The sequence below is a fragment of the Paraburkholderia sp. MM5482-R2 genome, assembly GCF_050436125.1.
Classification (GTDB): domain Bacteria; phylum Pseudomonadota; class Gammaproteobacteria; order Burkholderiales; family Burkholderiaceae; genus Paraburkholderia; species Paraburkholderia tuberum.
This window is the reverse complement of sequence record NZ_JBNDLP010000002.1, coordinates 3,218,279-3,275,060: the sequence shown is the minus strand read 5'-3', so window position 1 is coordinate 3,275,060 and position 56,782 is coordinate 3,218,279. Positions and strand designations below refer to the sequence as shown.

The window sequence follows — 56,782 nt, the reverse complement described above, 5'->3', positions numbered from 1 at the left end:
CTGAGCTACGCGGTGATGGCGCGGCATTTCCCGCCGCAGATGATCGGCCGCGTCAACACGACGCTGACGCTAATTATTTTTCTGCTGATCTTCGGTTTCCAGATCGGCGTTGGCGCGGTGCTGTCGCACTGGCCGGCGAGCGGCGGGCATTACCCGGCGCTCGCGCATCTGAGCGCGTGGAAAATCCTCGTCGCGCTGCAAGTGCTGAGTGCGATCTGGTACGTGTTGCCGGGTCGGCAGCTTGCCCGTTCGGGCGAGATGTGCGCGGAACAGGAGGCCTGAACGGCCGCGCCAGGCCTTGCGTCGGACCCGGAGGAGCCGCCGCGGCGGTTCGGTCCCGTCAATATTGGTGTCTCGACAGAACCGCATGGACAGGCGTGGCAAGTACCTGGCGACGCGGCCCGGCAAGGCTTTGAAGATCCGCCCAGGCACGTCGCCTCAACGCCTCGTCCTATCTCCCATTTGGAGGGAACAGTGCATTCAGGCTATAATTTCAAGGTTTGAGCTTATCCACCCGCACCCTAGCGCCTACCTCCCCCATACCGTTCATCCGCCGCGCGCCATTGTCGTAGCAAGAAGGGCTCCACACCCAGCCGAGTCGTCCACACAATGGACCCATCGCGCCCCTTGCAGCGTCACCGGCAGCTCGCGAGCGAGTCTGCGCGCGCATCCACGATGTGTTTCGCTGCGGCTTGCAATTGGATAGACAGGTGGCAACAGGGTGTTCCCCCAAGGAGTCTCCCGTGTTGCCGTCATTTTCTCCCGCTCTACTCGCGCTCGCCGACGGCACGGTCTTTCGTGGTTATTCGATCGGCGCCCCCGGGCATACCATCGGTGAAGTCGTGTTCAACACTGCCATCACCGGCTATCAGGAAATCCTGACTGACCCGAGCTACGCGCGCCAGATCGTGACCCTCACGTACCCGCATATCGGCAACGTCGGCGTGAACGCCGAAGACGTCGAAGCGACGAAAGTCCATGCCGCCGGCCTGATCATCCGTGATCTGCCGGTTCTCGCTTCGAACTTCCGCATGGAGGGCACGCTCCCGCAATATCTGCAGGACGAAGGCGTGGTCGCCATCGCCGGCATCGACACTCGCAAGCTGACCCGCCTCCTGCGCGACAAGGGCGCGCAAAACGGCGCGATCCTCGCTGGTTCCGAGGACGAAGCGAAGGCCATCGAACTCGCGCGCTCGTTCCCGGGTCTCGCCGGCATGGACCTCGCGAAGGTCGTGTCGACCCAGGAAACCTACGAGTGGACCAAAACCGAATGGCGTCTGGGCACGGGCTACGGCGAGCAGAAAGCGCCGACGTACCGCGTGGTCGCATTCGACTACGGCGTCAAGCAGAACATCCTGCGCATGCTGGCCGAGCGCGGCTGCCATGTCACCGTGCTACCGGCGCAAGCGAGCGCCGCTGACGCGCTCGAGCTCAACCCCGACGGCGTGTTCCTGTCGAACGGCCCGGGCGACCCTGAGCCGTGCGACTACGCGATCGCGGCGACCAGGGAGTTCATCGAGCGCGGCATTCCGACCTTCGGCATCTGCCTGGGCCACCAGATCATGGGCCTCGCGGTCGGCGCGAAGACGATGAAGATGAAGACCGGCCATCACGGCGCGAACCATCCGGTCAAGGATCTCGAAGACGGCCGCGTGGTGATCACGTCGCAGAACCATGGTTTCGCGGTCGATGCCGACACGCTGCCCGCCAACGCGCGCGTGACCCACGTGTCGCTGTTCGACGGCACGCTGCAGGGCTTCGCGCTGACCGACAAGCCGGCGTTCTGCTTCCAGGGCCACCCGGAAGCATCGCCCGGTCCGAACGACATCGCGTACCTGTTCGACCGCTTCACCGCGTTGATGGACGCGCACAAGAACGGCAAGAGCGCAGCGGCTTGAAGTAGTACAGGCCGGCCGCAGGGGCCAGCCGGAAACGGCTCGCGGCGGCCGCCGCAGCCCGCGGCGCTACGCGGCGGGCATGCCGCGAAACAGCGCGCGCAACGTGAAAACGGCGCGCGCCGACGGAAAGAATTCAGGAATACATTAGCGAGAGCGTTATGCCCAAGCGGACAGACATCAAGAGCATCCTCATCATCGGCGCGGGTCCGATCATCATCGGTCAGGCGTGCGAGTTCGATTATTCGGGCGCGCAGGCATGCAAGGCGCTGCGTGAGGAAGGCTACAAGGTCATTCTCGTCAACAGCAATCCGGCGACGATCATGACCGACCCGAACACGGCCGACGTGACCTATATCGAGCCGATCACGTGGGAAGTGGTCGAGCGCATCATCGCGAAGGAGCGCCCGGACGCGATCCTGCCGACGATGGGCGGCCAGACCGCGCTGAACTGCGCGCTCGACCTGCACGCGCACGGCGTGCTGGCGAAGTACGAGGTCGAGCTGATCGGCGCATCGCCGGAAGCGATCGACAAAGCGGAAGACCGCCAGAAGTTCAAGGACGCGATGACCAAGATCGGCCTCGGTTCGGCCAAGTCGGGCACCGCGCATTCGATGGAAGAAGCGCTGCAGGTGCAGGCGAAGATCGCCGCGGAAACTGGCAGCGGCGGCTATCCGGTCGTGATCCGTCCGTCGTTCACGCTGGGCGGCTCGGGCGGCGGCATCGCGTACAACCGCGACGAGTTCGAAGAGATCTGCAAGCGTGGGCTCGACCTGTCGCCGACGCGCGAACTGCTGATCGAAGAGTCGCTGCTCGGCTGGAAAGAGTACGAGATGGAAGTGGTCCGCGACAAGGCGGATAACTGCATCATCGTCTGCTCGATCGAAAACCTCGACCCGATGGGCATCCACACCGGCGACTCGATCACGGTCGCACCGGCGCAGACGCTGACCGACAAGGAATACCAGATCCTCCGTAACGCGTCGCTCGCGGTGCTGCGCGAGATCGGCGTCGACACGGGCGGCTCGAACGTGCAGTTCTCGATCAATCCGGAAGACGGCCGGATGATCGTGATCGAAATGAACCCGCGCGTGTCGCGTTCGTCGGCGCTGGCGTCGAAGGCAACCGGCTTCCCGATCGCGAAGGTGGCGGCGAAGCTGGCGGTCGGCTACACGCTGGATGAACTCAGGAACGAAATCACCGGCGGCCAGACCCCGGCCTCGTTCGAACCGACGATCGACTACGTCGTCACGAAGATCCCGCGTTTCGCGTTCGAGAAATTCCGTGAAGCCGATTCGCGCCTGACCACGCAGATGAAGTCGGTCGGCGAAGTGATGGCGATTGGCCGCACGTTCCAGGAGTCGTTCCAGAAGGCGCTGCGCGGCCTCGAAGTCGGCGTCGACGGTCTCGATGAAAAGACCGCCAATCGCGATGAGATCATCCGCGAGATCGGCGAAGCTGGTCCGGATCGCATCTGGTATGTTGGCGACGCGTTCCGTGTGGGCATGAGCGCGCAAGAGATCTTCGAGGAAACCGCGATCGACCCGTGGTTCCTCGCGCAGATCGAACAGATCGTGCTGAAGGAAAAGGCGCTGGCAGGCCGCGCGCTGGCGAGCCTGACGAAGGAGGAGCTGAAGTATCTGAAACAGAGCGGCTTCTCGGATCGTCGTCTGGCCAAGCTGCTCGGCGCGAAGCCGGCGGACGTGCGCGCGCGTCGTATCGAGTTGAACGTGCGTCCGGTGTATAAGCGCGTCGACACCTGCGCGGCCGAGTTCGCAACCAGGACCGCGTACATGTACTCGACGTACGAGGAAGAGTGCGAAGCGAATCCGACCAGCAACAGGAAGATCATGGTGCTGGGCGGCGGCCCGAACCGGATCGGCCAGGGTATCGAGTTCGACTACTGCTGCGTGCATGCCGCGCTCGCGATGCGCGAGGACGGCTATGAAACGATCATGGTCAACTGCAACCCCGAAACCGTGTCGACCGACTACGACACCTCCGACCGTCTGTACTTCGAATCGCTGACGCTCGAAGACGTGCTCGAAATCGTCGACAAGGAAAAGCCCGTCGGCGTGATCGTGCAGTACGGCGGCCAGACGCCGCTGAAGCTCGCGCTCGACCTCGAGGCGAACGGTGTGCCGATCATCGGTACGTCGCCGGACATGATCGACGCGGCCGAAGACCGCGAGCGCTTCCAGAAGCTGCTGCAGGACCTCGGTCTGCGCCAGCCGCCGAACCGCACCGCGCGCGCCGAAGACGAAGCACTGAAGCTCGCCGACGAAATCGGCTATCCGCTCGTCGTGCGTCCGTCGTACGTGCTGGGCGGCCGCGCGATGGAAATCGTCCACGAGCCGCGAGATCTCGAGCGCTATATGCGTGAGGCGGTGAAGGTGTCGAACGACTCGCCGGTGCTGCTCGACCGCTTCCTGAACGACGCGATCGAATGCGACGTGGATTGCATTTCCGATGGCGATGCCGTGTTCATCGGCGGCGTGATGGAGCACATCGAACAGGCGGGCGTGCACTCGGGCGACTCGGCCTGCTCGCTGCCGCCGTATTCGCTATCGAGGGCGACCATCGCCGAACTGAAGCGCCAGACCGCTGCGATGGCGAAGGCGCTGAACGTGGTCGGCCTGATGAACGTGCAGTTCGCGATCCAGCAGGTACCGCAGGCTGACGGCTCGAAGGACGACATCATCTACGTGCTCGAAGTGAACCCGCGCGCGTCGCGCACGGTGCCGTACGTGTCGAAGGCGACCAGCCTGCCGCTCGCGAAGATCGCAGCGCGCGCGATGGTCGGCCAGAAGCTCGCCGCGCAAGGCGTGACGAAGGAAGTCGAGCCGCCGTACTTCAGCGTGAAGGAAGCGGTGTTCCCGTTCGTCAAGTTCCCGGCGGTCGACCCGGTGCTCGGACCTGAAATGCGTTCGACCGGCGAAGTGATGGGCGTCGGCCAGACGTTCGGCGAGGCTCTGTTCAAGTCACAGCTCGCGGCGGGTTCGCGTCTGCCCGAATCGGGCACGGTGCTGCTGACCGTGATGGACGCCGACAAACCGAAGGCAGTCGAAGTCGCGCGCATGCTGCACGAGCTCGGCTACCCGATCGTCGCGACCAAGGGCACGGCTGCCGCGATCGAAGCGGCCGGCGTGCCAGTCAAGGTCGTCAACAAGGTGAAGGACGGCCGTCCGCACATCGTCGACATGATCAAGAACGGCGAGATCGCGCTCGTTTTCACGACCGTCGACGAAACGCGCGCGGCGATCGCCGATTCGCGTTCGATCCGCATGAGCGCGCAGGCGAACAAGGTCACCTACTACACGACGATGTCGGGCGCACGCGCGGCGGTGGAGGGTCTTCGTTATCTGAAGAACCTGGAAGTCTATGATTTACAAGGACTCCATGCTCGCCTAAACTAAGGCTTCGACTAGCTGTCCAAGATGTAAGTGCCGCGGTTAAGCGGCGTTCCGCAGGTGCTGCGGCCCGGGTTTGTCCACGGGCGGCGGCTTTCGCGGAATGCACTTAACCGCGGTGATTTTTTTTATGGCCGTTTTTTGCCTCCAGAGTTGTTTATGAGCACTATTCCATTGACGAAGCGCGGCGCAGACATGCTGCGCGATGAATTGCAGCGCCTGAAATCGGTTGAACGTCCGGCCGTGATCAACTCGATCGCGGAAGCGCGCGCCCAGGGCGATCTGTCGGAAAACGCGGAATACGACGCTGCGAAGGAAAAGCAGGGCTTCATCGAAGGCCGTATCGCCGAAATCGAGTCAAAGCTCGCGGGCGCGCAGGTGATCGATCCGTCGCAAGTGGAAGCGGACGGCCGCGTGGTGTTCGGCGCGACGCTCGAGCTCGAAGACCTCGAGTCGGGCGCGTCGGTCAAATACCAGATCGTCGGCGACGACGAAGCGGACATCGACCACGGCCTGATCTCGATCAGCTCGCCGATCGCGCGTGCGCTGATCGGCAAGTCGGAAGGCGACGTCGCGTCGGTGCAAGCGCCGGGCGGCGTGCGCGAATACGAAATCATCGCGGTCAGCTACATCTGAGGGTGGCGCCGGTGTCTTTGATGCCGCATCGTTTTTTCCGCCTGTTGACGGTGGTGTGGGTCGGTAGTCTGTTGACTATCGGCTATGCGGTTGCGCCCGTGCTGTTCACGACGCTCGACCGGATGACGGCGGGCGCCGTCGCCGCGCAGCTGTTTCGTATTCAGGGTGTGATTGGCGTCGTGTGCGGCATTTTGCTGCTCGGTCTCGCCAATTTGCTCGTGCGGCGCGGGAGTGGCGCATATCGCCGCTTGCGCTGGCTGCTCGCCGGTATGCTCGTATGCGTGCTGGTTGGCTATTTCGCGTTGCAGCCGTTCATGAACGCGATGCGCGTGGCGGCGCTCGAGGCGGGCAGCGACATCGGGCATTCCGTTTATGCGACGCGCTTCGGCATCCTGCATGGCGTGTCCAGTCTGTTCTACCTGATCGAGAGCCTGCTAGGGGTTGCGCTCGTTTGGCTGCTGCCGGCGCCTGTTGGTGCCGCGGCCGAGGAAGAGGGCGCGCGCGGCGTCACGGGCAAGGTGGCGGGCTGAAGCTCGCGGGTGGCTGATGGTGTGACGGTGCGCGTGCCATGGCCGCCGGGTCGATGCCGATGCCCGCGATGAACCTCACGTTGCGACGAATCGTCGCGATTCCGGTGTCCAACTACGGTTCATTCGCGCTGCTTCGGGCCTCGCGCTCAAGGCCGCCAATGCGCAGTGCGGAGTCGGTCCGCACCTTGGGCGCGTGTTCTCTTACTTCGACTGATGCGAACGCTTTGCGCTGGTTTGACGCTTCTTCGCGCGCTTGATGTTGCCGCCCTGCGTCACGCGTTCATTGCCGCGCACCAGCACCGCTTTCGCTCGCGGCTTGCGCATCGGCACGTCGGTCGGCTTGGCGACCTTGACGATGCGGGGTGCGCGTCCCTTGGCCGGCCGGGTTTCTTCGGCTGCCGCTTCGCGGGCGCTCGGCAACGCGCCGCGCTTCGCTTTTGCCGCCGGCTGTGCCGATTCTGGCTTCCAGATCACGAGCAGCTTGCCGATATGCTGGATCGGTGCAGCGTTCAGCGCGTCGCAGATTTCTTCGTAGATAGCGATGCGCTCCTCGCGCTCCTCGCCGAACACGCGAATTTTGATCAGTTGATGCGCGGCGAGGTGCACCTTGATTTCGGCGAGCACAGCGTCGGTCAAGCCTTCGGCGCCGACGAGCACGACCGGTTTGAGCGCATGTGCCTGGGAGCGCAACTCGGCGCGTTGGTCGGAAGAGACTTTGAGGGCTGGCATGGAAAGTGGAAGACTCGACTAAAATGGCGGCTCCTGCGTTTTCGTCCGATCGCCGAGCGATTCGGGCGACTCGATTCAGCAGGGCGCGCGTCAGAACAACAGAATCGCGGATCGCCGCCAGTCTGGCGGGGGCCGCGCGAATTAACCGCGTATTATCCCCTAAAGCGCGACCCGACGCAGCAATAGTTAAATCTTTAATGGCAAAAAACAAGTTCAATACCGCGTGGCTGCACGACCACATCAACGATCCGTACGTCAAAATGGCGCAGCGGGAAGGTTATCGCGCCCGCGCGGCCTACAAACTCAAGGAAATCGACGAGCAGGACAAGCTGATCCGTCCCGGGCAGGTGATCGTCGATCTCGGTTCCTCGCCGGGCAGCTGGAGCCAGTACGTGCGCAACAAGCTCGCGGGCGGCTCGCAGCGCAACGCGGAGCGCGAAGGTGGCATCGACGGCACGATCATCGCTTTGGACATTCTGCCGATGGAGCCGGTGGCCGACGTGCACTTCATCCAGGGCGATTTCCGCGAAGACTCGGTGCTGGTCCAGCTCGAAGAATTGGTCGGTGCGCGCCAGGTAGACCTTGTAATTTCGGATATGGCGCCCAACCTGTCGGGCGTGGCGATCGCGGATGCGGCGCGGATCGAGCATTTATGCGATCTCGCGCTCGAATTCGCGCAAAATCACCTGAAGCCGGATGGTGCCCTTTTAGTCAAATGCTTTCATGGCAGCGGATATAGTCAGATTGTCGAAAAGTTCAAACGCCAATTCAAGGTGGTGGCGGCCCGCAAGCCGAAGGCGTCGCGGGATAAATCGTCAGAAACATTTATTTTGGGTAAGCATCTGAAGCGTCCCGCATAGGGATGCGGCGAGCCGGTTCCATCTCTGCCAATAATTAGCCCGATGCGTCCGGAGACGGGCGTCAAGCCGGCCCGCTACCCTATTTCCGTGGTGGTGAAACCTTATGGCAGGGGTCTGCGGACTGGATTAGAATGCTTTCGTGGTGCCGCAAGGCAAATGTAGGCGCCCGTCTAAGTGAAGGAGTGGTGCTTTGAACAACAATATGTTTTCGAAAGCAGCAGTGTGGCTGGTGATCGCACTGGTGCTGTTTACGGTGTTCAAGCAGTTCGACAAGCCCCGTGTCCAGGAAGGCGTTTCCTATTCGCAGTTCATGGACGACGCGAAGAACGGCAAAGTCAAGAACGTCATTGTCCAGGGGCGGAACCTCACGGTCACTCCAGCAGACGGCCAGAAGTACCAGATCGTGTCGCCCGGCGACATCTGGATGGTCGGCGATCTGATGAAGTATGGCGTACAGGTGAGCGGCAAGGCTGACGACGAACCCAATGCACTGATGTCCGTGCTGTATTACCTCGGACCGACGATCCTGATCATCGGTTTCTGGTTTTACATGATGCGACAGATGCAGGGAGGCGGCAAAGGCGGGGCCTTCTCGTTTGGCAAGTCGCGCGCGCGGCTGATCGACGAGAACAACAACGCAATCAATTTCACCGACGTCGCCGGTTGCGACGAAGCCAAGGAAGAAGTGTCGGAACTCGTCGACTTCCTGCGCGATCCGCAGAAATTCCAGAAGCTCGGTGGTCGTATTCCGCGCGGCGTGCTGCTCGTTGGCCCGCCGGGAACCGGTAAGACGCTGCTCGCGCGCGCCATCGCCGGCGAGGCGAAGGTGCCGTTCTTCAGCATTTCAGGTTCAGATTTCGTGGAAATGTTCGTCGGCGTCGGCGCGGCCCGCGTGCGCGACATGTTCGAGCAGGCCAAGAAGCACGCGCCGTGTATCGTGTTCATCGACGAAATCGACGCGGTCGGCCGTCATCGAGGCGCCGGCATGGGCGGCGGTAACGACGAGCGCGAACAGACGCTGAACCAGATGCTCGTCGAAATGGACGGCTTCGAGGCGAACTCGGGCGTCATCGTCATCGCCGCGACGAACCGTTCGGATGTGCTCGACAAGGCGCTGTTGCGTCCGGGCCGTTTCGACCGTCAGGTGTACGTGGGTCTGCCCGATATTCGCGGCCGCGAGCACATCATGAAGGTGCACCTGCGCAAGGTGCCGATCTCGAACGACGTCGATGCGGCAGTGATCGCGCGCGGCACGCCGGGTTTCTCGGGCGCAGATCTCGCAAACCTCGTCAACGAAGCGGCACTGTTCGCGGCGCGCCGCGGCAAGCGCATCGTCGAAATGACGGACTTCGAGGACGCGAAGGACAAGATCTTCATGGGTCCAGAGCGCAAGTCGGCTGTGATCCGCGAAGAATCGAAGCGTGCTACCGCGTATCACGAATCAGGTCATGCGGTGATCGCGAAGCTGTTGCCGAAGGCCGATCCGGTGCACAAGGTCACGATCATTCCGCGCGGCCGTGCGCTGGGCGTCACATGGCAGTTGCCGGAGCATGACAACGAAACGTACTCGAAGGAATATCTGCTCGACCGTCTTGCCATCCTGTTCGGTGGCCGCGTCGCGGAAGAGCTGTTCCTGAACCTGATCAGCACCGGTGCGTCGGACGACTTCAACAAGGCGACGCAGACGGCTCGCGCAATGGTTGCCCGCTTCGGCATGACGGATGCGCTCGGACCGATGGTCTATGTCGATGACGAGAACGACGCTTCGCCGTTCGGCCGAGGCTTCACGCGGACCATTTCGGAAGCGACGCAACAGAAGGTCGACGCGGAAATCCGTCATGTGCTGGACGAGCAGTACAATCTCGCACGGCGCCTGCTCGAAGAGAACCGCGACAAGGTCGAAGCGATGACCGCCGCACTGATGGAGTGGGAGACGATCGACGCCGATCAGATCAACGACATCATGGCAGGCCGTCCGCCGCGTTCGCCGAAGAGCTCGCCGCCGTCGGCAAGCGACGCCTCGTCGGGCGGCAGCCCGGGCACCGAAGTCAAGCCGGGCAGCGCAACCGCGCCGGCCTGATCGGCAGCCAGTAGAAAGTGCGGGCCGGTGTGCTACACACCGGCCCGTTTTGCATTTATCCGTTCCAAGTGAAGCATTGCTACGTGTCGAAAGTCGATTCTTCTTCCGTACCCCTTCCAGAGCCGCTGCAGTGTGGCCGCTTCAAGCTGACGTTCGAACGCCCGTTGGTCATGGGCATCCTGAACGTCACTCCCGATTCCTTTTCCGATGGCGGCAAGTTCGCGACGCGCGGCGATGCGCTGCGCCAGGCCGAGCGCATGATGCTCGAGGGCGCGGACATCATCGATATCGGCGGGGAATCGACGCGTCCTGGCGCGCCGCCGGTGCCGCTCGACGAAGAGCTGGAGCGCGTGTTGCCGCTCGTCGAGCAACTGCGTGGCGCGAACGTGCCATTGTCGGTTGATACGTACAAGCCGGAAGTGATGCGTCATGCGTTGAACGCGGGCGCCGACCTGATCAACGACATCTGGGGCTTCCGCATGCCCGGCGCGATCGACGCGGTGCGCGACAGCGACTGCGGCCTTTGTGTCATGCATATGCTAGGTGAGCCGCAGACCATGCAGCTGGGCGAGCCGCACTATGACGACGTCGTCGGCGAAGTGCGCCACTTCCTCGAGGAGCGTGTCGCGACGTTGCAGCAGGCGGGGATTGCGCGCGAGCGTATCAGCGTCGATCCGGGTTTCGGCTTCGGCAAGGTCGTCGTCGAGCATAACTACGCGCTGCTCGCGCATCTGCGCGACACGGCTCCGCGCGCCGCTTCGCCGTATCCGATTCTTGCGGGCATGTCGCGCAAGTCGATGGTTGGCGCGGTGACGGGGCGGCCGGCGCCGGAGCGCGTGGCCGGCAGCATCGCCGCGGCGGTGTGCGCGGCCGAACGGGGCGCCGCGATTCTGCGCGTACACGACGTCGCGCAAACAGTCGATGCATTGAAAGTATGGGCAACCCTGCGCGACGCGGACAAGCAGAGCCGCGCGCACGGTTGAACCCGCAGCCACGGACAGGGAGAACAAACATGGCACGTCGTTACTTCGGAACGGACGGCATTCGAGGCAAGGTCGGCGAAGGCCCGATTACGCCGGAATTCGTGTTGCGGCTCGGCTATGCGGCCGGCAAGGTGCTCGCGGGCGCCGATCAATGGGCGAAAACAGGCACCCGTCCGACCGTGCTGATCGGCAAGGACACGCGGGTGTCGGGCTACATGCTCGAAGCCGCGCTCGAATCGGGCTTTTCGGCCGCCGGCGTCGACGTGATGCTGGCCGGCCCGATGCCGACACCCGGCATCGCCTATCTGACGCGCGCACTGCGGCTTGCCGCGGGTGTCGTGATCAGCGCATCGCACAACCCGTACTACGACAACGGCATCAAGTTCTTCTCGGCCGACGGCAACAAGCTGCCGGACGACGTCGAGGCGCAGATCGAGGAGCAGCTCGAACTGCCGCTCGCGTGCGCGGCCTCCGAGCAACTGGGCAAAGCGCGCCGTCTCGATGACGCAGGTGGCCGCTACATCGAGTTCTGCAAGAGCACGTTCCCGGCCGCGTACGACCTGCGCGGCATGAAGCTCGTCGTCGATTGCGCGCATGGCGCCGCGTACGACGTCGCGCCGCACGTGTTCCATGAGCTCGGCGCGGAAGTGATCCCGATCGGCGTCTCGCCGAACGGCTTCAATATCAACGACGGCGTCGGCGCGACCGCGCCGGATGCGCTGGTTCGCGCGGTGCGCGCGAACCACGCGGACCTCGGTATCGCGCTCGATGGCGACGCCGACCGTCTGCAGGTCGTCGACGAGTCTGGCCGCCTTTTCAACGGCGACGAGCTGTTGTACGTGCTGGTCAAGGACCGTATCGCGACCGCCGGCCACGTGGAAGGAGCGGTCGGCACGCTGATGACCAACATGGCCGTGGAGGTCGCGCTGCAGAATGCCGGCGTCAAGTTCGTGCGCGCCGCGGTCGGCGACCGCTATGTGCTCGAACAGCTTCGTGAGCACGGCTGGCAGCTCGGCGCCGAAGGTTCGGGCCACATTCTGTCACTTGATCGCCATTCGACCGGCGACGGCATCGTGTCCGCTCTGCTCGTGCTGGCGGCGATGCAGCGCAGCGGCAAATCGCTCACGGATCTGCTCGACGGTGTCACCCTGTTTCCGCAGAAGCTGATCAACGTGCGCATGAAGCCCGGCTCGGACTGGAAGGGCAGCGAGACGATCCGCAGTGCGATCAAGGTGGCCGAAGGCGCGCTCGACGGCCGCGGCCGCGTGCTGATCCGCGCGTCGGGCACCGAGCCGGTACTGCGCGTGATGGTGGAGGCGCAGAACGTCGCGGACGCGCTCGAGCATTCTGAAGCGATTGCCGAAGCCGTGCGGGTAGCGACGGCCTGATCGATTCCCGAGTCGACGGCGGGCGGTGGCGACCGCTTGCCGCCTGGCTGAGCGTCGCAAGCAGAAGATTCAGCGGGCTCCATAAACTGGGCGGCCGGGCTTTCACACCCAACGAAGGCTCATTCCTTACCCCATCGAATCCACTCCGCAGCCGCAAAAAGGACGGCACATCCCGCACAAAAACGTCCTCCGCGCGCAGCGCAAACGTTCGCGCCCCATCTTTTTTGTCTACCTCGAAAAATGCGATGCAACGGGCATCGGCACAGCGGTAATTCGGCGGCTTCGGCACCTTTCACGGGGTAATATTACTGTCACATCTGATTCATTATCAGTCACGTTTTTGTCATAAAGAGACCCTAAGCTTCGCGGTGTTCGAGTTTCACGCTCACACCACACGCTCACACCCACTTGGAGGTCTCATGAAATTGATGCAAACCGTGTTCGCTGGCGTCGCTGGCGCGCTCTTCGCAATCGCAGCGCAAGCCGCAGACATCACCGGCGCGGGCAGCACGTTCGCGGCACCGATTTACACGAAGTGGGCCGACGCTTATCAGAAGACTGGCGGCGGCAAGGTTAACTACCAAGGCATCGGTTCGTCGGGCGGCATCAAGCAGATCGAGGCGAAGACCGTCGATTTCGCAGGGTCGGACGCTCCGCTGAAGGACGACGAACTCGCGAAGGCAGGCCTCTTCCAGTTCCCGACGGTGGTCGGCGGCGTGGTGCCGGCAGTCAACGTGCCGGGCGTCAAGCCGGGCGAACTGGTGCTGTCGGGTGAAGTGCTCGGTGACATCTACCTGGGCAAGATCAAGAAGTGGAACGACCCGGCAATCGTCGCGCTGAACCCGAAGGTCAAGCTGCCGGATCTGGACATCGCCGTGGTGCGCCGCGCCGACGGTTCGGGCACCAGCTTCATCTGGACGAACTACCTGTCGAAGGTCAACCCGGAATGGAAGACGAAGGTCGGTGAAGGTGCGACGGTCAACTGGCCGACCGGCACGGGCGGCAAGGGCAACGACGGCGTCGCGGCTTTCGTGCAGCGTCTGCCGGGCGCGATCGGTTACGTCGAATGGGCGTACGCCAAGCAGAACCACATGAACTACGTCGCGATGAAGAACGAATCCGGCGCGGTGGTTCAGCCGGAGACCGACACGTTCAAGGCAGCGGCGGCTGGCGCCGACTGGTCGAAGTCGTTCTATCAGATCCTGACGAACGAGCCGGGCAAGAACGCATGGCCGATCGTCGGCGCGACGTTCGTGCTGCTGCACACGACGCAGGACAAGGCACCGCAAGGCTCGGAAACGCTGAAGTTCTTCGACTGGGCGTTCAAGAACGGCGGCCAGGCTGCGAACGATCTGGACTACATCTCGCTGCCGCAGTCGGTCGTCTCGGAAATCCGCACGCAGTGGAAGCAGAAGGTCAAGGATTCGGCAGGCAAGACGCTCGCCGAGTAACAGGCGTAAGCTGGCGCGGTCGATCTGGGCCGCGCCCTGTAGCACCCCGGCCGTCCTCGTGCGAGGACGGCCTGTGACTTTCACGCGGCATGCGCCGCATGCATCACCGACCGCCCGACATGTGTCGTCCGGCAACTGGAAACAGGTCCCTCAGGCTCTCATGTCCGATATTCATTTAGCGTCCGGCACGAGCCGGGCCACTCCGCCTGGCCGCGCGTCGCAGCAAAAAGCGCCTGGCCGCTCGGGCGATGTGATCTTCGGCGGCCTCGCACGCCTTTCCGCCATCGTCACGCTGCTGCTGCTCGGCGGCATCATCGTGTCGCTGATCGTCGCCTCGATGCCGTCGATTCGCGAGTTCGGTCTCGCGTTCCTGTGGACAGCGGTGTGGGATCCACCCAGCAACCAATTCGGCGCGCTCGTGCCGATCTACGGCACTCTCGCGACGTCGATCATCGCTCTGCTCATCGCGGTGCCCGTCAGCTTCGGTATCGCGCTGTTTCTGACCGAACTGTCGCCCGCGTGGCTGCGCCGGCCGCTCGGCATCGCGATCGAGCTGCTCGCCGCGATTCCGTCGATCGTGTACGGCATGTGGGGTCTGCTCGTGTTCGCGCCGATCTTCGCGGTGTGGTTCCAGAAGCCGCTAGGCGCGGTGCTCGGCGGCATTCCGATCGTCGGCGCGCTGTTCGCCGGTCCGCCGATCGGCATCGGCATTCTGTGCGCGGGGGTGATCCTTGCGATCATGATCATCCCGTACATCGCAGCGGTGATGCGCGACGTGTTCGAAGTAACGCCGGTGCTGCTGAAGGAATCGGCGTACGGTATCGGCTGCACGACGTGGGAAGTGATGTGGAAGATCGTGCTGCCGTTCACCAAGAGCGGTGTGATCGGCGGCATCATGCTCGGCCTCGGCCGCGCGCTGGGTGAGACGATGGCGGTCACGTTCGTCATCGGCAACACCAACCTGCTCGACAATATTTCGCTGTTTTCGCCGGGCAACAGCATTACGTCCGCGCTCGCCAACGAGTTCGCGGAAGCGGAGCCGGGCCTGCATACGTCGGCGCTGATGGAGCTCGGCCTGATCCTGTTCGTGATTACATTCATCGTGCTGGCGATTTCGAAAATCATGCTGCTGCGTCTCGAGAAAGGGGAGGGCGCGAAATGAGCGGGCCGTCCCTGAACATGCCGGGTCTGAAGGACGCCGCGACGCTCGAAACGATGCGCGTGCGTCTGCAAGGGCGCCGTCGCATGACCAACGCGCTTGCGCTGACGCTGTCGCTCGCGGCGATGGCGTTCGGCCTGCTGTGGCTCGTGTGGATTCTCTATACGACGCTGCGTCTCGGTATCGGTGGTCTGTCGGTCGAGCTGTTCACGCAGTCGACGCCGCCGCCGAACACCGATGGCGGCGGTCTCGCCAACGCGATCGTCGGCAGCCTGTTGCTGGTCGGGCTCGCGACCTTCGTCGGCACGCCGATCGGCATCATGGCGGGCGTCTATCTCGCCGAATACGGCCAGAAAGGCTGGCTCGCGAACCTCACGCGCTTCATCAACGACATCCTGCTGTCGGCGCCGTCGATCGTCATCGGTCTGTTCGTCTACGCGCTCGTCGTCGTGAAGATGGGCCACTTTAGCGGCTGGGCCGGCGTGCTCTCGCTGGCGCTGCTGCAGATTCCGATCGTGATTCGCACGACCGAAAACATGCTGAAGCTCGTGCCGAATGCGATGCGTGAAGCCGCGTTCGCGCTCGGCACGCCGAAGTGGAAGATGGTGCTGTCGATCACGCTGAAGGCGTCGATCGCGGGCATCGTCACCGGTGTGCTGCTCGGTGTCGCGCGAATTGCCGGCGAAACCGCACCGCTGCTCTTCACCGCTTTGTCGAACCAGTTCTTCTCGGTCGATATGGGTCAGCCGGTCGCGAACCTGCCGGTCACGATCTACAAGTTTGCGATGAGCCCGTTCGCGCAGTGGCAATCGCTCGCGTGGGCCGGCGTCTTTCTGATCACGCTCGCGGTGCTGGGACTGAACGTCCTCGCGCGCACGATCTTCTCGAACAAGTAAGGGCGGAGTGAATCCGATGAACATGGCAGAAACCCAACTCAATCCGATCGGGCACGCAGCCGCGCCCGCGGGCTCCGACCCCGAACACAGCGCTCAAGCGCAAACCCCGTCGCGTCCGAAGATCGAGGTCAAGGACCTCAACTTCTTCTACGGCAAGTATCACGCGCTGAAGAACATCAATCTGCAGATTCCCGAAGGCAAGGTGACCGCGTTCATCGGCCCGTCGGGCTGCGGCAAGTCCACGCTGCTGCGTACCTTCAACAAGATGTACGCGCTCTATCCGGAGCAGCGCGCGGAAGGCGAGATCGTGATGGACGGCGAAAACCTGCTGACCATGCGCCAGGACATTTCGCTGCTGCGCGCGCGCATCGGCATGGTGTTCCAGAAGCCGACGCCGTTCCCGATGTCGATCTACGACAACATCGCTTTCGGCGTGAAGATGTTCGAGAAGCTGTCGCGCTCGGAAATGGACGACCGCGTCGAATGGGCGCTGACCAAGGCGGCGCTGTGGAACGAAGTGAAGGACAAGCTCGGCCAGAGCGGCTACGGTTTGTCGGGCGGCCAGCAGCAGCGTCTGTGCATCGCGCGCGGTATTGCAATTCGCCCCGAAGTGCTGCTGCTCGACGAGCCCTGCTCGGCGCTCGACCCGATTTCGACGGGCCGTATCGAAGAGCTGATCGCTGAACTCAAGAGCGACTACACGGTGGTGATCGTCACGCACAACATGCAGCAGGCGGCCCGCTGTTCGGACTACACTGCCTATATGTACCTCGGCGAACTGATCGAATTCGGCGACACCGAAAAGATCTTCATCAAGCCGGTCCGCAAGGAAACCGAGGACTACATCACTGGCCGCTTCGGCTAATCCGCCGGGCAATACAACGGAGTACGACATGTCCGATAAACATCTGTCCAGCCAGTTCGACGCAGACCTGAACCTCGTTTCGTCGAAGGTGCTAGAAATGGGCGGCCTCGTCGAATCGCAGATCGTCAACGCGATGCAGGCGCTCAACGAATTCGACCTCGACATCGCCGAGCAGGTGATCGTCGCCGAAGACCGTCTGAACAAGATGGAAGTCGAGATCGACGAAGAGTGCAGCAACATCATCGCGCGCCGTCAGCCGGCCGCGCGCGATCTGCGCCTGCTGATCGCGATCTCGAAGACCATCACGAACCTCGAGCGCGCCGGCGACGAAGCCGAAAAGATCGCGAAGCGCACCAAGCGTCTGATGGAAGACGGCGCATCGCGCACCATCAACATCGCCGAGATCAAGCTGTCGGGCGAAATGGCCGTGTCGATCCTGCGCCGTGCGCTGGACGCGTTCGCGCGTCTGGACACGGTCGCCGCCGCGCAGATCGTGCGCGACGACAAGGCGATCGACGAGGAATTCCGCGCGTTCGTGCGCAAGCTGATTTCGTATATGACCGAAGATCCGCGTTCGATCTCGGTGGGCCTCGACTTCCTGTTCATCGCCAAGGCAATCGAGCGGATCGGCGACCACGCGAAGAACATCGCGGAATTCATCATCTACATCGTCAAGGGTACCGACGTGCGGCACCAGTCGCGCGACGCGCTCGAACGCGAAGCGCTCAGCTAATCCAGAGATAAGGAACAGAGGTGCCGATGCCCAGCAGCATTCTCGTCATTGAAGATGAGCCCGCCATTTCCGAACTGATTTCGGTCAATCTTCAACACGCCGGGCACTGCCCGATTCGCGCGTACAACGCGGAGCAGGCGCACAACCTGATCAGCGACGTACTGCCCGATCTCGTGCTGCTCGACTGGATGTTGCCGGGTAAATCGGGTATTTCGTTCGCGCGCGATCTGCGCAACAACGAGCGTACGAAGCATATCCCGATCATCATGCTGACCGCGCGAGGCGACGAGCAGGACAAGGTGCTCGGCCTCGAGATCGGCGCCGACGACTACGTGACGAAGCCGTTCTCGCCGAAGGAACTGATGGCGCGCATCAAGGCGGTGCTGCGCCGCCGCGCGCCGCAGCTGACCGAAGACGTGGTCGCAATCAACGGCCTGAAGCTCGATCCGGCCACGCACCGCGTCGCCGCGCATGCGGAAGGCAGCGAGATCAAGCTCGATCTCGGCCCGACCGAATTCCGTCTGCTGCACTTCTTCATGACTCACCCGGAGCGCGTGCACAGCCGCACGCAACTGCTCGATCAGGTGTGGGGCGATCACGTGTTCGTCGAAGAGCGGACCGTCGACGTGCATATCAAGCGTCTGCGCGCGGCACTCAAGCCGGCCGGGTGCGATGCTATGATTGAAACGGTACGCGGCAGCGGTTACCGGCTGGCGAAGAGCGCCTGATAGCCGTCGGCGGCGCGCTGCATCGCATGGCGCTGTGCCGCCGTACCTCCCTCCTGCGCTGTATTTTCTCTTCGATCGCTAGACCATGAACATCATCTGGGCGCGCTCCATCGTGTCGGTCGTGCTGCTTGCTGTTCTGTGCGCGGTGGTCGGCGCACTGCTGAACGTCAAGGCAGGGCTCGCTCTCGCCATCGTCCTGCTGCTCGTACAGAGTGTCTTCAGTACCTTCCACAAGCAGCGTCTGTGGCGTCTGCTCGACGCGCCGGTGTACGGCGAAGTGCCGAGCGCCCCCGGCATCTGGGGCGAAATCTATTACCGTCTGCACAAGCTCGCGAAGCGCTGGCATGCCCAGGTGCGCCAGGTCGAGCAGCAGCATTCGCGTTTCATCCAGGCGATCCAGGCGTCGCCTAACGGTGTCGCGATGCTCGACGATCATGATCAGATCGAGTGGTGCAACGCGATTTCCGAAAGCCACTTTGGGCTCGATGCGAAGCGCGATCTGCGTCAGCACATCACGCATCTGGTGCGTCATCCGGATTTCGTGCGCTATCTGAATTCGCATCGGTACGAGGAAATGCTGATCATGCGCGGCATGGGCGACAAGCGCCAGAACGTGCTGTCGGTGCAGGTGTTTCCTTACGGCGACAATCGCAAGCTCGTGCTGTCGCAGGACATCACCGAGCTCGAGCGCACCGACGCGATGCGGCGTGACTTCGTCGCCAACGTGTCGCACGAATTGAAAACGCCGCTCACGGTGTTGTCCGGCTTTCTCGAGACGATGCGCGAGCTGCCGTTGGGCGAAGCCGAGCGCGCGCGTTATCTCGAACTGATGGAGCAGCAGGCGTCGCGCATGCGTCATATCGTCAGCGATCTGCTCGTGCTCGCGACGCTCGAAGGCGACAACAAGCCGCCGAGCGATCAGATGATCGACATGCGCGCGGTGTTGCGGCATCTGCATGACGACGCGCAGAGCCTGTCCAGTGATCATCACAAGATCGTCTTCGATGCCGACGAAGCGCTGACCGTCACCGGCGTCGAAACCGAGATTTTCAGCGCATTCGGCAATCTGGTGACGAACGCGATCCGCTACACGCCGGACGGCGGCTCGATCAAGGTCAACTGGCGTGCGCAGGGTGGCCATGCGGTGTTCTCGGTCACCGATAGCGGCTTCGGCATTCCGGCCGCCGATATCCCGCGGCTCACCGAGCGCTTCTATCGCGTCGATCGCAGCCGTTCGCGCGACACGGGCGGCACCGGGCTCGGTCTCGCGATCGTCAAGCACGTACTGCAACGGCACGATGCGCAACTCGACGTGAAGAGCGAAGAAGGGCGCGGCAGCACGTTCACGGTGCGCTTTCCGGTGTATCGGACGGCGCGCGTTCAAACCGCACAGGTTTGAACGCGGCAGTCGTACGACTGGTCGACGCATAAAAAAACCGCCTGAAAAAGGCGGTTTTTTATGCGCGCGGATCGTCGGGTGCCCGCCATCGCGGCGAGCACCCGAAACGCGGGCGACTACGAACAGAACTTGCCGAGCAGACTCATCTGAGCATTGCGCGACGCCTTGCCCGGCCGGCGCCGGCGATAGTGACCGTCGCTCTGCATCAACCAGGCCGACTGGTTGTCGCCGAGAAACGCCGACAGCCCTTCCGCGATCACGCGCCGCTTCAGTCGCCGGTTGTTGACCGGGAATGCGACTTCGACGCGCCGGAACAGATTGCGATCCATCCAGTCGGCGCTCGACAGATAGACCTGTTCCTTGCCGCCGTCGTAGAAGTAGTAGATGCGATGGTGTTCGAGAAAGCGCCCGACGATCGAGCGCACCGTGATGTTCTCGGAGAGCCCTTGCACGCCCGGCTGCAGCGAGCACACGCCGCGCACGATCAGATCGATCTTCACGCCGGCCTGCGATGCTTCGTACAGCTCGGCGATCACCGTCGGCTCGAGCAGCGCGTTCATCTTCGCGACGATGCGCGCCTTCTTGCCCGCGCGCGCATGCTCGGCTTCCTTGCGGATCGCGTCGACGAGCTTCGGATGCAGCGTGAACGGCGACTGCCACAGCTCGTGCAGCTTCAGCTCGCCGCCGATGCCGGTGAGCTGCTGGAACACATGGTGCACGTCCTCGCAGATCTTCTGATCGGCGGTCATCAGACCGAAATCGGTATAGAGGCGCGCGGTGCGCGGGTGATAGTTGCCCGTGCCGAGGTGCACGTAGCGCTTCAGGCTCGCCTTGCCGCCCGCCGACACGCGTCGCACGATCAGCATCATCTTCGCGTGGCACTTGTGGCCGACTACGCCGTAGACCACGTGCGCGCCGACCGCTTCGAGCTGCGAGGCCCAGTTGATGTTGGTTTCCTCGTCGAAGCGCGCGAGCAGCTCGACGACCACCGTGACTTCCTTGCCGTTGCGCGCGGCCTGCATCAGCGCATCCATCAGCGGCGAGTCGGTGCCGGTCCGATAGATGGTCTGCTTGATCGCGACCACGTTCGGGTCCTTGGCCGCCTGCAACAGCAGCTCGAGCACCGGCTGGAAGCTCTCGTACGGATGATGCAGCAGCACGTCGCCCTGATCGATCACGTCGAACATGCTCGCGCTGTTGGCGATCTGCCTCGGCGTCGACGGAATGTGCGGCACGAACTTCAGATCGGGCCGGTCGACCATCTCGGGCAGCTGCATCAGCCGCACCAGATTGACGGGGCCGTTCACGTAGTAGCAGTCCTTGTTCGACAGACCGCTTTCGTCGAGCAGGCGCCGCACCACATGCGTGGGCGTTTCCGCCGACACTTCGAGCCGCACCGCATTGCCCAGATGCCGCGCCGGCAGTTCGCCCTGCAACGCGACGCGCAGATTGGTGATTTCGTCTTCGTCGACGAACAGCTCGCTGTTGCGCGTGATGCGAAACTGATTGCAACTGCGCACGAAGAGATTCGGAAACAGCTCGCCGACAAAGTGTTGGAGCAGCGAGCTCAGCAGCACGAAGCCATGCGGATAACCCGACAGCTCCTGCGGCATGCGCACGAGTCGCGGCAGCGCGCGCGGCGCCTGCACGATGCCCATCATCGCCTGACGGCCGAACGCGTCCTTGCCCTCGAGCTCGACGACGAAGTTCAGGCTCTTGTTCAGCACGCGCGGAAACGGATGCGCGGGGTCGAGACCGATCGGCGTGAGCACCGGCAGCAGTTCGTTGAAGAAGTAGTTGCGCGCCCATTCGGTCTGCGCGTCGCTCCAGGCTTCGTTGCCGTGGAAATAGATGCCTTCCTGTTCGAGCGCGGTGAGCACCGTGTCGTGCAGCATCGTGTACTGGCGATGCACGAGCTTCTGCGCACGTTCGACCACGAGGTCGTACATGTGAAGCAGCGACATGCCGTCGGGCGACAATGCGCCGGGGTTGTCGCCCATCTGTTCCTGAAGCCCGGCCATGCGGACTTCGAAGAATTCGTCGAGGTTGCTACTGGTGATGCAGATAAAGCGGAGACGTTCGAGCAAGGGGACGGCGGGATCGGCGGCTTGCGCCAACACACGCTCGTTGAAACCCAGAATGCCCAGCTCGCGATTCAATAGGGGATAGCGGACGGACATCGGCGGCGAGATTGGAATGTCTGAAATGGAGACGGAAAGACGCTCGGAAATTCTCACGGTTTGATGACGTCCTGATGACATCGGCGATGTTTTTAACATTTTATGCCGCAATCGTCGTCTGTCGTCAATATGACGCGCTACCTATGCGACGATACCGAACTCCCTGCGCCGCGAGGTGACACCGTGAAGGCTGCTACGCTTAGAATGGCGTCTTTGAACAGTGCGGCTGGCCGCGACGCGCACCATGCGCCGAAGGCGCCGGGCCGGCGCGTGGCGCTGCCGGAGTCCGCCGCCACGCCCTCGGCCGCAGCCGCGGCGCTCGCGCGCATGGAGTACGCTTACCCGATGGTCAATATTCCTCATCTCCTCGCCGCCGTCGATCTCGGTTCGAACAGCTTCCGGCTCATCGTGGGCCGGGTCGAGGAAACCGACGCGGGCAGCCAGATCTATCAGGTCGACGCCTTGCGCGAGCCGGTGCGGCTCGCGGCCGGACTATCGAGCGACAAGATGCTCGATCGCGCATCGCAGGTGCGTGGCTGGGATGCGCTGAAGCGCTTCGGCGAGCGGTTACGCGATTTTCATCCGGACCACGTGCGCGCGGTCGCGACCAATACGCTGCGCATCGCGAAGAATGCGGGCGAATTTCTCGGCGAGGCGGAGGCCGCGCTCGGTTTTCCGATCGAAGTGATCGCCGGGCGCGAGGAAGCACGCCTGATTTATGCGGGCGCCGCGCACTCGGTGCCGGCGAGCGCGGGCAAGCGGCTCGTCGTCGATATCGGCGGTGGCTCGACGGAATTCATCATCGGCTCGCACTACACGCCGATCATGATGGAGAGCTTGTATATCGGCTGCGTGAGCCATAGCCGCGCGTTTTTCCCGGCCGGCAACGTCGACGAGTACACGATGCGCCAGGCCGAGCTCGCCGCGCGCCGCGAAATCCAGATCATTTCCGCCGAATACAAGAAGACCGGCTGGGAGCAGGCGATCGGCTCGTCGGGCACCGCGCGCGCGCTCGCCGAACTGGTCGAGGCGAACAATTTCAACGATGCGGGCGTCACCCACGGCATTTCGCGCGGCGGCCTCGAGCGGCTCAAGCGCGCGCTGATCAAGGCCGAAAACGTCAACCGGCTGAAACTGATTGCGCTGAAGAGCGACCGCGTGCCGGTGCTCGCGGGCGGGCTGTCGATCATGATCGCGGTGTTCGACGAACTGGGCGTCGACTATGTCGACACCACCGACGGCGCGCTGCGCCTCGGCGTCATGTACGACCTGCTCGGCCGTTCGCAGCACGAGGACATGCGTACGGTGACGGTCGAGGGCTTCATGCGCCGCTATGGCATCGATCGCCCGCAGGCGGGGCGCATCCGCGATCTGTCGACGAGCTTCTACGACCAGTTCGTCGAACCGGACGAGGAACGCCGCGCGGAAAACCGCATGTTCATCGGCTGGGCGGCGTCGCTACACGAAATCGGCCTGTCGATCTCGCATAGCGCGTATCACAAACACTCGGCTTATATCGCGAGCAATGCCGACATGCCGGGCTTTTCGCGTACCGACCAGGCGCGCCTCGCCGCGCTCGTGCTCGGCCACGCGGGCAAGCTCGGCAAGCTGTCGCAAACGCGCGACGTCGAATGGCCGCTGCTGTTCTGTCTGCGGCTCGCGGCGTTGCTGTGCCGTCGACGCGCGGACGTCGGCCTGCCGGGCATCACGGTTGCTCAGGCGAACGGCGGTTACGAGGTGCGTTTGCCGAACGAGTGGGTCGCCAACAATCCGTTGACGGATTACAGCCTGATCCAGGAGGCGGCGGAGTGGGAGAAAGTCGGGATTCCGTACCGTGTCGTTTATACGGACGATTGACGCGATGCGGATCGACGCACGCGTCGATTCGCGGCGTGTGCACGAACAAAAAAAGCCCTGCAAATGCAGGGCTTTTTCGTATCTCGGCGCAGCTTATCGCGGCAACGCATCGCCGAGGAAGTGCCGCGCATAGCGCGCGTTGATATCGGACAGACGGAACAGCGTCAGGAAATCCGCGGTATTGAAGTCGGGGTCCCACGCCGGTGCGCCGCAAATCTTCGCGCCGAGACGCAAGTAGCCCTTCACGAGCGGGGGCGGCGCGACGGCGGCACCCGTCTGCAGTTCGTCGACCGGCAGCGGCGTATGCGGGAACGCGCGATATTCGGGCGCGGTCAGCGCGTTGTCGCGCAGCGAGCAATACAGGTTCGCCGCATAGTGGCCGCCGTCGGCCATCGCGACGCTCGCGCAGCCGAGCATCGTCTCGTAGCCGTTGTGCTTCATGTACGCGGCGAGCCCAGCCCATAGCGACATGATCACCGAGCCGCTGCGATAGTCCGGATGCACGCACGAGCGGCCGACCTCGACCATCTTCGCGCGCAGATGCGTGAGACGCGACACGTCGAACTCGCTTTCCGCATATAGACGGCCGATGCGCGCGGCCTGATGCGGCGGCAGGGCGCGATACGTGCCGACTACTTTCAACGTGTCGAGATCGCGTACCAGCAAATGGTCGCAGTACGAATCGAAGGCATCGACGTCGAGGCCCGCGGGGCCGCTGAGGCGTGCGCCCATTTCGTCGGCGAAGACGCGATAGCGTAGACGCTGCGCTTCACGCAGCTCTTCGTCGGTACGCGCCCACGACACTTGCAGGCGATGCTGCGCGGTGACCGTTTCCTCGGCGCGCGGCAGACGGCGCGGTTCGAAAAGCGAGGCGAAGGGCAGGGTGGGCGTCGGCAGTTCTCGCATTGGCTGTCCTGGTCGAAAAGAGTGAGGATTTCTTTTTTCGCCAATGTAGTAACGCGCGGTGACGCTCGCATGGCAAAGCCGTGACGATTGGATGACTGCCCGTAAGCCCTCGCGTGGGTGCCTGTAATGTCGGAGGTGTCGCGCGACACGCGCGCTCAGATCAGATCGGGGCTGATGGCGGCGCGCAACACCGCCTCATCTTCGCCGTTGCGCTCGCGGCTCTCGATCCACCAGATGCCGGCTTTTTTCAGTGGCCAGCTCGCGCGGCTGTCGCCGAGCAGTTGCGCGGCGACGTGGCCGAGCGTCGGTTGATGGCCGACGATCACGACGGTTTGCGCGATGCCGCCGGGCCAGCCGGCCGCTTCCAGGACGTCGTTCGCGCTCGCGTTCGGCGCGAGTTCGCGCACGACGCGGTACTGGTCGCTCAACGTCTCGGCGGTCTGGATGGTGCGCACGGCGGGGCTCGCGAGTATGACCGCGTCGTTGGGCAAACGGGCGCGCAGCCATTTCGCGGCGTTCTGCGCCTGCTTGCGGCCGCGCGTGGTGAGCGCGCGGGAGAGATCGCTCGCGGCGACATCTTCTGCTTCGGCGTGACGCCAGAGGATCAGGTCCATGGGAGTCTCCTTTTTGAGCGGCTTGGGATGGCGTTGCGGCGGGCTTGCGCGTCTTCGCAGCGAGGTACCTGCCTCAAGCACTGTCGCATGCGCAGGTGATGATTTGCAAGGCGAGTGCCTGACGGGTCGGCTGTCGGCGTCCACCTGAACGCGAGCCAAAAAAGCAAAAACCCGCGAAGCCGGAGGCTTCGCGGGTTTCGAGCTGCTTTTCGTGGTCGGAGCGATAGGATTCGAACCTACGACCCTCTGATCCCAAATCAGATGCGCTACCAGGCTGCGCTACGCTCCGACGAATCCGAGAGTATAGGGGGTGCGGGCAGGAGCGTCAATCCCTTGGCGGCCCTAACCGCATGGGCAACGACGTTCACCGTAGCGGGCTCGCGCCGGCCTCGCGGTGGGCTATATACGCCCCATCAACAGCAGAACGATCACGATGATCAGCACGACGCCGACGAGTCCAGTCGGCCGATAGCCCCAGCCGCTGCTATACGGCCAGCTTGGCAACGCGCCGATCAGCAGCAGGATGAGCACGATTAGCAGGATGGTTCCGACGGTCATGGCGTTCTCCTTTTTGAGGGGGCCGCGAAATCGCTGGCCGCATCTTCACGCTGGTTTGGCGCGCGCGCCGCGACAACAGACGCGCGTGTCGCGCGTCTGTTGCTGGATCGGAACCAGCAAGGCATGTGCCCATCACCCGTTAAGCTCGATGCAGTGAGGCCTTGGACGAAAGCGCAGAAGGAGAGAGCGACGCAGGAAGCGTCGTCGTTCGATGTAGGTATGCCCAAAGAACCGGAAAGGCGTTGCGCACGTCCAGCGGACCTCGATGCGCGCAGGCGCCGCAACGCCGGTCAACGCGTCATCGAGCGGACGCGCGACTGAGGTACCGTGACATGCCGGTGCCGAGGCCAGAGGCCATTCGGTCAGAGTTGAAGATCACCCGCATCAATGCCTTGGACGCCTCCAATGCGGCATATGTAGATGCTGATGCGTCCAGTGATGCAGCATGCCCTCGCCATCGTGTTCACGCCGGTAGGCCCGCGATTCGAAAATCGACAACGCCACCAGCACGATCAGGCCTATTGCGAGCCCGATCAGGCCCGCGATCGATTCACCGTCCATGGCAGTCTCCCGGTAGGTTCAGCCATGAACCCATAGTAGCGCAGGTCCGGTGAAATCTCACGAACTGGAACGGGCGACGCACGAGGTGTGTGATGGCGTCGCCGAACGCGCTTTGCGGTTAGACTCTCGGCGCGATGGCGGACCTCCGCCATCGCTTTGTCCCGGAGACGATTGGAAAATGACCCGCGTTCTGACTCTTGCCTTGCTGTTGTGCGCCGGCGTCGCCGGCTGTGCGGACAATCCGTCCGCGCATCGCGGCAGCCCACCACATGATCCCGCCGACTACCACGGCGTGCCCACCGACGATCGGCCGCCCGCGATGGTGCCCGCGCCCGTCGCGCAGTGAGCGCTCGTTGAAGTGAAAGCGAGCGGGAAAGGGCGGGGAAAGCGAAGCACCGGCACGAGCACGCCGGCACTTCTGACCCGTGCCGACGGTTCGCGCGGAGAGCACGGGCTGAGAGCATTCCAGGACGCGCTCGTTATGCGATATGTATGCGCTTGTTTCAAGCCGTAACGGTCTGTCGTCCGCCGAATAGCCAACGGTGCCCAGCGCACCGCGCTAGGCAGCCGCCATCCCTCGCGACACGCCCGGCAGGTAACGCGTGAGCGTTGCGCCACGCGTGGCCATGAAGATCAGCAGCGCGATCCACAGCCCGTGATTGCCGTGCCACGCGAGCAATGCCGACGACGCCGCCACGAACACCGCAAGCGACACCGCCATCGACATCATCAGCTCGCGCGTTCGCGTCGCGCCGATGAACACGCCGTCAAGCAGGAAGCCCCACACCGAAATGACCGGCGACAGCGCCGCCCACGGCAGATAGGTTTCGGCCGCGGCACGCACGGCGGCCTGATCGGTCAGCCGCTCGATGATCCACGCGCCCGCGCCCCAGTAGACGCACGAGAAGCCGATCGCGCCGAGCGCCGACCACAGCGCGGTGACCTTGACCGCCTGCGCGAACGCGTGACGATCGCGCGCACCGATCGCCGCGCCGACCAGCGCCTCGGCCGCGTGCGCGAAACCGTCGAGCCCGTACGCCATGAAGGTCTGGAAATTGAGTAGCAATGCGTTCGCGGCGAGCGTCGCGTCGCCTTGCCGCGCGCCGAGATGCGCGAACCAGCCGAACGACGACAGCAGGCACAGCGTGCGCACGAAGATGTCGCGATTGAGCACGACGAGCCGCTTCAGCGCGGCGGCGTCGAACAAGGCGGCGCGATTCAGCGCGGGCAGGCCGCGCGGCCTGCCGTGCCATAGCAGGGCGAGCCCGAGCACGAAGCCGAGCGCGTCGGCGGTCGCGGTAGCCGCGCCGATGCCGGCCACACCCCAATGAAACGCGTACACGTACAGCAGCACCGCGGCGATGTTCACGCTGTTGATGAAGACCTGCGACAGCAATGCGAGCCGCACCTGCTGCGTGCCGAGCAGCCAGCCGAGTATCACGTAGTTGCCGAGCGCGAGCGGCGCGGCCCAGATGCGCGCGTGGCAATAAACCTGCGCGTGCCGCTGCACGGCGTCGCTGCCGCCGATCGCCCCCAGCGCATAGTCGATCAGCGGTTGCTGCACGAGCAGCACCAGTGCGCCGATCGCGGCCGCCATCAGCAGTGCGCGCACGACGGTGTTGCGCAACTCGTCGCTGCGGCCCGCGCCGTGCGCCTGCGCGACGAGGCCGGTCGTGCCCATGCGCAGGAAGCCGAAGCCCCAGAACACGAAGTTGAAGAAGAGCCCGCCGAGCGCGACGCCGCCGAGATAAGAGGCGCTGTCCAGATGACCAGCGACGGCGGTGTCGACCGCGCCGAGAATCGGTTGCGTCAGATTCGCGAGGACGATCGGCAACGCGAGCGCAAGCACCCGGCGATGCCAGCGCACCGGCAGCGTCGGCGCGCTGGCTGGGTGTGCGGCGGTTTCGGATCGCGCGGCGGGGGGCATACCGGCATCGGGCATACCGGCATCGGGCGTACTCGCGTCGTTCAAGAGCGCTCCTGCACGCACACCCAAGGCGAGACGACGACGGCCCACAGCTCGGGGTCGCGCGCGGCGAAATCGGCGGCCGTCTCCGACTGAACGCGCACGACGAGGCCGGAGGACAACCATTGGGCGACCCGAGTGGTGTCGTCGTTGGCGATTGCCTCGGCGACGCTCACGAGATCGAGGTCGCGCGCGACGTGCAGCAGTATGCCGCGCGCAAAGAAACGTTCGAGTTCGCTCCAGCCGATCTTGGCGGTTTCGCCGAGCAGCTTCGCATAAAGGGGGCTTTGGGAGGCGTCGTTGGAAGTCATCGTGGACAGGGTCGGACGGGGCCGTCACTATAAACTATTGGCAAGGACCGGCGGGCCGCGTGGCGGCCTTGCGCAACGCGCCGGGCGGTTTTTTATGCAGCGCTGACTGAATCGGATTCTGAACCTGGATGCCGGCGGATTCAACGACGGCGGCACACGAGGCGTGCCGCCCATCAGCACCGGCTATTAATCGTCCGAATATTCAAAACTGAAACGAGTTTGAATGCGGTTTCAATATTGTCGGCGGAATTGTCAATGTTAAATATTTCACTATTCGCGAATTTATTGCGAAGCAGTATCGACGCTTATTCGGAAGAGTTGCCGCGACTAATCGATGCGTTACGTGCGTTTGCGCACCAAGTTAATATTCGCAAGCCAAAGCGGCGTTATTGCCGGATGAGTTAGTGTTATTCGGCCAGACGTCTTTCCTCTGCTGGTTTGGCGGGACTTTCCGCCGATAGCCCGGGAGCATTAGCCGGTGCGATACTCCGACATTCCTGGTTTGAATGATTTGGCGTGTGGAGTATCCCAGCTGCGGCGCATTAAGCCGGTCTGATTCCGACATTTCCGATTCACGGATTGCGGAATCCGTACGCCGTGTAACATTGGCTGCAAAATTAATCCATTGCGCTTGGAAATGCGGATTGTTAGATTTCGTTCTGGCGCATGGTGAACCGGTCCTTTGCCGATATGCGCCGAACCCCCGTTAGCCCGGCCTCGTGCCGGGCTTTTTTTTAATGGATTTACGCGGATGTTTAACCTGCCGCAGCGATCTTCACCGCGAATTCACATGTGCGGCCGATGATGGCGGATTATTTTTTCGGCGCGAGACTCATGACCGGGGTGATCATTTTTGTCGGCGTGTGGCTAATCGCGCTCGCGTTGCTGGTGCGCTTCGCCGCGCGCATCGATCCGCGCTCCGGGCGCTGGCGACGCCGCTAAGCGGTGACGCTCGGCGGCCGTGCGTGCGCCACGGCGCGCTGCCTTTTACTGCTTGCAGCGGATGACCATCGAACGGTTTTTCACATTCGCGCCGAAAATCCCACCGATCGTGCCGCCCGACGTCGCGCCGTTGTCGACGTCTTTCGAAACCACGTCGTACCCGTAGTTGCCGCAGGTTTCGCCCGCGCGCTTGTAGCACTCGGCCCAGCTCGTGCTGGCGTCGCTGCCGCTGCAGTTGATCGCGAAGCCGGTGTCGCCGCTCGGCAGATAGGTCATCGTGGTCGTGGTCGAGCAGCCGCCGAGGCCGCCGAGCGTCAGGAGGCCAAGACTGATCGTCGCAGCCGCCGCGACGCGCGCCAATGGGCTTTTCATTTCAGATTCCTTGCAAATAACGGAAGGGCGTGGCGCGCAGCCACGCCGCTTCGAATTGAGCGTTTATAGCACGGCGGGTTCCCGCGCCCGCCGCCTAGCGCGGTGGCAGTTGTTTCGACGGATCGATCGAACGGCCCTGGTAGCGCAGTTCGAAATGCAGCATCACGCGATCGGTATCGGTGTCGCCCATTTCGGCGATTTTCTGGCCGCGCTTGACCGATTCGCCTTCCTTCACCAACAGCGCGCGGTTATGCGCGTAAGCGGTCAGATAGTCGGCGTTGTGCTTGAGGATCAGCAGATTGCCGTAGCCGCGCAGACCGTTGCCCGCATAGACGACGGTGCCAGGCGCCGCCGCGACGATGGGCGTGCCGGCCGCCGCGGCAATATCGATACCCTTCGAGTTGCCGCCGTCGAAACGGCGGAACACCGTGCCGTCGGCCGGCCATACCAGCGAGATCGGCGCGGTCGCCGGCGCAGTGTCCGCGGGCGCAGGACGCGGCGCGGGCGCCGCGCTCGCGCTGCCACTGCTGCTATCGCCACCGCCGCTGCGGATCGCGCCGCTCGTCGACGCCGCGCCGCCTGGCGGCGCGACGCGCAGCACCTGGCCGACCTCGATGCGGTCGGGATTGGTCAGGTTGTTCCAGCGTGCGATGTTCTGCACCGATTGCCGGTTGCCGCGCGCGATTTTCGACAGCGTGTCGCCCCGTTCGACCCGGTAGTAGCCCGGCCCCACCGGCGCCGACCCGCACGCGGTGAGCAGCGCGAGCAATGCCGCGCAGCCGAGTCGTTTGATTCTTGTCGTTTCCAGCATTGGACCTCGCAAAACACTGCCGCGCGCTGATCCCGATCACGCGGCACAGACAGACAAAGCGTTCGATTCTAACGGTTTTGTGTTGCGCCCCCCGGCGAGGGGAGCGAAGTGGCGGGCGGCCGCTTCGAGCGGCTCGCCGCCGGCGCCGGCGTATCAGCTGGTCTTCTCGACGGTAATGCGCAGTGCCGCCGTTTCGGTTTGTCCCGGCTCGAGCCAGCGCAAACCTCGGCCGTTGTGGATCGCATCGGGCAACCCGAGCCACGGCTCCACGCAGTAAAAGTCCGACTGCGGCGTTTCAGTCCACGTCGTCACCGCGTACCAGGGCGCCGAGCCGGGCCGCTGCAGATCGATCGTGATCACGCGATCGATGCCCGGCGCCTCGACCCTCACCGGTCGATCGGGCGTGCCGGTCAGGCAATGGAAGCGGTCGTAGATCCGGTCTTCGTCGAGCGTGTAGCTCGCTTCGCCCGGCTCGGCGGGGCTGATCGAGCCGTCCTCGAGCTGACGGCACCGCTCGGTGCGCGGCAGTTCGAGCGTCGTTTGCGCGCGCTGCATGTGCGGCAGCGTGAAGTAGAAGTGATGGCCGGCGTAGTAGGGCAGGCGCGCGTCGCCGGTATTGGTGGTGGTCAGCGTCACGTCGAGCGTGTGCGGATCGATGAGCTCGTAGGCGGCCTCGAAGCGGAAGCCGAACGGATAGGAGCCGCGGGTCGCTTCACTGTCGGTCAGAACCATCCGCAGGCCGGCGCCATGCACGTCGGCGTGAGGCTCGAACGGCAGGTCGCGCGCGAAGCCGTGCATCGGCAGCTCGCGCACGGTGCCCCGCGCGTCACGCCAATAGCCGATCTTGCCGTCGACGCGATGACGGCCGAGAAATGGAAACAGCAGCGGATTGCCGCCGCGAATCCGCGCGGGCACGCTCCAGTCAGCGTGCTCGGGCCAGTGAATCACCTCTTCGCCGTCGATCGTCCACGACAGCAGACGGCCGCCGGCTTGCGGCGAAAAACGGAGCACCGAGGCGTCCTGGGCGATCTCGAGAATGTCCTGTTCCGGGGAGAGGGGCATGGTCAATAGCTAGCCAGATAGAGGTTGAGGGTCGCGCAAAGCGGCCGCGTGGGTCGGCCGTTGCATCTGCATGGAAGCGGCGTTTTGCGCCATTCGCGGCGACTGCGTCTCGCGCGGCGAAACCGCGATTTTGCGCTGCTTTGCGCTACGGGGAAACCCTTCCCGGGAAATTGCGGGTGTCGGAAAAGGGCGAATCCTATTGATAATCCGTCGGAGCGTCCGGTCCATCCGACTCCCGGGCGAACCGGCTCAGGAGGCATCATGGATCTCGCAACGGCAATGGCGGTGGCCTTATTCGGTATATTCACCGCCAGCACGTACTACTTCTTCCACTCTCTCAAACGCTGATCCGCTGGTTTCATTCCCTGCTTTCGCAGCACGCGCGCGACGAATCCGCCGCCCGCTTTCTTGCTCTCGCGTAACAACGGTGTCGAGTTGTGACGCGGCGCGTCAATATCTCTCCGAATGTGGCCTAACCGCTTGGCGCTGGGTGTGTAGCCAGGCATAATCGGTGCGCCTTTGACGCGCCGGTCCCCCTTTTGTGCGGCGCGCAGTTCCCGACACTTTGCTTACAAGGACCGCCGCGTGAACCTGTCGTTTCTCATTTTTCTGAGCGTGCTGCAAGGCGTTACCGAACTGTTTCCGGTGAGCAGCCTTGGCCACACGCTGCTCGTGCCAGCCCTGTTCGACATGCATATCGACAAGCATGCGCCGCAACTGCTGCCGTTCCTCGTCGCCCTGCATCTCGGCACCGCGTTCGCGCTGCTGTGGTACTTCCGCGCGCGCTGGTACGCGCTGGTGCGCGGTTTCTTCGCGTCGCTCGGCGGCCGCCGCAACGACGACGGTCACATGATGTGGGCGCTGATCATCGGTACGATTCCGGCGGGCCTCGTCGGTCTCGTGCTGGAAAAGCGCCTCGAGGCGCTTTTTCATGATCTGCGGATCGTCGCGATTGCGTTGATCGTGAATGGCGTGCTGCTGTGGTTCGGCGATCGTCTGCAACGCGCGCGCGCGCATCAACCGCCGGAAAAGCTGACGTTGCGCCAGGCGTTCTTCGTCGGCCTCGCGCAGATCGGCGCGCTGATTCCGGGCTTCTCGCGCAGTGGCCTGACGATGATCGCCGGCAATGCGGCCGGCCTCACCACCGAGAAAGCCGCCGAGTTTTCGTTCTTGCTCGGCACGCCGATCATTTTCGCGGCTGGCGTACTCGAACTGCCGAAGCTGCTTCACGCGCCGAGCCAGCTTGCCGACGCGGTGCTCGGCGGCGTGCTGACCGCGATCGCAGCGTACCTGAGCGTGCGTTTCCTGATGCGCTATTTCGAAGGCCGCGGACGTCTCGCGTCGTTCGGCGCGTACTGCGCGATCGCGGGGATCCTGTTCCTCGGCTGGTTCATGCTGCATCCGCAGCCGGTCTGAGCGCGCCGGGCGATCGGTTATAATCCGGGCCCGTTTGGCTGCAGGTCAGTTAGAATTTTAGTTTGTCGGAAATCGGGCGGCTCGCCGCGAGTGCCGGTTTCATGCAGATATCGATCCATACGGCAGTAGCTCAGCTGGATAGAGCATCGGCCTTCTAAGCCGAGGGTCGGGGGTTCGAGCCCCTCCTGCCGTACCAGAATCATCGAAGGGTTACAGGTTTCGCGCCTGTAACCCTTTTTGTTTTTGTGCCGTGTTGCGGGTCCGGTGGCTGTCAGGCTGTCGCGTGTTCGTACGGCTCGCTTCGGGTGTTTCCCGACTCAGGAAATCGCGCGCGGCGCCGTTAATCCAACAGAACCGTGTGACGCACCGCGATGGAGGAATCAGCGTGAACCGACTTAGCCTCAACACCAAACTCTGGCTCGCGCTGCTGATTACGTGGCTCGGCCTGCTCGGCCTCGGCGGCTGGGCCGCATGGCAGTCGCGCGCGACGATGCTGGCCGAGCGCAAGTCGGCGGTGCAGAACGTCGTGGAAAGCGCGTACGGCATCGTCGCCGACTACGCGCAGCGCGCCGACCAGCACGAGCTGACGCCCGAACAGGCGCGGCAGCAGGCGCTGGCGCGGCTCTCCGCGATGCGCTACCCCGGCAGCGGCTACATGATCGTGTCGACTGCCACGCCGGTCGTGATCATGCATCCGGTGCTCGCCGATCTGCGCAACAAGGACGTGTCGCACTACGCGGACAGCGACGGCAAGCTGCTGTTCGTCGAAATGGTCAAGGTCGCGCAGGCGCACGGGCAGGGCTTCGTCGATTACATGGGCCGCCTCGCCGGCAACAACGAGCGCGTGCCGAAGATCAGCTTCGTCAAGCGCTTTGCCGCGTGGGACTGGTATCTGATTTCGGGTGTCTACGTCAACGACATCGACGCGGCGTTCCGCGCCGACCTGCTGCGCTATCTGCTGACGATCCTCGTGATCGGCAGCTTCAGCACCGTCGCGCTCGTGCTGATCATCCGCAACGTGAAGCGCAGTCTCGGCGGCGAGCCCGCCTATGCGGCGAGCGTCGCGGAGACGATCGCCGACGGCGATCTGTCGTGCCCGGTCACACTGGCCGGCGACGATCAGGAAAGCATGCTGTACGCGATGCAGCGCATGCAAAGCCGCCTCGCCGACGCGATCCGGCGCATTCGCGGCGGCACCGAAACGATCACGGTCGCGGCCGAAGAGATCGCCGCGGGCAATCTCGATCTGTCGGCGCGAACGGAACAGCAGGCGTCGTCGCTCGGCGAAACGGCCGCGAGCATGGAGCAGCTGACGGCGACCGTCAAGCAGAACGCCGACAACGCGCTGCAGGCCAATCGCATGGCGCGCTCGGCGTCGCAGCTCGCGGGCGAGGGCGGCGAGGCCGTGCAGCACGTCGTCGCGAACATGCAGAGCATCGCGGCGAGCTCGGCGCGGGTGGTCGATATCATCGGCGTGATCGAAAGCATCGCGTTTCAGACCAACATCCTCGCGCTGAACGCGGCCGTCGAAGCCGCGCGCGCCGGCGAGGAGGGCCGCGGCTTCGCGGTCGTCGCGGGCGAGGTGCGCAACCTCGCGCGCCGCAGCGCCGACGCGGCCAAGGAGATCAAGACGTTGATCGAGGATTCGGTCGCGCGCGTCGGCAGCGGCAAGACGCTCGTCGAGAAGGCGGGCGGCACGATGGAGTCGCTCGTCGATGCGGTGAAGCGCGTGACCGACATCATCAGCGAGATTTCCGCCGCGTCCGACGAGCAGAGCCGCGGCATCGAGCAGGTCAATCTCGCGATTGCGCAGATGGACGAGACCACGCAGCAGAACGCGGCGATGGTCGAACAGGCGGCGGCCGCCGCGCAGTCGATGCAGGAGCAGGCGCAGATGCTGCGCGACGTCGTCAACACGTTCCGCCTGCAGGGGACGGCCGCCGCGCGTTGATGGCCGCGTCGATGGCGCGCTGCCTGCCGAAGTGTGCATGCTATGCTTTTGAGGTCAGGATCAAAAGCCGCCGTGCGCCCGTGCGCGCCGTGCACACTTCGAGGAGAGTCCTACATGTCGACGCGAACCCGTGTGCTGTTCCACCTCAGTGCCGCGAGCCTCCTGCTCGGTGCGGCGATCGGCGCGCAAGCGGCGAACCTCGGCTTTCTGAGCGACACGCCGATCACCTATATGAGACAGCGTGACAACGCCTCGATCAAGCATGCGGTCATGAGCGCGCTCAATGACAGGAAGGACGGCGAGAGCTTCACGTGGGTCAACGACGGCACCGGCAATAGCGTGAAGATCGACGCGACCATCTCGATGGACAACACCTCGACCGAAGGCGGACGCACCTGCCGCTCCCTCGGGGTCGTACTCAATGCGAAAGGGCAATCGATGAACCTGCGTCCGAACTTCTGCAAGGAAGGTGGCGCCTGGCAGCTGCAGAAGCGTTGAGCATGCGTGAGCGCGGCGCGAGAGGTGCATGCAGTGAGGCTGCGCGATGAGCCCGCGAATCGTCTCGTGCGGGATCGTGCTGCTCGATCCCGATGGACGCGTGCTGCTCGCGCACGCCACCGAAACGACGCACTGGGACATCCCGAAAGGGCAAGGCGAGGACGGCGAGGCGCCGCACGTGACGGCGCTGCGCGAGATGGTCGAGGAAACCGGCATCGCGCTCGAGGCCGATCGGCTGAAGGATCTCGGCCTGTTCGTCTACCGGCGCGACAAGGACCTGCATCTGTTCGCGGCGCGCGCGGGTGCCGGCGAGCTCGATCTGAGCACGTGCACCTGCACGTCGCTGTTTCCGCGCCGCTCGGACGGCATGCTGATCCCCGAAATGGACGACTACCGCTGGGCGTCGATCGAAGAGGTGCCGCGCTATGCGAGCCGTAGTCTGACGCGGCTCTTCGAGACGACGCTGTCGCTCACGGAGTTGCACCGGTCGCTATAGACGGCGCACGCCGCCTTCAATCGAGCGCGTGGTCGTTCGGATGCGCGAACAACGCGCGGTTCTGCTCCGACAGCGGGAAATTGACGTTGATGCCATGCGGCGGAATCGGCTGCGTGAACCACTGCCGATACAGACGCTCGGCGTCGCCGGACGTCTGCGAGCGCACGATCACGCGATTCACGAGCGCGCGGAACGGCTCGTCGCCCTTGCGGAACATGCACGCATAAACCTCGTAGCCAAGCGGTGTGCCCGTCACGATGAAATCGTCGGGATGCGGGTCGGTCGCCTTGAAACCGTAGACGATCGGCTCGTCCATCACGAACGCCACCGCGTGACCGTCCTTCATCGCGTTGAAGGCGTCCTGATGGTCGCGCACGCTCATGACGCGCATGTTCAGCTGCTTGTCGGTGTTGAGGCTGCGCAGCAGGCGCTCGTCGGACGTGCCCGCGGTCGTCACGACCGGCTTGCCGGCCAGATCGGGGAAATCGGTGATGCCGCTGTTCCTGCGCGTGATCATGCGCACCGCGTACTGGAAAAAGCTGTCTGAAAACGCGGCGACGTTTTCGCGCTCGACCGTGTGTGTGGTCGAGCCGCATTCGAGATCGATCTGGTTGTTCAGCAGCATCGGCATGCGGTTCGACGACGTGACCGTGACTTCGTGAACCCGCAGTTGCGCCATGCCGAGCGTTTTCCTGATTTCATCGACGATCTGCATCGCGATCGCCTGCGAGTAGCCGACCGTGCGCTTGCCGTCGAAGTACGAGAACGGGATCGACGCCTCTCGCACGCCGAGCACGACGACGCCGTCGTCGTGGATCTTTCTCAGCGTGCCGGTCAGTTCATCCGCGCGGGCGGGGCCGGCGAACGCGAGCGCGCCGCAGGCGGCCAGCGCAAGCAGCACGCTGTGCATGCCGCGCAGCAGACGCGGGAAGCGTGAGCCGCACGCGCTCCGTGCGACGCGAACCCTACCTTCAGACCCTTCCCCGTGGCGGTCTGCAACCTTCATCGGACCTCCCGGAACGGCGCGCTCAGGCGAGCGCGCAGTGAGTGTCGATCGAAACATCCGGCAACCCGGATGGTCCCGCAACGCCGGGCCCTCGCTGGCGCGGGCTCAGGCCGGCTTGCCCCAACTGTCGCGCAGACTGACGATGCGGTTGAATACGGGCTTACCCGGCTTCGAATCGACGCGGTCGGCGACGAAGTAGCCGTGGCGCTCGAACTGGTAGCGCTGCTCCGGCAGCGCATGGCGCGCGCCGGTTTCGAGGTAGGCCTGGACCACGCGTTTCGAGTCCGGATTCAGCGCTTCGAGGAAGTCGCGGCCGCCGGCGTCCGGTTGCGGTTCCTTGAACAGCCGGTCGTAGATGCGCACTTCGGCCGGGCACGCGGCCGCCGCGCTGACCCATTGGATGTTGCCCTTGACCTTGTAATTGTTCGCGCCTTCGGTGCCCGATTTGCTGTCCGGGAAGTAGTTGCAGTGCACCGCGACGATATTGCCGTTCTCGTCCTTGTCCGCGTGCGTGCATTCGATCACGTAGCCGTAACGCAGCCGCACCTTGTTGCCCGGGAACAGGCGGAAGTAGCCCTTCGGCGGCGTCTCCGCGAAGTCCTCGCGCTCGATCCACAGCTCGCGCGAAATCGGAAACTCGCGCATGCCCTGTTCCGGATGATGCGGATGCACCGGTGCGTGGCACGGCTCGGTGAGGCGTTCGGGGAAGTTGTCGATGATCAGCTTGACCGGATCGAGCACGGCGGCGATGCGCGGCGCCTTCTCGTCGAGATCGTCGCGCAGCGCGCCTTCGAACACGCTCATGTCGATCCACGAGTCGACCTTGGTCACGCCGATGCGCTCGCAGAACAGCTGGATCGACTCGGGCGTGAAGCCACGTCGGCGCAGGCCGACGATGGTCGGCATGCGTGGGTCGTCCCAGCCTTCCACATGGCCTTCGTTGACGAGTTGCAGCAGCTTGCGCTTGCTGGTGATCGCATAGGTCAGGTTCAGGCGCGAAAACTCGATTTGCTGCGGCAGCGGACGCCCGAAGACACCGGCCTCGGCGAGTTCGTTCAGGATCCAGTCGTACAGCGGCCGATGGTCTTCGAATTCGAGCGTGCACAGCGAATGCGTGATGTTTTCGAGCGCGTCCGAGATGCAGTGCGTGTAGTCGTACATCGGGTACACGCACCAGGTGTCGCCGGTACGGTAGTGATGCGCGAAACGGATGCGGTAGATGACCGGGTCGCGCATGTTGAAGTTCGGCGACGACATGTCGATCTTCGCGCGCAGCACGTGCTCGCCTTCCTTGAACTCGCCCGCCTTCATGCGGCGGAACAGGTCGAGGTTTTCCGCGACCGAACGCTCGCGGAAGCGCGACGGCGTGCCGACTTCGGTGGCCGAGCCGCGGTTCGCGCGGATTTCCTCGGCCGACTGGCTATCCACGTATGCCTTGCCGCGCTGGATCAGCAGCTCCGCGAACTCGTACAGCTTGTCGTAGTAGTCGCTCGCGAAGTACAGATGCTCGGTGCGGTCCTTTTCCCATTCGAAGCCGAGCCAGCGCACCGAGTCGATGATCGACTCGACGTACTCGACGCTTTCCTTCTCCGGATTGGTGTCGTCGAAGCGCAGATGGCACACGCCGCCGTAGCTGCGCGCGACGCCGAAGTTCAGGCAGATGCTCTTGGCGTGACCGATGTGCAGATAGCCGTTCGGCTCCGGCGGGAAGCGCGTTTCGACGCGCTGGCTCCATTTGCCGGTGCGGTTGTCGTCGTCGATGATGTTGCGGATGAAATTGGATGTCGCGGGCGCGTCGTTGCGTTCGGTATTCATGCGAGAAGATGAGAGTCCGTGGGGGCGCGCAATGCGCCCGTGTAGCCGTCAATTCTACCTGACGAGCCCGTTCGCGGCAGGTGGTTGCGGCGCGCAGCCAACGGCGCAGTGGGTTTGGCGCGGCTGCCGGAGTCAGGGAAGCCGGCGCGCGGGGCTGTAACAGGAGGTAAAACGGGTTGGCGACGCGCGACGCGCCGACTTAGGATGCGCTGCTGCGCGCGGCCCGCGCGCCTGTGCTGGGCCTTCGCGCGGGGCGGGCTTGCCCGAGCCGTCCACGCTGTCCTTCATCTTCCTGCACGAGGCTCTGCTGCTCGTGCGCCATGCTCGCCTCGTTGCCGGAGTTTTATCGGATGTCTGTCCCGACGCACGGCGCGTTTCGCGCGCCCTTTGCCCGCGCTTTGGCTAGCGCCCGATTTTCTTGCCGTAACCGTCGTGTGCTCGCTTCGGCCTGGTTTGCCGCGCTTGCCGTGAACGTGGCCGCGCCGCTGTCCGCCGCCGCGAAAACACCGGCGCCGAAGCCGGCGCTCGATGCGTCGGCCGTCGCCGCGCCGGATAGCTACAGCGCTGACACCGCGCAGCAGATCTTCGCCGCAGGCGGCAACGCGGTCGATGCCGCGGTCGCGATGGCCTTCACGCTCGCCGTCACGCGGCCCGATGCGGGCAACCTCGGCGGCGGCGGTTTCATGACGCTGCTGGTCGACGGCAAGCCGTATTTTCTCGACTATCGCGAGCGCGCGCCGCAGCAGGCGACCCGCGACATGTACCTCGACGACAAGGGCAACGTGGCGCCGGGCATCAGCACGGTCGGGCATCGCGCGGCGGCCGTGCCGGGCACGGTCGATGGCATGTGGGAAGCGCAGCGGCGCTTCGGCAAGCTCAAATGGAAGCAGGTGCTCGCGCCCGCGATCCATTACGCGACCGACGGCTTCCAGGTCGACCCGCGGCTGCAGCAGCGACGCGACGCGGCCGCGAAGAGCTTCGCCGGCAAAACCAATTTCGACGCCTACTTCGCGAACCTGAAGGCGGGCGCGATGCTGCGCCAACCGGAACTCGCGCAGACGCTGGGGCGGATCGCGAGCGACGGCGGCCGCGAGTTTTACGAGGGCCGCACCGCTCAAATGATCGCCGCGCAGATGTACGGCCACGGCCTGATCACGAGCCAGGATCTGAGCCAGTACAAGGCTCTGTGGCGCGAGCCGCTCGCGGCCGACTGGCACGGCTACCGCGTGATCACCGCGCCGCCGCCGAGCTCGGGCGGCCTCGGGCTGATCCAGATGCTGAAGATGCGGGCCGATCTGCAGCCGGCGTTCGACGGCCTTGCGTTGAATTCAGCGCCGTACATCCATCTGATCGCGCAGATCGAGGATCGCGTGTTCGCGGACCGGCAGCGCCATATCGGCGACCCGGACGCATCGCCGGTGCCGGTCGCGAAGCTGATCGACGACGCCTACCTCGCGCAGCGCGCGGCCGAAGTCAAAGCCGACGAAGCGCCGGCCGGCGCGACGGTGAAACCCGGTGTCGACGGCGGCGCGGCGACGGAGAAGGCGCAAACCACGCATTTCTCGGTGGTCGACAAATGGGGCAACGCGGTGTCGAACACCTACACGCTGAACGGCGATTTCGGCTCGGGCGTCGTGGTGGACGGCGGCGGGTTCCTGCTGAACGATGCGATGGACGATTTCGTGATCAAGCCAGCCGTCGCTGGCGCGACGGGCGCGGCGTCGACACCCGGCGCCGCCGATGCCGAGCCGGATGCGATCGCGCCGGGCCGCCGCCCGATTTCGTCGATGACGCCCACGCTGCTGCTGAAGGACGGCAAGATCGCGCTAGCGATCGGCACGCCCGGCGGCTCTCGCATCCTGACGACGATCTTCCAGGTGATGACGAATCTGTACGACTTCGACATGTCACCGACGGACGCGCTCGCCGCGATGCGTTTCCATCATCAACTGCTGCCGCCAAAGACGATCTACTTCGAGCCGTACCGTCCTGCGCCGGATGAGCTCGCCACGCAATTGAAGGCGCTCGGCTTTACGGTCGAGCAGCAGTCGTTCAACGGCGACGTGCAGATGATCCGCGTGGACGGCACGACACCCGAGCCCGCGAGCGATCCCCGTGGTGGCGGCGTGGCACGCGTGATACGGTAGACGGCCCGCCGCGCTATCCCGCGAGCGGGCGATAAGCCGAACACGGGGAAGCACGATGAGCGAACACCAACCAACCACACTCGTACTGCCGGGCTATCTGGACTCCGGCCCAGGCCACTGGCAAACGCGCTGGGAAGCGCTCGATCCCGCGGTCGTCCGCGTGCAGATGCCGGACTGGGACCACCCTTCGCGCGACGCCTGGTGCCGCACGCTGGCCGCCGCGCTTGACGCCGTGGACGCGCCGGTCGTGTTCGCCGCTCACAGCCTCGGCTGTCTGACCACGGCGTTCTGGGCCTCGCAGTACGCAAGCGCGGCGCAGCTCGCGAAGGTGGCCGGCGCGCTGCTGGTCGCCGTGCCCGATCCGGACGAAGCGCACTTCCCGAGGGACGCGGGCGGCTTTGCGCCGGTGCCGCTCACCCGCCTGCCGTTTGCGACGATCGTGGTGGCGAGCAGCGACGATCCTTATGGCGGCGTGCCGTTTTCACAAACCTGCGCGAACGCGTGGGGCAGCCGCTGGATCGGGATCGGCGCGCGCGGCCACATCAACGCCGACAGCGGTCTCGACGATTGGGACGAGGGGCGCGGCTGGCTGGCTTCGCTAACGGCGATGCGCTGAGTCTCGCCGCCTTCTCGATCAGATCACCGCTTTGCGCTTCAACTCGGCAATCGTCTGCGCGTCGTATCCGAGCACGTCGCTCAGCACCCGCTCGGTATGCTCGCCGAGCAGCGGCGGATGGCTCAGCGCCTGCGGCGGCGTGCCGGTCATGGTGATCGGGTTGCGCACCAGCTTGACCGTGCCGCCCGACGGATGCGGCAGATCGACCTGCAGACCGCGCGCGACCACCTGCTCGTTGTCGAACACTTCGTCGAGGTTGTTGATCGGCCCGCACGGCACGCCGGCCGCTTCGAGCGCCGCGATCCATTGCTGCTTGCCCTGCAGGCGGACCATGTCCGCGAGCATCGGCACGAGCAGTTCGCGGTTGCGCACGCGCGCGGGGTTGGTTGCGAAACGCTCGTCGTCGGCGAGTTCCGGGCGGCCGCCCACTTCGACGAACTTGCGGAACTGTCCGTCGTTGCCGACCGCGACGATGATCCAGCCATCGCTGGTCTGGAAGGTCTGGTAGGGCACGATGTTCGGATGCGCATTGCCCCAGCGCGCCGGCGGCTGGCCGCTCGCGAGGTAGTTCGAGTTCATGTTGGCGAGCATCGCGACCTGCACGTCGAGCAGCGCCATGTCGATGTATTGGCCAACGCCGGTGCGGTCGCGGTGCGTGAGCGCGGTCAGCACCGCGATCGTCGAGTACATGCCGGTCATCAGGTCGGCGATCGCGACGCCGGCCTTCTGCGGGCCGCCGCCCGGCTGAGCGTCACGCTCGCCGGTGATGCTCATGAAGCCGCCGATCCCCTGCACGATGAAGTCGTAACCGGCGCGTTGCGCATACGGGCCGGTCTGCCCGAAGCCCGTGACCGAGCAGTAGATCAGGTCGGGCTTGACCTCTTTGAGCGAGTCATAGTCGAGGCCGTACTTCTTCAACTGGCCGACCTTGTAGTTCTCGAGCACGACGTCGCTTTGCGCGGCCAGTTCGCGCACGATCCGCTGACCCTCGGGCGACGCGATGTCGAGCGTGACCGAGCGCTTGTTGCGGTTCGCCGCGAGATAGTAGGCGGCCTCGCGCGTGTCCGCGCCGTCCGGCGTTTTCAGATAGGGAGGCCCCCAGTGGCGCGTGTCGTCGCCGACCTCGGGGCGTTCGATCTTGATGACGTCGGCGCCGAAATCGGCGAGCGTCTGCGTGCACCACGGACCCGCGAGCACGCGGGTGAGATCCAGCACGCGGATGTGACTGAGAGCGCCCATGTTCCTGAATGTCTCCTGATGGTTGCAGGCCGCGCGGCGAGCTGCCATGCGTTATTTCGCGCGTAGTTTCGCGGAAGTCATCTTAAGCGATTCGCGCTCGCGGGCGCAGTCAGCCGAACGTCATGGCGCGGATCGGACGATCGGACACGCGAGCGCCAACCAGGCGGCGCGCAGCGCCGCGCGCGCTTGCCGATCCCGTATAATCAGTCGTTTAAAGAAACCGACAGTTGGCGCATCCCACCGACCGCCAGTCTCCGTCAGGAACCGTCAGGACCGTCCCCCGCCCGCTATGAAAGCCGCTGAAATCCGCGAGAAATTCCTCAAGTTCTTCGAATCGAAGGGCCATACGATCGTCCGTTCGTCGAGCCTCGTGCCCGGCAACGACCCGACACTGCTCTTCACCAATTCGGGGATGGTGCAGTTCAAAGATGTGTTCCTCGGCGCGGAATCGCGTCCGTATTCGCGGGCCACGACAGCGCAGCGCAGCGTGCGCGCCGGCGGCAAGCACAACGACCTCGAGAACGTCGGCTACACCGCGCGTCACCACACGTTCTTCGAGATGCTCGGCAACTTCTCGTTCGGCGACTACTTCAAGCGCGACGCGATCCACTACGCGTGGGAGCTGCTGACCGGCGTCTACCAGCTGCCCAAAGACAAGCTCTGGGTCACCGTCTACCAGGAAGACGACGAAGCGCACGACATCTGGGCGAAGGAAGTGGGCGTGCCGGTCGAGCGCATCGTCCGCATCGGCGACAACAAGGGCGCGCGCTACGCATCGGACAACTTCTGGCAGATGGCCGACACCGGCCCGTGCGGCCCGTGCTCGGAAATCTTCTACGACCACGGCCCGGACGTGTGGGGCGGGCCGCCGGGATCGCCCGAGGAAGACGGCGACCGCTACATCGAAATCTGGAACCTCGTGTTCATGCAGTTCAACCGCGACGCGCAGGGCAACATGACGCCGCTGCCGAAGCAATGCGTGGACACCGGCATGGGCCTCGAGCGCATCGCCGCGGTGCTGCAGCACGTGCACAGCAACTACGAGATCGACCTGTTCCAGGCGCTTATTCAAGCCGCTGGCCGCGAAACCGGCGTGACCGATCTGGGCAACAACTCGCTGAAGGTGATCGCCGATCACATCCGCGCGTGCTCGTTCCTGATCGTCGACGGCGTGATTCCGGGCAACGAGGGCCGCGGCTACGTGCTGCGCCGTATCGTGCGCCGCGCGATCCGCCACGGCTACAAGCTCGGCAAGAAGGGTTCGTTCTTCCATCGCCTCGTCGCCGACCTGGTCGCGCAGATGGGCGACGCTTACCCTGAACTGAAGCAGGCCGAGCAGCGCGTGACCGACGTGCTGCGTCAGGAAGAAGAGCGGTTCTTCGAGACGATCGAACACGGCATGTCGATTCTCGAAGCCGCTTTGGCCGATCTCGACGCCGCAGGTGGCAAAACCAGCGGCAAGACGCTCGACGGCGAACTCGCGTTCAAGCTGCACGACACCTACGGCTTCCCGCTCGACCTGACCGCGGACGTCTGCCGCGAGCGCGAAGTGACGGTCGACGAATCCGCGTTCGACGACGCGATGGCGCGTCAGCGCGAGCAGGCTCGCGCGGCGGGCAAGTTCAAGATGGCGCAGGGCCTCGAATACTCGGGTGCGAAGACCACCTTCCACGGCTACGAAGAAATCGTCTTCGACGACGCGAAGGTCGTCGCGCTGTACGTGGACGGCGCGTCGGTGCAGCAGGCGCAGGCCGGCCAGCAGGCGGTCGTCGTGCTCGATCACACGCCGTTCTACGCGGAGTCGGGCGGCCAGGTCGGCGACCAGGGCGTGCTCGCCAACGCCAGCACGCGCTTTGCGGTCGTCGATACGCTGAAGGTTCAGGCCGACGTGGTCGGCCACCACGGCACGCTCGAGCAGGGCACGCTGAAGCTCGGCGACATCGTCAAGGCCGAAATCGACGCGGTGCGCCGCGCCCGCACGGCGCGCAACCACTCGGCCACGCACCTGATGCACAAGGCGTTGCGCGAAGTGCTCGGTTCGCACGTGCAGCAGAAGGGCTCGCTCGTCGACGCCGACAAGACCCGCTTCGACTTCGCCCACAACGCGCCGATGACGGACGAGCAGATCCGCCGCGTCGAGGAAATCGTCAACGCCGAAGTGCTGGCGAACGCGCCCGGCATCGTGCGTGTGATGTCGTACGACGAGGCGGTGAAGGGCGGCGCAATGGCGCTGTTCGGCGAAAAGTACGGCGACGAAGTGCGCGTGCTCGACCTCGGCTTCTCGCGTGAGCTGTGCGGCGGTACGCACGTGAATCGCTCGGGCGACATCGGTTTCTTCAAGATCGTGATGGAAGGCGGCGTCGCGGCCGGTATCCGTCGCGTCGAGGCGATCACCGGCGACAACGCGGTGCGCTACGTGCAGGAGCTCGAAGCGCGCGTCAACGCGGCCGCGGCCGCGCTGAAGGCACAACCGGCGGAACTCACGCAGCGCATCGGCCAGGTGCAAGACCAGGTGAAGGCGCTCGAGAAGGAACTGGGCGCGCTGAAGTCGAAGATGGCGTCGAGCCAGGGCGACGAACTCGCGGGCCAGGCGATCGAAGTCGGCGGCGTGCATGTGCTCGCGGCGACGCTCGAAGGCGCGGACGTGAAGACGCTGCGCGAAACGGTCGACAAGCTCAAGGACAAGCTGAAGAGCGCGGCGATCGTGCTCGCTTCGGTGGAAGGCGGCAAGGTCAGCCTGATCGCGGGTGTGACCGCCGACGCCAGCAAGAAGGTCAAGGCGGGCGAACTGGTCAACTTCGTGGCCCAGCAGGTGGGCGGCAAGGGCGGCGGCCGTCCGGACATGGCGCAGGCCGGCGGTACCGAGCCGGCCAACCTGCCGGCGGCGCTCGCGGGCGTCAAGAGCTGGGTCGAAGGGCAGCTTTGATTCTGATGGTCGGTTGAGTCCGGCTCGACGCGAAGTCGAGCCGGGTTCGACGAAGGGGCCACGCGGTGCGCCAGCAGGATTGGTGCGTTGCGTGGCCCCTTCGCTTTTGCTGAAGCCGACCGGGTTGCGTCGAACCTGGTCGGCGGGGCGGATTCAACGATCAGACCACATTCGCATCCGCGGACGCCACCGCATCCACCTCGGCCGTCCCTTCCTGCGACGCCACCAGCGTGCGTCGCAGCGCATTGAGCGCCGACGAAAAATGCCCGCGTCGCCACACCAGCAGCGTGTCGATCTTGCCGATATCGGGCAATTCGTGCACCGCGATATTGCTCGTGTCGGTCTGCAGATCGAGCACCGAGCGTGGCGCGACCGCCACGCCCGCGCCGGCCGCCACGCACGCGACGATCGCGTGATACGAGCCGAGCTCCAGCACCCGTTGCGGCCGCGTGCCGTGCTCCAGATACCACTTCTCGATATACGCGCGATACGCGCAGCCCCGCTCGAACGCGATCAGCGTCGATAGCGCGATGTCGCGCACTTCGCGGATCGGCCGATGACCGCGCGGCGTCAGCATCACGAGTTCCTCGCGGAAGATCGGCACGGTCTCGAACAGATCGCCGAGCGTGGCCGGATCTAGCGGCGTCGCGACCAGCGCCGCATCGACCTCGAACTCGCGCACCCGCTCGATCAGCCTGCCGGTCGTGCCGGTCTCCAATTCCAGTTCGACGGCCGGCCATTGCTGGTGATATTGCGCGAGCAGGCCCGGCAGACGCGTCGCCGCGACGCTTTCCATCGTGCCGAGACGCAGACGCCCGCTCGGACGATCCTCGCGCACCGCGTGCCGCGCCTCGTCGGCGAGCGCGAGCAGCCGTTCCGCGTAGGGCAGCAGCGTCTCGCCGGCCGGCGTCAGCACGAGGCGGCGGCCGTCGCGGATGAACAGCTCGGTGCCGAGCTGCTCCTCGAGCTGCTTGATGCGCGTGGTCACGTTCGATTGCACGCGATTGAGCTTCGCCGCGGCGCGCGTCACGCCGTTTTCGCGCACGACCGCGCGAAAGATGGTCAGAGCGGCCAGATCCATGATTCTCTCCTGGCGATGAATAACATTCTAATTATTCATTTTTCGTGATTCAAAGGTCAAGCTAGTATGAATTCACACCATCGCCGATTGACCGTCCGATCATGAACGATCTCGCTTCCCACGCGCACCCGCGCTTCCACGAGCCGCACGCCGCCCGGCGCGCGGCGCTCGCCTGCATGGTCACGCTGGCCGTCGCGCTCGGTATCGGGCGCTTCGCATTCACGCCGCTGCTGCCGCTGATGCTGCACGGCGCCGCGCTCGGCCAGCCGCAGATCGATATCCAGCATGGCGGCTGGCTCGCGTCGTTCAATTACGCCGGCTATTTCGCCGGCGCGATGACCTGCGCGGCGCTGCGGGTCGAGCCCGCGCGGATGGTGCGCGTCGGACTCGCCGCGACCGTGCTGCTGACGCTCGCGATGGGCGTCACCGGGCAGTTCTGGGTGTGGGCGCTGGTGCGCTTCGTCGCCGGCGCGGTCAGCGCATGGACCTTCGTGTTCGCGTCGCAGTGGGGCTTGCGGCGGCTCGCCGAACTCGGCGCGCAGGCGTGGAGCGGCGTCATCTATACGGGGCCGGGCTTGGGCATCGTCGGCACCGGCTTGCTGGTCAGCGTCGCGGGCGGCTATGGCGCGGTGGTCGGATGGATCGGCTTTGCGGTGATCGGCGCGGTGCTGTCGGTGCTGGTGTGGCCGGTGTTTGGCGAAGCGCGGCGTGCGGGAACAGCGAAGCCTGCCGCTGTAAGCTCCGCAACCGCAAAGCCCGCCACCGGATCGCGCGCCGGCGCAAACCAGCCGCCTCGTACGGCCGGCATTCAGACGAGCCATGCCGTCCACCGCGCCGACGCGTTCTGGCTGGTCCTGCTCTACGGTATCCCGGGCTTCGGCTACATCATCACCGCGACCTTTTTGCCGGTCATCGCGCGCCACGCGTTGCCGGGCTCGGCGTGGCCGGACCTGTTCTGGCCGATGTTCGGTGCGGCGCTGATCGTCGGCGCGTTGCTCGCCGCGCGTTTGCCCGTGCATTGGGACAACCGCGCGCTGCTCGCGGGCTCGTATGTGCTGCAGGCGCTCGGCATCGCGCTGGGCATCGTGTGGCCGACGGCGGGCGGGTTCTCGCTCGGCAGCATCCTGATCGGCCTGCCGTTCACCGCGATCACGCTATTCGCGATGCGCGAGGCGCGGCGTCTGCGCGGCGACGACGCGGCCGGGCTGATGGGTTATGCGACGGCGGCCTATGGCATCGGTCAGATCGCGGGTCCGTTGGTGGCCGCGCCGATTGCCGCGCACATGGGGTCGTTTTCGCTGGCGCTGTGGCTCGCCGCGGGCGCGCTGCTGGCGGGGGCGGCGGGCCTGATCGCAGTGACGCGCGTGCCGCGCGGCCCGCGCCGTGGCCGCATGCCGGATTGCGGTTGCAGCTAAGACGCGAAAACAAATCTCGCACGAGCGCACTAAAATGACCGCTTTCCGTCATTCCCTCGCGCCTGTCGCCGGGCGCGTCGCTCGACCATGCAACATTTCGCGTCCGACAACTACGCCGGCATCTGTCCCGAAGCGCTCGACGCGCTGATCGCCGCCAACAACAGCGGCCACGAGCCGGCCTACGGCGACGACTCCTGGACCAATCAGGTCTGCGACCGTCTGCGCGACCTGTTTCAGACCGATTGCGAAGTGTTCTTCGTGTTCAACGGCACGGCGGCCAATTCGCTCGCGCTCGCGTCGCTGTGCCAGTCGTACCACTCGGTGATTTGCCACGAACTCGCGCACATCGAGACCGACGAATGCGGCGGTCCCGAGTTCTTTTCGGGCGGCTCGAAACTGCTGACGGCGCCGGGCATCGCCGGCAAGCTCACGCCCGATGCGATCGAGTCCATCATCACGCGGCGCGCCGATATCCACTATCCGAAGCCCAAGATCGTCACGCTGACGCAGTCGACCGAGGTCGGCACCGTCTACAGCGTCGAGGAAGTGCGCGCCATCGCGGCGATCGCGAAGCGTCGTCATCTGAAGGTGCACATGGACGGCGCGCGCTTCGCGAACGCGGTCGCCGCGCTCGACGTGCATCCGTCGGAAATCACATGGCGCGCGGGCGTCGATGTGCTGTGTTTCGGCGGCACCAAGAACGGCTTGCCGGTCGGCGAGGCGGTGGTGTTCTTCGACCGCGCGCTCGCCGACGATTTCGCCTATCGGTTGAAGCAGGCGGGACAGCTCGCATCGAAGATGCGCTTCATCTCCGCGCCGTGGCTCGGCCTGCTCGACAACGACGTATGGCTGCGCAATGCGCGTCACGCGAACGCGATGGCGCGTCTGCTGGAGACGCGGTTGCAGGAAATCCCCGGCGTGAGCATCATGTTTGCGAGCGAATCGAACGCGGTGTTCGCGCAGTTGCCGCCGCATGCCGCGAAGGCGATGCGCGCGCGCGGCTGGAAGTTCTACGAGTTCATCGGCGCGGGCGGTTGCTGGCTGATGTGCGCGTGGGACACGCAGCCCGACACGGTCGAGCGTTTCGCCGCCGACGTGCGTGAGCTGTGCGTCGCGTGATGGAAGACGCGTGAGGTTGCTGGAACCCGAGTTACCACCGGCGCCTCGATGCACCACTCGGCACACGCGCAAAGCCACCCAACTACGCCCCGCCAGAAAACACGAAACAAAGAGACGTCCCCCGCCATGACCGAGTACCGATTCTGTCCCCGCTGCGCGAAACCCCTGACCGAACGCGCCGACCCCGATCACGAGGGCGGCCGCGTCCGTCAGAGCTGTCCCGATACCGAGTGCGGCTACGTCCATTGGAATAACCCGCTGCCGGTCGTCGCGGCGATCGTCGAGTACGAGGGCAAGATCCTGCTCGCGCGCAATGCGGCGTGGCCCGAGGGCATGTTCGCGCTGATCACCGGCTTCCTCGAAAACGGCGAGACGCCGGAGCAGGGCATCGCGCGCGAAGTGATGGAGGAGACGTCGCTGCACGCCGGGTCGGTCGAGCTGATCGGCGTGTACGAATTCATCCGCAAGAACGAGCTGATCATCGCGTATCACGTGAAGGCGCATGGGACGATCGCGCTGTCGCCCGAACTGCTCGAATACCGGCTCGTCGAGCCCGCGAAGCTCCGGCCGTGGCGCGCGGGCACCGGCCAGGCGCTCGGCGAATGGATGCGGCGACGCGGGTTGCCGTTCGAATTCGTCGAGCGGCCGGGGCAGTGAGGCGTTCGGCCCGTCGAGCCGCAACATTAGCCAGCACACAGACGACGCAGCAATCACAGCCAACATGGAGACAGCCCACAACGCACGCGACACCACACGACTCGGCACATCCATCGACGCATCACCGAACCGATCATCCACGTCAATCGGCGGTCAATGAGCGCACGCTCAGGGAGAAAACGGCATGGCCTACATCTACTACCTGACCCATATTCATCTGGGCTACGACGCACTGTCGCAACTGTCGTCTGAGTGCGCGCGCATCGGCATCGAGCGGCCTCTGGTGATCAGCGACAAGGGCGTCGTCGCGGCCGGCATCGCGCGGCAGGCACTCGACGCGCTGAAGCTCGGCGACGTGCCGCTGTTCGACGACACGCCGTCGAACCCGACCGAGGAAATGGTGCTCGCGGCCGCCCAGGTGTATCGCGACGAGCGCTGCGACGGGCTGATCGCGGTGGGCGGCGGTTCGTCGATCGATCTCGCGAAGGGCGTCGCGATCGCGGCCACGCATCCGGGGCCGCTCACGCAGTACGCGACGATCGAAGGCGGCAGCGCGAAGATCACCGACGCCGTCGCGCCCCTGATCGCGATTCCGACCACGGCCGGCACGGGCAGCGAAGTCGCGCGCGGCGCGATCGTGATTCTGAACGACGGCCGCAAGCTCGGCTTTCACTCGTGGAATCTGCTGCCGAAATCGGCGCTGTGCGATCCCGGTCTCACGCTCGGCCTGCCGCCGGGGCTGACCGCCGCGACCGGCATGGACGCGATCGCGCATTGCATCGAGACCTTCCTCGCGCCGGCCTTCAATCCGCCCGCCGACGGTATCGCGCTCGACGGCCTCGAACGCGCGTGGCACAACATCGAGCGCGCGTGCGCGGACGGCCGCGATCGCGAGGCGCGCCTGAACATGATGAGCGCGTCGATGCAGGGCGGGATGGCGTTCCAGAAGGGCCTCGGCTGTGTGCACTCGCTGTCGCATCCGCTCGGCGGCCTGAAGGTGAACGGCCGCACGTCGCTGCATCACGGCACGCTGAACGCGGTCGTGCTGCCCGCGGTGCTGCGCTTCAACGAGCGCGCGCCGAGCGTGGTGGCCGAGCGTCGCTATGCGCGCATGCGTCGCGTGATGGGGGTGCCCGAGCATGCGGATCTCGCGCAGGCGCTGTTCGACATGACGGCGCGGCTTGGACTGCCGACCGGCCTCGGGCAAATGGGCGTCGACGAAAGCATGTTCGACAAGGTCGTGCAGGGCGCGCTGGTCGACCATTGTCATCGCACGAATCCGCGCGAGGCGAGCGCCGACGACTATCACCGCATGCTGACCGAGTCGCTGTGATCCTCGCATCCACCCACCGCCACGTCCGATGAACAAACCCGCCCCCGCCGGCCGCGCCGCGTATCCGCACTTCCTGCCGATCACCACGCGCTGGATGGACAACGACGTCTACGGCCACGTGAACAACGTCGTCTACTACAGCTATTTCGACACCGTCGTGAACGAGTATCTGGTCCGCGCGCGCGTACTCGATTTCGAACACGGCACGACGATCGGGCTGGTCGTCGAGACGCAGTGCAACTACTTCGCGCCGCTCGTGTTTCCCGATCGCATCGAGGCGGGCTTGCGCGTGGCGCGGCTCGGCACGTCGAGCGTGCGCTACGAGGTGGGGCTATTTCGTGACGGCGACGCCGAGCCCGCCGCGCAAGGGCACTTCGTGCACGTCTACGTGGATCGCGCGACGCGTCGTCCCGTGAACCTGCCCGCCGAGCTGCGCGCGGCGCTCGAACCGTTGTGCGTCGTCGGGCCGGCGGACTAGACGCGTGCAGTCGTTCATCATCACTCTGCTCAACGGCCTGAGCTACGGGCTGTTGCTGTTCATGCTGTCGGCCGGGCTGACGCTGATCTTCAGCATGCTCGGCGTGCTCAACTTCGCGCACGCGAGCTTCTATATGCTCGGCGCGTACGTCGGCTTTTCGGTGGCGGCGCGCGCCGGCTTCTGGAGCGCGCTGGTGGTTGCGCCGCTCCTCGTCGGGCTGCTCGGCGCGGCGCTCGAACGCTGGCTGCTGCGGCGCGTGCGCGGGCACGGGCATCTGCCCGAACTGCTGCTGACGTTCGGCGCCGCCTATCTGCTCGGCGAACTCGTCAAGCTCGGCTGGGGGCTCGGTCCGTTGTCGGCGAGGATTCCGGCGGTGCTCGACGGTCCGCTGTTCTCGCTGTACGGCGCGGTCTTCACGCGCTACCGCGCGTTCATGATGGCGGTGTCGCTCGCGATGCTCGCGGCGCTCGTCGCGATGCTGCGCGTGTCGAAGACGGGCTTGATCGTGCGCGCCGCGCTCACGCATGCGCAGGCCGTCGAAGCGCTCGGGCACGACGTGCCGCGCGTGTTCACCGGCGTGTTCGCGGCCGGCACCGCGCTCGCCGCACTGGCCGGCGTGATCGGCGCGCCGCTGTTCGTCATCGAGCCGGCGATGGCGGAGTCGCTCGGCTCGATCGTGTTCGTCGTGGTCGTGATCGGCGGGCTCGGGTCGCTGAGCGGGGCGCTCGTCGCGTCGCTGCTGGTGGGGTGCCTGCAAACGCTGGCGGTCGCGAGCGATCTGTCGTTGGGCGACGTGGTGTCGCTCGCCGGCGCGGTGCTGCCGCCCGAATGGGACGCGCTGACGCTCGCGCAACTGGCGCCGCTGCTGCCTTACCTGCTGCTCGTCGCGGTGCTGGCGACGAGGCCGCGCGGGCTGTTCGGACGGCGTGACGATCATGCGTAAGCGGAGCGGGTCGTCAAACCCGCTGGAAAGCGAGGTGCCGCCTCGCGGGGGCGGCCGTGCGCTCGCGCCGTGGCTCGCGCTCGTCGCCTTTCTGGCCGTACCGCCTTTCATCTGGCCGCACAGCTGGCTGCTCGGCTATCTCGCGCAAAGCGCGACGATGATCGTGTTCGCGCTGTCGTACAACCTGCTGCTCGGCGGGACCGGGCTGCTGTCGTTCGGGCACGCCGCTTATGCGGGGCTCGGCGCGTTGATCGCCGCGCGGGTGTTCAACGCGGGCGGCATGCCGCTCGTGCTGCTGCCGTTGGTCGGCGGCATCGGCGGCGCGCTGTGCGGCGTGCTGTTCGGCTTCATCGCGACGCGCCGAGCCGGCACCGCATTCGCGATGATCACGCTCGGTCTCGGCGAGCTCGTCGTCGCGGCCGCGTGGACGCTGCCGGGCTGGTTCGGCGGCGAGGCGGGCGTCGCGATCGATCGCGCGAGCGGGCCACTCTTCGGCGGCTGGAGCTTCGGTCCGGCGCGCGAGGCCTATGCGCTGATCGCGCTGTGGAGCGTCGTCGCCAGTGTCGCGATGTTCGCGCTGTCGCGCACACCGTTCATGCGGCTCGCGAACGCTGTGCGCGACAACCCGGCGCGCGCGGCGGCGATCGGCTGCTATCCGCGGCGGGTTCGCTATGGCGTGGTCGTGCTGTCGGCGTTTTTCGCGGGCGTCGCGGGCACGCTCGGGCTGATCAATATCGAGCTCGTATCGACTGAGAGCGTCGGCATGATGCGCTCGGGCGCGGTGCTGATCGCGACCGTGATCGGCGGCACGGCGGCGTTCTTCGGGCCGGTCGCGGGGGCGATCGTGCTGACGTTTTTCAGCGTGGTGGTCGCCAGTGTCACGCGGGCGTGGCTGTTCTATCTCGGGCTGTTCTTCGTCGTCGTCGTGCTGGCCGCGCCGGATGGGCTCGCCGGCTTTGCCTCGCGGCAGACGGCGCGGATTGCCGCCAACGGCTGGCGATGTTGCCGCGCCGCGTATTGGTGGAGCGCAGCGGCGGGGTTGCTGTGGCTCGCGGCCATCGTGTTCGCGGTGCAGTGGGCCTATGCGGCGCAGTTCGGCGCGGACGAAGGTGCGGCTTCAGGTGGGTTGTTCGGCGCATGGTTCGGCGCCGGTGCAGGTGCGGGCGCTGGTGCGGGTACCGATGTCACCGTCGCGCTGCCGCTGTCGCCGCTTCCTCTTGCGCTGGCGCTCGTTGCGCTCGCCGCTCTGGCTGCGCTGACCACGCGCCATGCGCTGCGCGCGCATGCGCGCGTCACGGCCCACGCACGCGCGGCACGATTCCCCGGAGCCGCACGATGATCCCCGCACTCGCGCTCCACGGCATCGAAAAGCGTTTCGGCTCGACGCAAATTCTGCGCGGCGTCGATCTCGCGATCGAGCCAGGCGAGCGGCACGCGCTGATCGGCCCGAACGGCGCGGGCAAGTCCACGCTGTTCAACCTGATCGGGGGCGGCGCGCGGCCGAGCGCGGGGCGTATCCACCTGTTCGGCGCGGACATCACGCGGCTCGCGCCGGCCGCGATCGCGCGCCGTGGGCTCGCGCGCAGCTTTCAGAGCACCAGCGTGTTCGCGCGGCTATCAGTGTTCGACAACCTGCGCTGCGCGGCGCAGCTTGCCGAGCGCGATCGCACGCGCTGGTGGCAGCGTCTGACCGGCACGCCCGCGGTCGATGCGCGCGCGGCCGACGTGCTCGACGCGGTCGGCCTCGGCGCGCGCCGCGACGTCGCGGCCGGCACGCTCAGCTACGCGGAGCAGCGCGCGCTCGACCTCGGCATCGCGCTCGCGGGCGGCGCGCACACGCTGCTGCTCGACGAACCGACGGCGGGCATGAACCGCGCGGAAGCGGCACGCGCGATCGAGCTGATCCGCGACACCACCGCCGGCCGCACGCTGCTGATGGTCGAGCACGACATGGATGCGGTGTTCGCGATCGCCGATCGCATTTCGGTGCTGGTGCAAGGGCGCATCATCGCAAGTGGATCGCCGGCCGCGATTCGCGCCGACGCGGCGGTACGGGCCGCGTATCTGGGTGAACGCTTCGACGTCGGCTCAGGCGCGCGGGCGGGTGATGAACCGGACCACGGAGCAGGCCGATGAGCGCGCTGCTCGACATTTGCGACCTGAATGCGTGGTACGGCGCGAGCCAGGCGTTGCACGGCGTCACGCTGAGCATCGAGCCCGGCGAAGTGGTCGCGCTGGTCGGCCGCAACGGCTCGGGCCGCTCGACGCTCGCGCGCGCGATCATGGGCCTCGTGCGCTGCGAGGGCGAACTGCGTTTCGCGGGGCGTTCGCTCGCCGGTCGGCGCACGTTCGAGATCGCGCGGCTCGGGCTCGGCTATGTGGCCGAGCATCGCGACGTGTTCGCCGCGCTGAGCGTGCATGAAAACCTGCTGCTCGGCATTGCGCCGGCTGCCGCATCGCGTGCGCGCGGCCGCGCGCCGCGCTTCACGCTCGACGACGCGTACGCGCTTTTTCCCGTGCTCGCCGGGCGCAAGCGCACGCGCGCCGGCGCGCTGTCGGGCGGCGAGCAACAGATGCTCGCGCTCGCGCGGGCGCTGCTCGGAGATCCCGATCTGCTGTTGATCGACGAGCCCGGCGAAGGGCTCGCGAGTCTCGTGATGCAGCAGGTCGCCGCCTGTCTGCACGCGCTGCGCGAGCGTGGCGTCGCGATGTTGCTGATCGAGCAGCGGCTCGTGATCGCGCGGGACATCGCGTGCCGCGTCGCGGTGATGGGGCACGGCGAGATCGTGTTCGACGGCGCGCTGGCGTCGTTTATGTCGCGCGACGACGTGATGCGCGAATGGCTCGGGGTTGGCTGACGCGCGACTACGAACAAATTAGTCAAGCATCCTTGTTGATGATCCATTCGTGCGCCGGATCGTTATGGAAATGCCAGACCCGCTGGCTGCCCGCCATCACGTTCAGATAATACGAGTCGTAGCCGTACGGCACGATGACCGGGTGATAGCCGCGCGGCACCATCACGACGTCGTGATCCTCGACGGCCATCGATTCGTCGATATCGCGTGAGTCGGTGTACACGCGTTGGAATGCGAAGCCTTGCGGCGGATCGAGCCGGTGGTAATAGGTTTCTTCGAGCGAGCTTTCGAGCGGGATATTGTCGGTGTCGTGCTTGTGCGGCGGGTAGCTCGACGCGTGACCGCCCGGCGTTCTCACTTCGACCACCAGCAGCGATTCCGCCGGCTCGGTGTGCGGAAGAATGTCGCACACGTAACGCGTATTCAGCGACTTACCGCGCGTCGAGTGCTTCATCGACGCCGGCTCGATCAGCCGCGCCGGATACTCGCCCTTGGCCGGCGCGCTCGCGACACCGATCTCCGCGTCGCGGCATGCGCGCACCGTCGCGCGCACATTCGGCGGCAAATACACCGCGTACGGCGCCGCGTCTTCGAACACGCTGTCGCGTGAACCGAGCGAGCTCCACGTCGTGCCCGGCGTTTCGATATCGACCGCGCCGCTCAGCACGACGATGCAAGCTTCACGCGCCGGCTCGAACACGTAGACGAGTTCGTTCGCGCCGAGCCGGTACGCGGCGAATCCCACATAGCGCCAGCAGGCCGACTGCGGCGTCACGCGCGCGATCGTCTGGCCTTCGCGCTCTGCCTTCACTAATAAGCTCATGCTGCCTCCTTGCCGAGCGGCGCATCGACGAGCGCCCGCAAAGTTCCATATCCCTTCTGCGCATAGTCGAACGGCGGCGCGAC

Annotated in this window: 51 protein-coding genes and 2 tRNA genes (2 of these 53 cut by a window edge); 35 read left to right on the top strand and 18 right to left on the bottom strand. The window is 65.1% G+C overall.

The annotated features are described in order from the left end of the window. The 5 genes from OKW37_RS17835 to OKW37_RS17815 all read left to right on the top strand — a co-directional run. Positions 1–282, top strand: the 3' end of a protein-coding gene (locus tag OKW37_RS17835) for a hypothetical protein (protein WP_429509929.1). It extends 282 nt beyond the left edge of the window; only the last 282 of its 564 coding nucleotides appear in the window; the start codon falls outside the window, past its left edge; the stop codon is at positions 280–282. A 461-nt stretch (positions 283–743) separates the two neighbouring features. Further along, positions 744–1,898 carry a glutamine-hydrolyzing carbamoyl-phosphate synthase small subunit gene (gene carA / locus OKW37_RS17830; RefSeq protein WP_429404957.1) on the top strand — a complete coding sequence of 385 codons (1,155 nt, stop codon included), beginning with the start codon at positions 744–746 and terminating at the stop codon, positions 1,896–1,898. Between the two features lie 158 nt (positions 1,899–2,056). After that, positions 2,057–5,311, top strand: coding sequence for a carbamoyl-phosphate synthase large subunit (gene carB, locus OKW37_RS17825; protein ID WP_429404959.1), 3,255 nt, complete (start codon positions 2,057–2,059; stop codon positions 5,309–5,311). A 153-nt stretch (positions 5,312–5,464) separates the two neighbouring features. Beyond that, complete coding sequence (gene greA / locus OKW37_RS17820; RefSeq protein WP_026225947.1) at positions 5,465–5,941, top strand: transcription elongation factor GreA; 477 nt, start codon at positions 5,465–5,467, stop codon at positions 5,939–5,941. Between the two features lie 20 nt (positions 5,942–5,961). Continuing rightward, entirely contained in the window at positions 5,962–6,471 is a 510-nt protein-coding gene (locus OKW37_RS17815; RefSeq protein ID WP_026225946.1) for a DUF4149 domain-containing protein, read from the top strand. Between the two features lie 201 nt (positions 6,472–6,672). Here OKW37_RS17815 and OKW37_RS17810 read toward each other — a convergent pair whose 3' ends face one another. Beyond that, a complete protein-coding gene (locus OKW37_RS17810; protein WP_429355889.1) occupies positions 6,673–7,200 on the bottom strand; it encodes a YhbY family RNA-binding protein in 528 nt (175 codons plus the stop codon). A 197-nt stretch (positions 7,201–7,397) separates the two neighbouring features. Here OKW37_RS17810 and OKW37_RS17805 point away from each other — a divergent pair, with 197 nt between their 5' ends. From OKW37_RS17805 to phoR, 11 genes are all read left to right on the top strand, one after another. Continuing rightward, positions 7,398–8,060 (top strand): RlmE family RNA methyltransferase, encoded by a 663-nt coding sequence (locus tag OKW37_RS17805; protein ID WP_184028328.1) that lies wholly within the window; start codon positions 7,398–7,400, stop codon positions 8,058–8,060. 190 nt (positions 8,061–8,250) lie between these two features. Continuing rightward, on the top strand, positions 8,251–10,140 hold the full coding sequence (gene ftsH / locus OKW37_RS17800; RefSeq protein WP_018421239.1) for an ATP-dependent zinc metalloprotease FtsH: 1,890 nt from the start codon (positions 8,251–8,253) through the stop codon (positions 10,138–10,140). A gap of 83 nt (positions 10,141–10,223) precedes the next feature. Beyond that, positions 10,224–11,123, top strand: a complete 900-nt coding sequence (gene folP, locus OKW37_RS17795) for a dihydropteroate synthase (RefSeq protein ID WP_409259409.1) — start codon at positions 10,224–10,226, stop codon at positions 11,121–11,123. 29 nt (positions 11,124–11,152) lie between these two features. Further along, complete coding sequence (gene glmM, locus OKW37_RS17790) at positions 11,153–12,511, top strand: phosphoglucosamine mutase (RefSeq protein ID WP_184061441.1); 1,359 nt, start codon at positions 11,153–11,155, stop codon at positions 12,509–12,511. 419 nt (positions 12,512–12,930) lie between these two features. Then, positions 12,931–13,962: a phosphate ABC transporter substrate-binding protein PstS gene (pstS, locus tag OKW37_RS17785; protein WP_184061442.1), complete on the top strand. Its 1,032-nt coding sequence runs from the start codon at positions 12,931–12,933 to the stop codon at positions 13,960–13,962. Between the two features lie 160 nt (positions 13,963–14,122). Continuing rightward, on the top strand, positions 14,123–15,124 hold the full coding sequence (gene pstC / locus OKW37_RS17780; protein WP_429404962.1) for a phosphate ABC transporter permease PstC: 1,002 nt from the start codon (positions 14,123–14,125) through the stop codon (positions 15,122–15,124). Continuing rightward, a complete protein-coding gene (pstA, locus tag OKW37_RS17775; protein WP_090801102.1) occupies positions 15,121–16,017 on the top strand; it encodes a phosphate ABC transporter permease PstA in 897 nt (298 codons plus the stop codon). Before pstC ends, pstA begins: the two co-directional genes overlap by 4 nt. Positions 16,018–16,033: 16 nt before the next feature. Continuing rightward, positions 16,034–16,882: a phosphate ABC transporter ATP-binding protein PstB gene (pstB, locus tag OKW37_RS17770; protein ID WP_184061444.1), complete on the top strand. Its 849-nt coding sequence runs from the start codon at positions 16,034–16,036 to the stop codon at positions 16,880–16,882. Positions 16,883–16,910: 28 nt separating this feature from the next. Next, entirely contained in the window at positions 16,911–17,615 is a 705-nt protein-coding gene (gene phoU, locus OKW37_RS17765; RefSeq protein ID WP_027198295.1) for a phosphate signaling complex protein PhoU, read from the top strand. Between the two features lie 26 nt (positions 17,616–17,641). After that, entirely contained in the window at positions 17,642–18,343 is a 702-nt protein-coding gene (phoB, locus tag OKW37_RS17760) for a phosphate regulon transcriptional regulator PhoB (RefSeq protein ID WP_008922879.1), read from the top strand. Positions 18,344–18,428: 85 nt separating this feature from the next. Next, positions 18,429–19,742 (top strand): phosphate regulon sensor histidine kinase PhoR, encoded by a 1,314-nt coding sequence (gene phoR / locus OKW37_RS17755; RefSeq protein ID WP_429355885.1) that lies wholly within the window; start codon positions 18,429–18,431, stop codon positions 19,740–19,742. A gap of 116 nt (positions 19,743–19,858) precedes the next feature. On the opposite strand, the gene ppk1 is transcribed toward phoR, so the two are convergent. Further along, a complete protein-coding gene (ppk1, locus tag OKW37_RS17750; RefSeq protein WP_090801097.1) occupies positions 19,859–21,922 on the bottom strand; it encodes a polyphosphate kinase 1 in 2,064 nt (687 codons plus the stop codon). 204 nt (positions 21,923–22,126) lie between these two features. On the opposite strand from ppk1, the gene ppx reads away from it, so the two are divergent. Further along, positions 22,127–23,779 (top strand): exopolyphosphatase, encoded by a 1,653-nt coding sequence (gene ppx / locus OKW37_RS17745; protein ID WP_184061446.1) that lies wholly within the window; start codon positions 22,127–22,129, stop codon positions 23,777–23,779. 93 nt (positions 23,780–23,872) lie between these two features. Here the strand turns inward: ppx and OKW37_RS17740 are convergent, their stop codons facing one another. The 5 genes from OKW37_RS17740 to OKW37_RS17720 all read right to left on the bottom strand — a co-directional run bounded on the left by OKW37_RS17740 (position 23,873) and on the right by OKW37_RS17720 (position 26,418). Beyond that, the gene (locus tag OKW37_RS17740; RefSeq protein WP_184028352.1) at positions 23,873–24,685 is read right to left on the bottom strand and encodes a GNAT family N-acetyltransferase; all 813 of its coding nucleotides are present in this window, start codon (positions 24,683–24,685) and stop codon (positions 23,873–23,875) included. Between the two features lie 155 nt (positions 24,686–24,840). After that, positions 24,841–25,299, bottom strand: coding sequence for a SixA phosphatase family protein (locus OKW37_RS17735; RefSeq protein WP_184061447.1), 459 nt, complete (start codon positions 25,297–25,299; stop codon positions 24,841–24,843). A gap of 212 nt (positions 25,300–25,511) precedes the next feature. Continuing rightward, positions 25,512–25,588, bottom strand: a tRNA-Pro gene (locus OKW37_RS17730). 110 nt (positions 25,589–25,698) lie between these two features. After that, positions 25,699–25,857, bottom strand: a complete 159-nt coding sequence (locus OKW37_RS17725; RefSeq protein ID WP_090801093.1) for a DUF3309 family protein — start codon at positions 25,855–25,857, stop codon at positions 25,699–25,701. Positions 25,858–26,241: 384 nt separating this feature from the next. Then, positions 26,242–26,418: a hypothetical protein gene (locus tag OKW37_RS17720; protein ID WP_018421224.1), complete on the bottom strand. Its 177-nt coding sequence runs from the start codon at positions 26,416–26,418 to the stop codon at positions 26,242–26,244. Between the two features lie 178 nt (positions 26,419–26,596). On the opposite strand from OKW37_RS17720, the gene OKW37_RS17715 reads away from it, so the two are divergent. Then, positions 26,597–26,764, top strand: a complete 168-nt coding sequence (locus OKW37_RS17715; RefSeq protein WP_167368601.1) for a hypothetical protein — start codon at positions 26,597–26,599, stop codon at positions 26,762–26,764. A gap of 213 nt (positions 26,765–26,977) precedes the next feature. On the opposite strand, the gene OKW37_RS17710 is transcribed toward OKW37_RS17715, so the two are convergent. From OKW37_RS17710 to OKW37_RS17690, 5 genes are all read right to left on the bottom strand, one after another. Further along, on the bottom strand, positions 26,978–28,360 hold the full coding sequence (locus OKW37_RS17710) for an MATE family efflux transporter (protein WP_429408373.1): 1,383 nt from the start codon (positions 28,358–28,360) through the stop codon (positions 26,978–26,980). Between the two features lie 26 nt (positions 28,361–28,386). Then, a complete protein-coding gene (locus OKW37_RS17705) occupies positions 28,387–28,695 on the bottom strand; it encodes a DUF2288 domain-containing protein (protein ID WP_090801091.1) in 309 nt (102 codons plus the stop codon). A gap of 987 nt (positions 28,696–29,682) precedes the next feature. Continuing rightward, the gene (locus OKW37_RS17700) at positions 29,683–30,009 is read right to left on the bottom strand and encodes a hypothetical protein (protein WP_090801089.1); all 327 of its coding nucleotides are present in this window, start codon (positions 30,007–30,009) and stop codon (positions 29,683–29,685) included. Between the two features lie 94 nt (positions 30,010–30,103). Beyond that, entirely contained in the window at positions 30,104–30,820 is a 717-nt protein-coding gene (locus tag OKW37_RS17695; RefSeq protein ID WP_429404967.1) for a peptidoglycan DD-metalloendopeptidase family protein, read from the bottom strand. A gap of 153 nt (positions 30,821–30,973) precedes the next feature. Continuing rightward, a complete protein-coding gene (locus OKW37_RS17690; protein ID WP_429404969.1) occupies positions 30,974–31,882 on the bottom strand; it encodes an aldose epimerase in 909 nt (302 codons plus the stop codon). Between the two features lie 585 nt (positions 31,883–32,467). On the opposite strand from OKW37_RS17690, the gene OKW37_RS17685 reads away from it, so the two are divergent. The 5 genes from OKW37_RS17685 (at position 32,468) to OKW37_RS17665 (ending at position 36,243) form a co-directional block, all read left to right on the top strand. Then, positions 32,468–33,298 (top strand): undecaprenyl-diphosphate phosphatase, encoded by an 831-nt coding sequence (locus OKW37_RS17685; protein ID WP_187610856.1) that lies wholly within the window; start codon positions 32,468–32,470, stop codon positions 33,296–33,298. Between the two features lie 119 nt (positions 33,299–33,417). After that, positions 33,418–33,494, top strand: a tRNA-Arg gene (locus OKW37_RS17680). A 189-nt stretch (positions 33,495–33,683) separates the two neighbouring features. After that, positions 33,684–35,249 carry a methyl-accepting chemotaxis protein gene (locus tag OKW37_RS17675; protein ID WP_429404971.1) on the top strand — a complete coding sequence of 522 codons (1,566 nt, stop codon included), beginning with the start codon at positions 33,684–33,686 and terminating at the stop codon, positions 35,247–35,249. A 114-nt stretch (positions 35,250–35,363) separates the two neighbouring features. Continuing rightward, positions 35,364–35,747, top strand: coding sequence for a hypothetical protein (locus OKW37_RS17670; protein WP_429404973.1), 384 nt, complete (start codon positions 35,364–35,366; stop codon positions 35,745–35,747). Between the two features lie 46 nt (positions 35,748–35,793). Then, positions 35,794–36,243: an NUDIX hydrolase gene (locus OKW37_RS17665; protein ID WP_429404975.1), complete on the top strand. Its 450-nt coding sequence runs from the start codon at positions 35,794–35,796 to the stop codon at positions 36,241–36,243. Positions 36,244–36,259: 16 nt separating this feature from the next. Here OKW37_RS17665 and OKW37_RS17660 read toward each other — a convergent pair whose 3' ends face one another. Together OKW37_RS17660 and OKW37_RS17655 are read right to left on the bottom strand one after the other, a co-directional pair. Further along, the gene (locus tag OKW37_RS17660; protein WP_429404977.1) at positions 36,260–37,249 is read right to left on the bottom strand and encodes a transporter substrate-binding domain-containing protein; all 990 of its coding nucleotides are present in this window, start codon (positions 37,247–37,249) and stop codon (positions 36,260–36,262) included. A gap of 105 nt (positions 37,250–37,354) precedes the next feature. Continuing rightward, positions 37,355–39,064 (bottom strand): glutamine--tRNA ligase/YqeY domain fusion protein, encoded by a 1,710-nt coding sequence (locus OKW37_RS17655; RefSeq protein WP_429404979.1) that lies wholly within the window; start codon positions 39,062–39,064, stop codon positions 37,355–37,357. 350 nt (positions 39,065–39,414) lie between these two features. On the opposite strand from OKW37_RS17655, the gene ggt reads away from it, so the two are divergent. Together ggt and OKW37_RS17645 are read left to right on the top strand one after the other, a co-directional pair. Continuing rightward, positions 39,415–41,211, top strand: a complete 1,797-nt coding sequence (gene ggt, locus OKW37_RS17650; protein ID WP_429404981.1) for a gamma-glutamyltransferase — start codon at positions 39,415–39,417, stop codon at positions 41,209–41,211. A 55-nt stretch (positions 41,212–41,266) separates the two neighbouring features. Then, entirely contained in the window at positions 41,267–41,827 is a 561-nt protein-coding gene (locus OKW37_RS17645; RefSeq protein ID WP_184061461.1) for an RBBP9/YdeN family alpha/beta hydrolase, read from the top strand. 18 nt (positions 41,828–41,845) lie between these two features. On the opposite strand, the gene OKW37_RS17640 is transcribed toward OKW37_RS17645, so the two are convergent. Further along, positions 41,846–43,066, bottom strand: a complete 1,221-nt coding sequence (locus OKW37_RS17640; protein WP_429404984.1) for a CaiB/BaiF CoA transferase family protein — start codon at positions 43,064–43,066, stop codon at positions 41,846–41,848. A gap of 289 nt (positions 43,067–43,355) precedes the next feature. On the opposite strand from OKW37_RS17640, the gene alaS reads away from it, so the two are divergent. Beyond that, positions 43,356–45,992, top strand: a complete 2,637-nt coding sequence (gene alaS, locus OKW37_RS17635) for an alanine--tRNA ligase (RefSeq protein ID WP_429404986.1) — start codon at positions 43,356–43,358, stop codon at positions 45,990–45,992. Between the two features lie 160 nt (positions 45,993–46,152). On the opposite strand, the gene OKW37_RS17630 is transcribed toward alaS, so the two are convergent. Further along, complete coding sequence (locus tag OKW37_RS17630; RefSeq protein ID WP_429355874.1) at positions 46,153–47,073, bottom strand: LysR family transcriptional regulator; 921 nt, start codon at positions 47,071–47,073, stop codon at positions 46,153–46,155. Between the two features lie 101 nt (positions 47,074–47,174). On the opposite strand from OKW37_RS17630, the gene OKW37_RS17625 reads away from it, so the two are divergent. From OKW37_RS17625 to OKW37_RS17585, 9 genes are all read left to right on the top strand, one after another. Beyond that, positions 47,175–48,488, top strand: coding sequence for a YbfB/YjiJ family MFS transporter (locus OKW37_RS17625; RefSeq protein WP_184061465.1), 1,314 nt, complete (start codon positions 47,175–47,177; stop codon positions 48,486–48,488). Between the two features lie 87 nt (positions 48,489–48,575). Then, on the top strand, positions 48,576–49,607 hold the full coding sequence (locus OKW37_RS17620) for a threonine aldolase family protein (protein ID WP_429404988.1): 1,032 nt from the start codon (positions 48,576–48,578) through the stop codon (positions 49,605–49,607). A 126-nt stretch (positions 49,608–49,733) separates the two neighbouring features. Continuing rightward, positions 49,734–50,264 carry an NUDIX domain-containing protein gene (locus OKW37_RS17615; RefSeq protein WP_090801064.1) on the top strand — a complete coding sequence of 177 codons (531 nt, stop codon included), beginning with the start codon at positions 49,734–49,736 and terminating at the stop codon, positions 50,262–50,264. A 184-nt stretch (positions 50,265–50,448) separates the two neighbouring features. Beyond that, complete coding sequence (locus OKW37_RS17610) at positions 50,449–51,597, top strand: iron-containing alcohol dehydrogenase (RefSeq protein WP_429404990.1); 1,149 nt, start codon at positions 50,449–50,451, stop codon at positions 51,595–51,597. Between the two features lie 28 nt (positions 51,598–51,625). Next, the gene (locus OKW37_RS17605) at positions 51,626–52,075 is read left to right on the top strand and encodes an acyl-CoA thioesterase (RefSeq protein ID WP_187610865.1); all 450 of its coding nucleotides are present in this window, start codon (positions 51,626–51,628) and stop codon (positions 52,073–52,075) included. Between the two features lie 4 nt (positions 52,076–52,079). After that, positions 52,080–53,018 carry a branched-chain amino acid ABC transporter permease gene (locus tag OKW37_RS17600; protein ID WP_429404992.1) on the top strand — a complete coding sequence of 313 codons (939 nt, stop codon included), beginning with the start codon at positions 52,080–52,082 and terminating at the stop codon, positions 53,016–53,018. Then, a complete protein-coding gene (locus tag OKW37_RS17595; protein ID WP_429404994.1) occupies positions 53,011–54,357 on the top strand; it encodes a branched-chain amino acid ABC transporter permease in 1,347 nt (448 codons plus the stop codon). The genes OKW37_RS17600 and OKW37_RS17595 overlap by 8 nt, the downstream gene beginning before the upstream one ends. Beyond that, positions 54,354–55,154 (top strand): ABC transporter ATP-binding protein, encoded by an 801-nt coding sequence (locus tag OKW37_RS17590; RefSeq protein ID WP_429404996.1) that lies wholly within the window; start codon positions 54,354–54,356, stop codon positions 55,152–55,154. The genes OKW37_RS17595 and OKW37_RS17590 overlap by 4 nt, the downstream gene beginning before the upstream one ends. Further along, complete coding sequence (locus OKW37_RS17585; protein ID WP_090801053.1) at positions 55,151–55,876, top strand: ABC transporter ATP-binding protein; 726 nt, start codon at positions 55,151–55,153, stop codon at positions 55,874–55,876. Before OKW37_RS17590 ends, OKW37_RS17585 begins: the two co-directional genes overlap by 4 nt. Positions 55,877–55,898: 22 nt before the next feature. Here the strand turns inward: OKW37_RS17585 and iolB are convergent, their stop codons facing one another. Both iolB and iolE read right to left on the bottom strand, forming a co-directional pair. Next, complete coding sequence (gene iolB / locus OKW37_RS17580; RefSeq protein ID WP_429404999.1) at positions 55,899–56,699, bottom strand: 5-deoxy-glucuronate isomerase; 801 nt, start codon at positions 56,697–56,699, stop codon at positions 55,899–55,901. After that, positions 56,696–56,782 carry the final stretch of a myo-inosose-2 dehydratase gene (gene iolE, locus OKW37_RS17575; protein WP_184061474.1) on the bottom strand. Its footprint extends 822 nt past the window's final position, so only the last 87 of its 909 coding nucleotides appear in the window; its start codon lies beyond the right edge, outside the window; its stop codon occupies positions 56,696–56,698. The genes iolB and iolE overlap by 4 nt, the downstream gene beginning before the upstream one ends.

Excerpts from the sequence above, each read along its gene's own strand:
- ggt (WP_429404981.1), top strand. The coding sequence starts at position 39,415 with ATGTCTGTCCCGACGCACGGCGCGTTTCGCGCGCCCTTTGCCCGCGCT.
- OKW37_RS17710 (WP_429408373.1), bottom strand. The coding sequence starts at position 28,360 with ATGCCCGATGCCGGTATGCCCCCCGCCGCGCGATCCGAAACCGCCGCA.
- OKW37_RS17665 (WP_429404975.1), top strand. The coding sequence starts at position 35,794 with ATGAGCCCGCGAATCGTCTCGTGCGGGATCGTGCTGCTCGATCCCGAT.
- OKW37_RS17660 (WP_429404977.1), bottom strand. The coding sequence starts at position 37,249 with ATGAAGGTTGCAGACCGCCACGGGGAAGGGTCTGAAGGTAGGGTTCGC.
- pstC (WP_429404962.1), top strand. The coding sequence starts at position 14,123 with ATGTCCGATATTCATTTAGCGTCCGGCACGAGCCGGGCCACTCCGCCT.
- OKW37_RS17700 (WP_090801089.1), bottom strand. The coding sequence starts at position 30,009 with ATGAAAAGCCCATTGGCGCGCGTCGCGGCGGCTGCGACGATCAGTCTT.
- OKW37_RS17640 (WP_429404984.1), bottom strand. The coding sequence starts at position 43,066 with ATGGGCGCTCTCAGTCACATCCGCGTGCTGGATCTCACCCGCGTGCTC.
- OKW37_RS17590 (WP_429404996.1), top strand. The coding sequence starts at position 54,354 with ATGATCCCCGCACTCGCGCTCCACGGCATCGAAAAGCGTTTCGGCTCG.
- OKW37_RS17695 (WP_429404967.1), bottom strand. The coding sequence starts at position 30,820 with ATGCTGGAAACGACAAGAATCAAACGACTCGGCTGCGCGGCATTGCTC.
- OKW37_RS17705 (WP_090801091.1), bottom strand. The coding sequence starts at position 28,695 with ATGACTTCCAACGACGCCTCCCAAAGCCCCCTTTATGCGAAGCTGCTC.
- OKW37_RS17715 (WP_167368601.1), top strand. The coding sequence starts at position 26,597 with ATGACCCGCGTTCTGACTCTTGCCTTGCTGTTGTGCGCCGGCGTCGCC.
- OKW37_RS17585 (WP_090801053.1), top strand. The coding sequence starts at position 55,151 with ATGAGCGCGCTGCTCGACATTTGCGACCTGAATGCGTGGTACGGCGCG.
- phoU (WP_027198295.1), top strand. The coding sequence starts at position 16,911 with ATGTCCGATAAACATCTGTCCAGCCAGTTCGACGCAGACCTGAACCTC.
- OKW37_RS17720 (WP_018421224.1), bottom strand. The coding sequence starts at position 26,418 with ATGGACGGTGAATCGATCGCGGGCCTGATCGGGCTCGCAATAGGCCTG.
- OKW37_RS17670 (WP_429404973.1), top strand. The coding sequence starts at position 35,364 with ATGTCGACGCGAACCCGTGTGCTGTTCCACCTCAGTGCCGCGAGCCTC.
- OKW37_RS17725 (WP_090801093.1), bottom strand. The coding sequence starts at position 25,857 with ATGACCGTCGGAACCATCCTGCTAATCGTGCTCATCCTGCTGCTGATC.
- ppk1 (WP_090801097.1), bottom strand. The coding sequence starts at position 21,922 with ATGTCCGTCCGCTATCCCCTATTGAATCGCGAGCTGGGCATTCTGGGT.
- OKW37_RS17625 (WP_184061465.1), top strand. The coding sequence starts at position 47,175 with ATGAACGATCTCGCTTCCCACGCGCACCCGCGCTTCCACGAGCCGCAC.
- iolB (WP_429404999.1), bottom strand. The coding sequence starts at position 56,699 with ATGAGCTTATTAGTGAAGGCAGAGCGCGAAGGCCAGACGATCGCGCGC.
- OKW37_RS17815 (WP_026225946.1), top strand. The coding sequence starts at position 5,962 with ATGCCGCATCGTTTTTTCCGCCTGTTGACGGTGGTGTGGGTCGGTAGT.
- pstS (WP_184061442.1), top strand. The coding sequence starts at position 12,931 with ATGAAATTGATGCAAACCGTGTTCGCTGGCGTCGCTGGCGCGCTCTTC.
- OKW37_RS17605 (WP_187610865.1), top strand. The coding sequence starts at position 51,626 with ATGAACAAACCCGCCCCCGCCGGCCGCGCCGCGTATCCGCACTTCCTG.
- OKW37_RS17610 (WP_429404990.1), top strand. The coding sequence starts at position 50,449 with ATGGCCTACATCTACTACCTGACCCATATTCATCTGGGCTACGACGCA.
- OKW37_RS17810 (WP_429355889.1), bottom strand. The coding sequence starts at position 7,200 with ATGCCAGCCCTCAAAGTCTCTTCCGACCAACGCGCCGAGTTGCGCTCC.
- OKW37_RS17690 (WP_429404969.1), bottom strand. The coding sequence starts at position 31,882 with ATGCCCCTCTCCCCGGAACAGGACATTCTCGAGATCGCCCAGGACGCC.
- OKW37_RS17735 (WP_184061447.1), bottom strand. The coding sequence starts at position 25,299 with ATGGACCTGATCCTCTGGCGTCACGCCGAAGCAGAAGATGTCGCCGCG.
- pstA (WP_090801102.1), top strand. The coding sequence starts at position 15,121 with ATGAGCGGGCCGTCCCTGAACATGCCGGGTCTGAAGGACGCCGCGACG.
- OKW37_RS17595 (WP_429404994.1), top strand. The coding sequence starts at position 53,011 with ATGCGTAAGCGGAGCGGGTCGTCAAACCCGCTGGAAAGCGAGGTGCCG.
- OKW37_RS17615 (WP_090801064.1), top strand. The coding sequence starts at position 49,734 with ATGACCGAGTACCGATTCTGTCCCCGCTGCGCGAAACCCCTGACCGAA.
- OKW37_RS17655 (WP_429404979.1), bottom strand. The coding sequence starts at position 39,064 with ATGAATACCGAACGCAACGACGCGCCCGCGACATCCAATTTCATCCGC.
- OKW37_RS17805 (WP_184028328.1), top strand. The coding sequence starts at position 7,398 with ATGGCAAAAAACAAGTTCAATACCGCGTGGCTGCACGACCACATCAAC.
- carB (WP_429404959.1), top strand. The coding sequence starts at position 2,057 with ATGCCCAAGCGGACAGACATCAAGAGCATCCTCATCATCGGCGCGGGT.
- greA (WP_026225947.1), top strand. The coding sequence starts at position 5,465 with ATGAGCACTATTCCATTGACGAAGCGCGGCGCAGACATGCTGCGCGAT.
- OKW37_RS17620 (WP_429404988.1), top strand. The coding sequence starts at position 48,576 with ATGCAACATTTCGCGTCCGACAACTACGCCGGCATCTGTCCCGAAGCG.
- alaS (WP_429404986.1), top strand. The coding sequence starts at position 43,356 with ATGAAAGCCGCTGAAATCCGCGAGAAATTCCTCAAGTTCTTCGAATCG.
- OKW37_RS17740 (WP_184028352.1), bottom strand. The coding sequence starts at position 24,685 with ATGCGAGAACTGCCGACGCCCACCCTGCCCTTCGCCTCGCTTTTCGAA.
- phoB (WP_008922879.1), top strand. The coding sequence starts at position 17,642 with ATGCCCAGCAGCATTCTCGTCATTGAAGATGAGCCCGCCATTTCCGAA.
- phoR (WP_429355885.1), top strand. The coding sequence starts at position 18,429 with ATGAACATCATCTGGGCGCGCTCCATCGTGTCGGTCGTGCTGCTTGCT.
- OKW37_RS17645 (WP_184061461.1), top strand. The coding sequence starts at position 41,267 with ATGAGCGAACACCAACCAACCACACTCGTACTGCCGGGCTATCTGGAC.
- ppx (WP_184061446.1), top strand. The coding sequence starts at position 22,127 with ATGGCGTCTTTGAACAGTGCGGCTGGCCGCGACGCGCACCATGCGCCG.
- glmM (WP_184061441.1), top strand. The coding sequence starts at position 11,153 with ATGGCACGTCGTTACTTCGGAACGGACGGCATTCGAGGCAAGGTCGGC.
- pstB (WP_184061444.1), top strand. The coding sequence starts at position 16,034 with ATGAACATGGCAGAAACCCAACTCAATCCGATCGGGCACGCAGCCGCG.
- OKW37_RS17630 (WP_429355874.1), bottom strand. The coding sequence starts at position 47,073 with ATGGATCTGGCCGCTCTGACCATCTTTCGCGCGGTCGTGCGCGAAAAC.